This window comes from Gracilimonas sp. BCB1, from assembly GCF_040117685.2.
Taxonomy (GTDB): Bacteria; Bacteroidota; Rhodothermia; order Balneolales; family Balneolaceae; genus Gracilimonas.
In genome coordinates, this window is the sequence record NZ_JBEDYP020000010.1 from 115,343 (window position 1) to 173,013 (window position 57,671).

Genomic DNA, 57,671 nt, shown 5'->3' on the forward strand with positions numbered 1-57,671 from the left:
TTCCTCGTCATCCCTGACTCCCCAAAAATCCGGGTTATAATGGGTGTCGTGCATGGGATAGGTATGCATGGATATGTAATCCACAGCTTGAATCAATTTGTTCAGGTCTTCTTTGTGATAGCTGCTGCTTCCCCCTCCCCACGATGCAAAATTATCTGAACTGGTAATCCAAAGGTCTTCAGGAAGTTCACCCTCCTTTTTCAGTTCCTGAAGGTGATTCACCCACTGTAGAATAATGCCCGGCTCTACGTAGTAATCGGTTTGCCAGTGCACCATAGCCTCATTCCCTACCGCAATTATCTTAACGATATCAGGATATTCGGCAGCTAATTTTGCAGCCCGATCAATCTCTTCAGCATTGCGGGGACTATTTTCATCCCTAATTCTTTCCGGTTTGTCCGTCCATGCGTTTTTGGCATCAATCCAGGCTCCCATCATAACATACATTTCAAAGGATGGGTCCTCTTCTTTCATCTCACGAATAGCCTGCAACAGCCGGGGAACCGCTTCCAGGTAAACGTTATAGGTTCTAACGATTTTGATTCCCAGAGCAGAAAGCAACTTCATGTCTTCTTTCAGGTCGGCAATGCTTGGCACACTATCACGGGATATATCGCGATACCCGCTGTATGAAATGGCCGGATAGTTAACCGGGTCGGAAAGTAATTCTTCAGCTGTAATGTTCTCAGATTTCATAGTTTCTTCTGATTGATCGGTACAGCTCACCAGAAACAGGCTTAGTAAAAGCAGCAGGTATGTGAGTGATTTGCTCATGTCGATCAATTTGGAGTTATCGGAGTTGGTTTTTATTCAGATTCACGGATACCTGGCGTATCTCGCCATTGCGCCCGAAAATTTTACCTGAGGTTTCCTTATCCAGCTTCAAGGACTCGTAGTTTTTCCGGGAGCCGTCGTTGAACTCAATGTGTATGCTTTCAGAGTCTGAAATAGAATAGACAACCGGAACCTGACAGTAGGTAAAGGCAAGACTTTTCTCAGGCAGCTCGATCAGGTTTTTGGCATTTTCCGTTGTAATGGCTTCAAAGGTAGATTCACCGGATATAAACTCATCCTCTTTAAGAAGAAACGGATCAAAACCAAGCATACCGTCCCGTATGTTTATCCCCAGTTCACCTATTCGCACCAGAATATCTTCTTTAACCTGTCCGGTCATACCGGGCTGTTGTGCTCCCCGGTGCCAAGGTGTATGAGAATAAGGGTCGGTTGGAAAAGCACCGTATTGCTCCGGCGATTTATGGATTCCTATTCCTTTACCAATTTCGTCAAAGTGTTGGCCTAATTGTTGTCGGGTCCGTTCGCTTGCTTCTTCTGAATGGGCTTTCTCACACACTTCGTATACAGCCAGATGAAGCTTTGATACCATGTGCCAGTAAATGGAGCCCAGACCTTCGTAGGCAAAGAAAGTTCCTGACCTGCCGGTAAATGCTTTATGATTAAAAACCTCTTCAAATATACTTAAAACAAGCTGCTCGTCTTTCTCTGCTAAAGAACCATACTTTGAAGATTTTAAATTCTCAAATGCTGAATTCAAGTCACGGGCATTCTTAAAATTCCCGTTAAAATGGTACCCGCCTTTTACATCTTTATTGATAATCTGCCGGTCATCATCCTCAACTAATTTCATTAATAGCTTGGATTTTTTGAAAGATTCTTCAGGAATATTATTTCTCTCCAGAAAACCCGGTAAGTCTTTGTTCGGATACAGGAGATAGCTTTGCTGATCTTCTCGATATAACGCACTGTTCCTGAGTGCATCCAGTAGACGGGCTGCATCTTCTCCACTTAAGTATCCTGAACTTAAAGCCGCAACCTGACCTTCCAGCATTTCCTCGAGATAGGAAATTGAAATACCTTCCTCATCCATGCTCATAAGATTATAAGCATGGTATAATCCGTCTTCCCGCTCATTCGCCTCTATAGTGTGCTCCAGGTAAGCAAGAGAAGTCGATATAAAGTCAGATATGTCTTTCACAGCTAAAGCGGATTTGTCCCCCGAGAAACCCAATGTGTAAATTTTATTTCGATATCTGCTATGTGCCCTCCCGAGTTCTTCTGTAATCAGCTTGCGATCTGCATCACCGACATGATCGCCAAGTACTTCTTTCTTCGAGTCTAACACTTCATGAATTCCGACAAAGAGTTCTTTCAATTCATCGGAAACCAGTACATCAGTATGGTCTGATTTTTTGATCAGTGGCTCCATAAATTTCATAAAGCGCCGGAGGTAATAGAGAGTAACCATTGACACTCCGTTACCCACCAGGGCATTGTTTGCATCATTCCACTCCGGGCGCTGGGTGTTCATCCATATTCCGGCTTCAGGAATGAAGTTGGATACTTTGGTAAGTACCGTTGCCAGTATCTTTTCCATAAAGTTTACCCGGTGGATATCCTGCTTTTTACTGCTGAGCAACGCTCCGTCGGCACCAAGTTCAGCGACTTTTTCACGGATTGCCGCATCGGCTTTCTCGTCAAATTCGATGGTGTTTTTGGGGTCTTTCGCTATTTCCCGATAAGACTTGATCCTGTATGGTATATTCGCATACACAAAAACATCATCGTTAAACAAATCTCTAAGGGCAGCCGGATTATGACTATGGTAAAACTCCAGAAACTTCAGCAGATAAATAATTTGGTGGTCTCCCCAGTAACCGATGTATGACCATGGATCTTCAGGATCAGAAATTTCCCAATCAAAACCATCCTTGGTTACCCGGTATGGGTTATAGCCGTCAAAAGTGGAGGCGTTCAGGAACTTGAAAATCATTCCTTCAATAAAACCGGGATAAGAATGTGCCAGCGCTTCCCAGTTTTGAAATATATCTCTCCAGTTACCCTCGTAATCCAGAATTTTAGAGCCGTCAATTTCACTATGTGTATTAATAGAAAACTGGTTCCAGGGTCGGCTCGGATCCCCATGCCTTCTGCTGAACTTGAGGGGCAAATACTCCTTTCCGAGCCTTACAAGGTCGGGATCATTTGATGCTGAAAGCTTTTCAAAAAGGGTTTCCTTATCGAAATTTAGCTCCAGCTCATCTATAAACGTTTGATTTGCGTTGAACACTTTCTTGCTGGCATTCTGCAAATACTTCGAAAAGTCTTCTTTCTCAATTTCGTAGTTGTGATCAAAAGTACCTCCCCGCATGATATTGAAGAGTACATTGGAGTAATGCCGGGCATTTTTAAGTTTATCAGAAGATTTCTGAAAACCGTCGGCTCCGGCCACAAGTTCTTTTAGCTTATCCGTCCCTGCTTCCACATCCTGCATCACTTTTTCTTCCAGGTCGTCATCTTCCCGTATAGCCGTATCTAGTGCGATAACCTGAGGGTGATTTTGGTTCACATTAGCAACCATAAACCAATCTTTAGAAGAACCGGCCTCCAGCTTAAGGTCTGATACTACAAAGTATGCCCCTTTCTCTGCCTTAACGTCCTCTTCCTGCTGAATGGCTTCCTGATTTCGGAATTTCTCTAACTGCAGAGAGGACAATAAATAGGTTGGATCTTCCAGTCCTTTCGACCATGCCACATTGGCTTTCAACGCCTCGCTGGGTTCAGCTTTATCAACAATGATGGCGCTAAGTGCGTAAATACCCAGCCCTGTTTCAGGGTTGAGTTCACTACGTTTGTAAGCATCAACTAGGTTACTGGACTTGTTTTGAAGGTCGCTACTCACTCCGTGTGGCATTATATTCTGCATACCGTCCAATACCCGCACTTTTACCTTAGCGGAGGTATGATTTACAAGAGAAGCCTTCCTGACAAAACCAAACAGGTTACTTGAATTCCATTGATATCTGAATGTTAATCCAAGATCTTCATTCTCCTCTTCAAACAGGATTTTATTACCGTATAGGTTCTTATATACATTACGGGTAACTCTTAATCGATAGGCATTACGCTTAGAAAACGGTTCCCAGATCATCTTTCCGGATTCCCTTACAACCTGAAAAATTGTTTTACTGCCTGTTGTGTGAGCAAGCTCCGTAATTTTATCATCCGTGTTATACGGAAACAGAGCAAACTCAGCATTCTTGCGGCCGGCTGTTACCCCTCCGTTACTTGAAATAAACATCCAGTGGTTCGAGTTACTGACCACACTCATAAAAAACGGACGCATTGAGGCGGAATCAGAAATTTTGAACCATTCTTCGTTATATAATTCTTGTTGGGTAATCGGCACTGCTTAAAGCTCTGTTTGTTTTTTGTTAAAGTTATTTGAGTCAAAGAGGTGTTATTCGGAGTACACTCTCACATAGTCTACATACATGGTTTGCGGAAATGGGGTACTACTATTAGGAGGGCCAACAAAACTTCCTCCTACTGCTACATTCAGAATCATGTAGAAGGTGTTGTCATTAAATACCCACTCCCCACTCACGTCATCCGGGGTAATCTCATTGTACAGTTCATTATCTACATAGTACCTGATGAAGTCAGGACCCCATTCAATCGCAAAGACATAGAAGTCTGTATCAAACCTGCCATTGTCGAGACGGTAAGAATCCGTTACCGCTTGCCCGGCTGAATAACCGGGTCCGTGAACGCTTCCGTGAATGATGGTAGGCTGCTGGCCACGATACTCCATAATGTCAATCTCACCAATCTGTGGCCATACAACTGAACCTCCTGAATCATCCCCAAGCAACCAGAATGCCGGCCATATACCCTGACCAAACGGTAACATAATGCGTGCTTCAAAACGGCCATAGGTTGTTTCAAAAATATCGCGGGTCAATATTTTGGCAGAGGTGTAATTTGATCCTTCATATGATTCTCCTCTTGCTGTAATTTCCAGCATGCCATCACGTACCCTGATATTTTCGGGACGATCTGTATAATATTGCAGCTCGTTATTCCCCCAGCCGGGCACGCCAAAAATCTCTACGCCCGTCCCGATGTCGAAATTCCACTTTTCAGAATCCGGGCTGCCCTCCGTCTCAAATTCATCCTCCCAAACCACATTGGTGTAGGGCTTTTCGGATGCGTTGTTATCATCACACCCGAAACCCAGTGATCCAATTAGTGCAACGGTTATGATTAGCCGGAAGGTTGCCATATCTAAATGATTTGCGTTGAACAATGAATTCCTCTTCTGGTTTTACTGATACATGTAAATGTTATCCACGTAGATGGTAGCGCCCTGAAGTGCAGGTCCCTGATCTGAATCAAATACTATTTGCCCCAGGTTCGATTTATTGGTCATACCTGAGATATCAAGTTGGATGGTAATCCACTGTCCGGATACCAGTGCCGGATTACTTCCGGTATTTATTACCGTGGATGCAATGGTATCGTCGCCTCCTCCAAATGAATCATCAGCTCCAAAATCCCTCAGGTTAACTGCAAAGGCTGAACCTGATGGCACATCGTTAGGCAGATAGATATCTACACTAAGCGTATTCATATTGCTGGCATCTATAGTGGGCACATTCTGATTGAACTCGATGCCTACAAAATTGAAGTTCTCGTAATTCAGCACATTGTCGCCATTCACCGAGAAATCGTTGGAGGTTGTAGTCTGGAACGGTGCGTAGAAACCATTGTAGAAATCAACGGGAACGTTCTCATAAGCATCACTGAAAATAGATATCACGTTATCCGGATCCTCTGTAGGGGTTGGAGCTGGTGTAAAAGAACCGATTGATTCTACCGTCAGAGACCCATCGGCATCAATACCATTAAGGCTTGCGGTGATTTCTGCCGTACCCTGCCCTACAACCGAAACTGTTCCGTTACCGTCAACGGTAGCCACATCAGTGTTTGAAGAGCTAAAGCTATAGTAAGCAGGGGCTGCACCCACCGTTACGTCCACTCCGTTAGCTTGATTAATTGTGAAGGTAAGTCCTGGTATCTGAATAGTTGTACCTATAAATGTAGTTTGTGACTCATCATTCCCATTGTTAATGGCAGGGCGGGGTTGTGCAATAGTGCCAAGGTTTTCGTACTTCAACTCATCTACCCAAAAAGAATAACCGTCTCCACCTTCAGGGCCTTCTGCATACCAGAACATCCCCTGCTCTGCAGTCAACACAGAAGCATCAGGAATTGGAATGATGTACTTTTGCCAGTAAGTTGCCAGCCTGAGTCCACTACGAACGACCTGATACTCGTTACCCATAAAGTCTTGCCCAAACCCTATTTCATTGACTGTTCCAGCCGTTGTAGCTTTGGCGTAAAAGGTGAGCGCATTGTAGCCGGTTAGGTCACGCCCTCCGTTTTCATCCCGAAATATGGCACCTGAATAGGAACCGGAGGGATTTCCGACATTGGGGATGTCGAAACGCATGGAAGACTGACTGTTATCATAAGTAACATCCTTATCTACGCTGAAAGCATCCTGTTTAGAATCAGCAAAGGGGAAGTATTCCAGCCCCGAGCTAAAACCATCAATGTAAACTTCAGGATTAGTGGTAAAACCCGGCTCTTCAAGTCCATCTACGGAGCGTTCACAACCTGTTGCCAAAAACATGATCAGCAAGCTCGCGAGTATCGTACGTTGGGTGCTTTTAAAAACCATTGTATTCATGTTATCAGCCTCTGTTTAATTGGTTATATCAATTTGGATGTATGTTCTGAACTCCCATTCCGTACCGTTATCAAATCCTGGAGCCGTTGGATCAGGTACTCGTTCCCCGCTTACATTGGTTGTGTAGGTTGGGGCATATCGTGGCGAGAAATCGTTTAGCGATCTCCAGGTTGCCCGGATCCCCATCCTGGTGGATGGAAGATTGAACCAGTCAGGCCGACTGATGTAGGTTGAGATATCTGCCATCAGCTGCAGCGGGAAGGTCAGGTTAAAATCACGGTGGTAATCATAGGGTCCCCAGTCATTAACTTTCACAAATGTACTGGCCTTAAGATTCTTGTAGATCATGCGTACATCACCTCCAAAACGGGTAATGAGCCTCGGGTCACTACCTCTTGCCTGTGCATCACCGCCATACAGATTGGCGATAAACCCAAGATCCCTGCTTACTTTTGATACGATGCGTGTGTTTACTTCCCAAAGGTCTCTGGCAGGAGGTGCTCCGGGAAATGGGAAAAATGTTCGGCCATCAGGCAGAATACCGACGGCAGCGTCCTGCGTTGTAGGTAAGTGGCGGAACACAAAACCAAGGCTCATCGCAAAGCCGGCATCTTCTGCAGCATCGTTATTCCATTCGTACATGTAGGTTCCGGGAGTTGGATCGTATGTCAGCAGTAATTCCCCTGAAATCTGCTCCCTGTTGGCCCGCACGATAAACGGATCAGACAAAATATTTCGAGGCCTGGCCGGGGCGTCAACATCAGAAGGAATAGGGCCTTCAATAGGTTTTTGCCATAAGAAGTTGGGGGCAATCTGCAGGTTACCCAAGTTATAAGTGAAGCCTGAGAGCACATTATACTGATTCCCGCTGCCGCTGTCCTTTAATCGCCATCCTGTGAAGGTCATAGTTTGATCGGCCCCGCCATTGGCTACAAGTCCCATAATGGCAGACTGTGCATACCAATTGAACAATCCTTTGGAGTAAGTGACCTTAACCTTTCCTCCGAAATTGTCCATAGTACCGATTTCATCTACATAAACATTGTAGCTGCCATCAGGTTGTTCACGGACCAACTGAAACTCCCTGCCATTCAGCGGCTGGCCGGCCCAGATACCACCCAATTCTAACCCAAAATTCCCAAAATCGCGGCCCGCATACAGGGTAAACCTTCGGGTTTTTGGTTGAGGAATTGCAAAAGAGCTTCCGGTTAGCCCCTGTCTCTCAATATCTTCATGATAGACTCCGGTTAGGTCAGTTTGGCCTATGTTTGTAGAATATTTAAGTAATACTGACGGGTTGGCTCCCCACCACAACTGCGGACCAAATGCTAGTTTAAAGCCTTCAAACATTTTCTTCCCTTCCGCCTCAAATCCAAAAGGTGCAATACCATTATAGATATCAATCTGATCTCCATAGTTGGCTTCCGGGTATAGCCCAAAAAAGTCTCCTTCATATCCCCAGTGATAGTGCCCGGTTCTATAGAATCCGTCTATATTGAAATAATCCTGATTCCAGCTATAACTGGCGCTGTATATTTGAACGCGGTTTAATGATTCTACAGTAATAGCTTCATTCTGCCCTAACAGTTCTACTGCCCTTCCACGATTCTCATAAAAAATTTCATCTATTGGGTTTTCAGCTACGTTGCCAAGAATGTTCGTCACAACCTCTGCTCTCATATTCGGGCTGGGTTTAGCCTCAACGCCGATAAAGAAGGATTGCATGTGATCAAAACCAAGTTCATCCGGAAATGCAATTCGGTCCAGATCTTCATCTGAAGGCGTGGTTATGAGGCTTCCGCCTGTATTAAACGTTTCGAAGGTAGCAGAGAAACGGCTCAGCGAAATAAGGTCTGAGCTACCGGCAGCACTTCCTGATGATTTAGTTCTAAGAGTAGCATCAATGATTGAAACATCGGCAAAGTGTTCTTCTAAAGTCGTTACATTTACTTCATCCGCATAAGGGTCAAACTCATGAATATCTTTCAGCACATAATAAGCGGCTCTTGGATAAAGCTCATAAAAGCCCGCCAATGTAGTCGGACCTTTAGCCATGATACCAAACCATTCCTCATTCATGTTATTCTGCCCTTCTGCAAAATCAAACTGGTACCCGCCGTTAGCCCAGGAAGCATTGGTGTCGTGCACGTCAAGGTTTTCGGTTTGGCCATACTTCCACCAGCCGTCACTAAACTGAAAAGTAAAACCACCTATTGAGTTATCACTTCCTCCTAAACCTGCGGCGTTGTTGTAAATTTCTTTCCAATTGCTGTACAGGTACCTGGCCTGGGCTGCCTGAGCCTCTTGTAAGGTTCGGGCATTGAATGCATCAGAGCCGAATTCGGTAAGCAGAACCGGCTTATCATATTCATTGGCTACTCTTTCATAAAGATCCGTGAAGGTCATTCCACGGTAGGTATTTGTACCAAAAATATCGACATCCGGTGCCAGTTCAACGATTAAATCCAAGAATAGAAGATCTCCGTTACACATCGCCACGGGGCGGCTATCATCAATTTGCTTCATCGCCACTGCTGCTTCATTAAACAACTTGTACATTGCCCGTGCCCGAATGGTAGATTTTCTGTCTTCGATTGGAATGTCTTCCGTTTCGGCTCCTCCCCAGAAAAGCCCGTAGTTATTTTCATTGCCTAACAGGTAAAGCAGCAGGCCGGGAGTCCCTTTATATTCTTCTGCAAGTGTTGTAACCTCATCCAGTAATAACTCTCGTACTCTTTCATCTGAATACTCGGTGTTTGCCATCCATGAACCGTCGATAGTGAGTCCATATCGGCCAAATGAATGATTAAGCATCGTGTAGATGCCGTAATTTTCATAGATATAGGTGATCCACCGCTTAGGAATACCGGTGTAAACCCGTATTGCATTTACCCCCATATTCTTGAGCAAAGACATCTCGTAATCAAGCGCCTGCTGTATAAATTCAGGAGACTGGTTCCACAGACTGTAAGCGTAATTGGTTCCGCGGGGAAAATAATCCCAGTTCATTCCATTAATGATCTGAGGTTCACCGTCGATAAGAAGTGTCCACTCTTCGTTTGTTTTTTGGACTTTTACGTTTTCAGATTGTCCAAATGCCAGAGTCGAGGCAAATAAAAAGACAAGTATTAGAGAAGCTGTTTTCTTCATTTTATTCCTTTCTATTGATTTCTGGTAACAGACAAAAAGTGGTAGACAATCATTAATCGTCCGAATTAACTGCGCTAACTATAGTCCTGTAGAGTGCGAATGGCAATATTAACAATGTATATACAGGAGCATTGAAAGCGCTTTTCTAAAGCCTAAAGGTGGGTATTTCGTTCACAGACACGATTTTTATGTTGTCAAGCGCGCTCTCTTCATTCACGAATAAAATTTTACCTGTATATACTTTATAAAGGTCTGCTGTTTACCAAAAGAACCAACCGAATAACAAAGAACGGTCATCTAATCGGAAGTTTAGAATTATTGTAAGAGCATAATGCAATCCAAAATCACGCTTGAATCTTTATTGGAAATAATCCCGTAGAGCTTTACTCTTTTACTGAAATGCTCTTTTAACCTCTCCCATAATGAACAAATTCTTACTGATATTTTTTTTCACTTTTATATTGAGCTTACCCTGCCTTGCTCAATATAGTTTCGAACCTTCTCCTGCCAACCCCTATGGCACATTAAACCCTGAAGCCCCTGAACAGGTTGGAGATTTTGAAGAACTGATTGGCGAAAGTTCCTGCACTTCTCAAAACCGGGCTGCAGATGGTTCCTGGAATGATGCGGTATCTATGACCTGGACTTTCAAGTATATCATGAACGGGATGGCGGTACAGGACGAAACCCTTAAGGAAGACGGCGCTCATTCGGGAAGTATCAGACAATTTAATGCAGACAGTGCCAAATGGTATGTGCATTATTATTCTTCAGGTTCGGCACCATCTGTTTTACCGGCATGGGAAGGCTCTAAAAGTGAAGATAGCAGCATCGTTCTTTATCGCGAACAGGCCGCTCCCAATGGCACCGAGGGATTCTACCGTCTTACATTTTCAGAAATAACCGATGAGAGTTTTGAATGGATTGGTGAGTGGGTTAATACCACAGAGACCTTCACTTATCCCACCTGGAAGATATCCTGTAATAAACTATAGAGGCAGGCTAATTATTCTGATACAGATTGATCACTTCTGAGGGGTTCATATTCTCAAGCATATCCCTTCGGCCAAGCTCACTAATGAAATCTTCAGTTACTCCATTAGCATGGAGGGCTATAATCCCTGAATAATCCAATTCTTCCAGGTAGTCGTACCTGCTAAGTGTACGTAGATACCCTAAAGGAACTTCATTCGCATATAATCCAACAACACCGGGATAGTCTAAATTTTCGAGTAAATCTACCCGACTTAACCCCCTTAGGTACTCTCCGGTTACCCCATTGGAGTACAACCCGATAACGCCCACGTAATCCAGCTCATCCAGATAGTCAATGCGTTGCAGTGTTCGGATATACTCGGCCGGCACACCGTTGGCATGTAAACCAATAAGTGCAGAGTAATTTAATTCCTCAAGAAAATCGGCGCGTTCCAGCTCACGCATATACTCCACAGGCACCTCGTTTTGATACAATGCCATAATTTGATTCTGGTCCGGGGTTTCATCAAAATCAAACGCGTCAACGTCATCAATATACTCCAGTATTCCCACAGATAGACCCGACGGATTTTGTACAACTTCAGTCACCTGTCCACTATTTCCTGCTATTCCCAGTGTTTCAAGCGGCTTCCAGTCGTTAAACCATAAAAAGAAAATCACCAAAAATACACCTAAAACAATGGTATCCCTTTTCAGGGTGCCCTTTTTAGTATCGTTGAATTCCGGGCGGACGTAATTCAAAAATCCATCCTCTTCCTGAGGACCTTCACCTCCGGAGCCGAAATCTATTTCCGGATTCTGTTGTGCATCGTTGTTATGCAGATGATTCTTGATACGATTGCTATGTTTGTCTTTTTGGGATGACATGTACCGAATGTATGAATTGCGGAGCTAAGATTGTACCAAGGAAAACCTATTTCTTTGAGAAGCTCTGAAAGACTTCGCTTGTTTACCTGAATAGAATTGAGCTTGTATATAAAACGGCACCTGAGTTAACCCTTTCGTCTATCGCAAATCGGTAATCAAACTGTCGCAAATCAATCAGAACCGTGATAATCCAATTTACGAATAACGTTTATTGAACTTTCGCCCACCCCTCGGTATGTGAATTATAAATCCAGGTCATTGTATCACCGTCAATTTCAACATCCCAGGAATCATTTCCGGAGTTTACGTTCAGCTCGGGTGCGTTATACTCATATTCCATTTCGTAAGAAGCTTCTCCGGTTGGATATCCGGTTATCACTTGTTGAAAGGTGTTTGAATTTTCAGCAAAAATTACTTTTTCTGTCAATTCATTTACTTCAGCACCTGTCTCTAACATGGTACTTTGCAGATAAGCTGTATAATTAGTCTCCCACGTTCCTTCCAATCCACTTCCTGATGAGCCTCGGTTAAATACCCGCGCCTGAGTAACATTTAAAGTTCTACCTTCTACCGCAATTCTCGAATCAAAATAAGGCTTGTAAACATTACCATCTATCGGGTTGCAGGCAAATACCAGATTAGCCGCCTCGACTCTCAGGATTCCATCCTTCACTTCATATGTACCTTGTACTACTTTTTCCAGATACATTTCATTGTCATACTCCTCATCACATACAGTGTAGGTTATAGTTTGTTCGCCTTCTGCTGTTTGTATGGTTCTGCTCCTGGCTTGAATCGTTGAATCGGAATAAGTGCCATCGGCATTAAAAGTCCGGATTGTATTTTCCAGCTCCCATTGCCCTTCAATTTCAGACTTCAGTGCAAGATCTTCTTCATTCTCCTTTTCATCATCAGAAAGACTATTGGAGCAGCTTGCAGTAAATACTAGGAATAGCGATAAAAAAATTAAATTTATGATCTTCATAACTCTATGATTTTGTTAACCCCTTACACATTACTCACACTATATATAATTGCGGTGGCAATATCAAATAGAGGGAATTACCCATCATAGAATTGAGAAGCTACCCTCAAGAAAAATTAAACACTGAGTGGACCATTCATCCTACTGTTTAATTCTCTTCACCATTCTTTTGACAGCTTCTTCAGAATCAGGAATATTTTCTTCTTCTTCGTTGAGGTAAAGGTCTATCGTTTCTTCATCCTCCCCGGCTTGAATAGCGTCCCAGGCTTCGCTCGTTACAATAGTCTCCAAATTTTCTAATCTGCTTAGAATTCGCTCTTGCTGTTTTTCACTTCCCTCCAGCGCGTTGATAATAGCTTTGAAGTCTCCCTTCATCACGGAAGTTGATTCTTTTAAATTGCTTTCCATACTCTGCATCTGACTTCGATTTTTGGCTCCTATGTAGATCATCCCGAAAAGAAAGATAGACGTAATACCGGCGAGCGCAAGAACTATGAGTGTAGCAAAGGACATAAAAATATGGATTATTGGCTATTGATTCAGTGGATATAGTATACAAAAGCTAAGGGAATCTCGCGTGCAAGGAAGCCATATTCGAATAACGATTAACGAACTACTTACGCGTCAGCTCTTCAACGATAGCATTAAATCGCTGATCGAAATCCTCGTAGTAAACACCTGTTGCCGGACCGGTAAAATAGCTGTGTACATACCGGGCATAGCCCTTTTTATCAATGAATATCAATGTTGGGAAAGCTACTATTTCATCCATAAATGAAAAGGCCTCAGCTGCTTTGGTTTTTGATAGAGAGCCACCGAGAATCATTTTATAGGGTACATCAAGGCGGTCTTTGTAAGTTTCAATGCGATTCAGCCCGTAGGCAGCCGAGTAATTCGCTTCGTAGTTCACCGCCAGTATTTCCACGTTTTTATCCGGATTTTCAGCAACCCATTGTGTCAGGTACCGGGTTTGATCCTGACTGTTTGAACACCAAGTTCCCATTAGCTGAACGATAAGCACTTTGCCCTCATATGTATCCGGGTTGATCTCCTGATGAGCCAGAACCGGTAGACTTTCCAGATCCGGTTTTATATTCTTGCCGGTTAAATCGACCATTTCAAATGGATCGGGAAGGCTTGCTGAATCATCCCTGCCTGCAATCCATGGACGTGAGTATCCATTATCCAATACCAGTTCGCCGCTCCACCTTTTATCACTTTCAGAATAGGTTCCTCGCAGCAGAAAGGAATGCACTCCGTCAAAAGTTGACAGCTCTATGCTGTTGCCTTCCACCTTTCCTTCGAAAAACCGGTAATCACTCACTTCCGTCATAATGGTGCCGGTCACCCGATTTCCACTCTGTTCAAACAAACCCACCGCGGGATATTCACTACTTCTGCCCTTATTAACAGTCATATCCCAGCGTTTTCCCACTTCTATGGGGTCTTTCTCTTCTTTGACATTATAGCGAGGTAATCCATATTCCGATCTGAACGGGTAGCTTTGATTCCGGTAATGCTTAAAAAGCCTCCCTTCCATCCTATCAGAACCTTGTTTCATTTTCAGGGTGATATCGAAACCAAACATGGGAATAATCAGGCTGTCGTTTCGGACGGTTGCTTCCAGTGTAGCCCGGTCTTCTCCATTAATAAAAGTGAATTCTGGTGATTCGGAATCCTTAGGGTAATGCACCTCAAACTGAAAAGGGATCTCCTCATTACTATATACAATGGTTCCTTTCCAGATTCCTTCTTTTGGAATTTGGGCGGCTGCGAATGATTGGAAGGCAATGAGGAATAGAAATAGTACGGCTATATTTTTCATGCGGTGAATATAGCTAATTCAGGTTGAATAGCCATTGATGATCGGATAGAAAGCAGGTCCCATTTAAACATTAGTGCTTATTACGCGAAGCCCTGAAGGACTTCGCTTGTTTACCGGAATAGATGAGTGGCAATAGGTAGAATAGTACCTGAGTTTGACATTTTGGGTAATACAATCGTCCATCGCTAATCGATCTCGCAAATCAAACAGCACTATAATGAACCAAATTTCGAATAACGATTAACAAAAATACGAATCTCCAAAATCCAACAATCCCACAAATCAGTGATCACATGTTACGCCGATACTGCCCACCCACTTCGTACAAGGCATGAGAAATTTGTCCAAGTGAGGCTACTTTCACCGTTTCCATTAGCTCTTCAAATAAGTTGCCGTTATTTCGGGCTACTTCTTTGAGTCGCTCGATGGCCTCATCGGCGTCTTTTTCGTTCCGCTTCCAGAACTGCTCAAGGTTTTCAATCTGCTGGCGTTTCTCTTCTTCAGTAGAACGTATCAGATCGATTTCTTTATCGCCTTCTTCCCCTTCGCCTTCTTTCTGGAAGGTATTCACACCAATAATCGGAAGCTCGCCGGAGTGTTTTTTGGATTCATAATAGAGCGATTCATCCTGAATCTTACCGCGCTGATACATATTCTCCATTGCGCCGAGTACACCGCCCCGCTCAGTGATACGATCGAACTCCGTAAGAATGGCTTCTTCCACCAGATCCGTCAGCTCATCTATGAAGTATGAACCTTGGTTTATGTTCTCATTTTTAGCCGTACCCAACTCTTTATTGATGATCATTTGAATGGCCAGAGCACGACGAACAGACTCCTCTGTTGGAGTGGTAATGGCTTCATCATAGGCGTTGGTGTGCAACGAGTTACAATTATCATATATCGCCAATAATGCCTGCAAGGTTGTACGGATATCGTTAAACTGAATCTCCTGGGCATGCAGCGAGCGGCCACTGGTTTGAATGTGGTACTTCAGCTTCTGTGATCGATCGTTGGCTTCGTACTTATTCTTCATAGCTACGGCCCAGATACGTCTCGCTACACGGCCGATCACCGCATATTCGGGGTCAAGTCCGTTACTGAAGAAGAACGACAGGTTATGGGCAAAATCATCTACATCCAGTCCGCGAGCCAGGTAATATTCCACAAAGGTAAACCCGTTGGCCAGCGTAAAGGCTGCCTGGGTAATGGGGTTGGCACCGGCCTCGGCAATATGGTAACCGGAAATAGAAACCGAATAGTAATTACGGACGTTATGCTCAGTGAAATAGGTCTGAATGTCGCCCATCATCTTAAGGGCAAATTCGGTGGAGAAGATACAGGTGTTCTGCGCCTGATCTTCCTTCAGAATATCGGCCTGAACGGTTCCGCGAACTACACTCAGAGTCTTTTCCTTAATCTCATTGTAAGTGCTTTCCGGCAGCAGGTTATCACCTGAAATACCCAGCGTAGCTAAACCGAACTCATCATTTCCTTCCGGAATTTCATTGCTGTATTGTGGTTGCTCTATGCCTCGCTCCTCGAAGTAGGCTTTGATTTTTTTCTTCGCTTCATTCCATTTGCCGTTTTCTTTCAGGTATCGCTCTACTTCCTGATCAATGGCCGTATTCATAAACATGGCGAGTATCATAGGCGCCGGACCGTTGATGGTCATCGATACCGATGTTTTGGGAGAAGTCAGCTCAAAGCCGGAATACAGCTTCTTCATATCATCCACGGTACAAATGCTAACACCGGAGTTCCCGATTTTACCGTAAATATCCGGCCGATATCCCGGGTCTTCACCGTACAGTGTTACCGAGTCAAAAGCCGTAGAAAGCCGGGCCGCAGGCATTCCTTCACTCACGTAGTGAAAGCGCTTGTTGGTTCGTTCGGGGGTTCCTTCACCGGCGAACATTCGGGTTGGGTCTTCTCCCTCCCGCTTAAATGGAAAAACACCGGCGGTATAAGGGAAGTAACCGGGCAGATTTTCCTTCAGGGCAAACTTCAGCTGCTCTCCTTTATTCTTTGTTTTCGGAAGAGCTACCCGGGGAATCTGGAGTCCACTCAGTGACTCTCGATATAATTTATTTTTAAAGGTCTTGTCTCGGATTTGAACCTCAAAATGCTCCTGCTGGTATTGTTCAAAAAGCTCGTCCCATCCTTCCAGGACATTCCTTGGAAGAGTATCCAGTTTAGAAAGCCAGTGCTCCCGCATTTTAGCCAGATTATCCTGCATCACCTGCTTCTCATCCGGATTCCAGCTTTCCAGCTGATCGATGGTTCCTGAAACCTGATCCAGCTTGGAAGCAGCATCCACTTGCTCCTCCACCCATTCGTGGTAATCGCGTACGGTTTCTGAAATCTCAGATAGGTATCGAACCCGCTTACCGGGGATAATAGCCTGAGCCTGAATATCTTCAGCCGGCTTGGGATTGGTGTAAATCTTTGTCTCCCAGCCTATATCATAATGACCGTTGATCTTATCTACTAGTGCCTTAAACAAACGGTTCACGCCTTCATCATTGAACTGAGCAGCGATGGTCGGGTAAACCGGCATGTCTTCCTGCTTGGCATGCCATGAGCCGGTATTTCGAATCATTTGCTTGCGCACATCCCTGAGTGCATCCAGCGAGCCTTTCTTTTCAAACTTGTTGAGAACCACCAATTCGGCCAGATCCAGCATGTTGATTTTCTCAAGCTGTGTGGCCGCTCCGTACTCACTCGTCATCACGTACATCGGAATTTCGGTGATATCCACAATCTCGGTACCACTTTGTCCGATTCCGGAGGTTTCCACAATTATAAGGTCAAATCCGGCTGCTTTATACAACTCAATAGCTCCGAGCAATCCTTTACTGGTAGAACGGTTAGAAGCACGGGTAGCCATACTCCGCATAAACACCCGGTCGGTATCGATGCTGTTCATTCGGATGCGGTCACCCAACAAGGCTCCGCCTGTTTTAACTTTAGAAGGGTCAACCGAGATGATTCCGATAGTCAGGTCTTCAAATTCCGTTAAAAACCGACGTACGAGCTCATCGGTAAGCGAGCTTTTCCCTGCCCCACCGGTTCCTGTAATTCCAACGAGGGGGATAGTTTTCTCGGACAACTCAATTTCTTTGCCCTGCCCATCGAGGAGCTTACCCTCTTTAAGCTCTAAAATATCTTCGTGTTCATTCTCGATAGCCGTCAGCGACCTGGAAAGTGTAATGGTATCGCGTTTCTTCAGCTTCTTTAACTCAGGTTTGGCTACTGATATAGGGTCGAAGTCACATTCTTCCAACATGAAATTGATCATGCCCTGCAGCCCCATCTTACTTCCGTCTTCCACGGAAAAGATTCGGGTAACACCTGCATTATGGAGCTCTTCAATTTCATCCCCTACAATAACACCGCCGCCACCGCCAAATACTTTGATATGGCCGGCACCGTGCTCTTCAAGCAGTTCAATCATGTATTTGAAGTACTCCACATGTCCGCCCTGGTACGAGCTGATGGCAATCCCCTGGGCATCTTCCTGAATGGCACAGTTCACAATTTCATGAACCGAGCGATTATGACCAAGGTGAATGACCTCTGCCCCGCTGCTTTGCAAAATTCGGCGCATAATGTTGATACTGGCATCATGCCCGTCAAACAAACTGGCAGCCGTCACAAAACGAATTTTATGCTCGGCCTGATACGGCTCCTGCACATGATTATTCTTATCTGATTTTGCTGCAGCTTTCTTAGCTGGTGATGTTTTCGTTTTTACCGACATAATCTTTTTTCTTGATAGTGGAAGCGGTTCCATAAGATATGGAAATGATCAGGAAGTATTAAGTGCCTTCTGTAATATTATAACTTAGTCAGGTTGAGGCGTTTTCTTTGCCTTCCACGCTTTTTGGTGCACTGTTTTTATAAACCAATGTTCGATATGGGAACGGTATTTCGATTCCTTCAGCGTCAAATCGTTTTTTTATGCTTTCCAACAGGTCACAACCCATAATAAACGCATCCGGTGGGTTTTCTGCCCAACTCCATGCTCTTAAGTTCACGGATGATTCTCCCATCATGACAACACGTACAGGCACAATATCATCCCCGGCCGCAATTTGTTCTTCCGTACGAACATCCACAAAGTTCGGATGCTTCAGCACCTCTTCCTTCATAATCTTCTTGGCCAGATCAATGTCAGAATCGTAACTGATGCCCATATCAATCCATTTACAGATCTTGTTATCCTCGTAGTTTGAATTGATGACCACCTCATTGCTGATCACAGAGTTGGGAATGATAATGCGCTTATTCTCGAAGTTTCTGATTACTGTATGGCGGAGGTTAATATCCTCAACAACACCGGTTAAATCGGTCCTGACCTCAATCCGGTCAGAAATCTTGTAGGGCTTGAACAGAACAATGAATAACCCACTTATCACATTAGAAAGAGCTGCCTGTGATGCAAAACCAACCGCTACGGCCAATAATCCTGCACCCGCCAGCAGAGAAGCTGCAATAACCCGAAGCTGGGGTATCATATAAATAGCGAAACTGATTCCGGCCAGGTAAATAAGAACAATGATAGAGCGCTTAAAAAACACCAGGCTGGTTACGTCATCATTGTCTTCCGCCTCTCGGTTCCGTTTGATAATGGCATTCAAAACCTTCGAGGTAACTGCGGCAATTACGATAGTAAAAAGTATAATCACCCCTATAAGAATAGGCAGGTGCCAGATTTCGTCTATATAAGTTGAAAGCAGTTCTTTCATGTTTTAATCGAATGTAATGTTTACTTCTGAAGTAAAGCCTTCCTGAACCTTTAAATTCCGCTGCACATAATAGTGCTCGGGAGCGTTAAATGGATTAACCGTGCCCCGATCCCATTTCTCGTTTCCATTATCATCCCTGAATAGAATAAGAGTATAAGAAAGCGGGGGCAAACCCGTAAGCACTGTTGACTGACCAAATGAGGTATATCCCCGTTCTTCTCCTCCCGGCGACAGCAATTGAACATAATAAATATCGGTTGAATCTACATTTTGGAGGTTGATTTCAATATCACCGTATTCGGTAGAATCCCACACTTCCGGCTCAAACAATTTCCTTCTGAGCGTTTTTGGATTCCAAACCAGGAATTGATAATCCACTCCTTCAATCCATTCTCTCTGTGGTGAAATCCATAATTCATTTCGGTTGGTTTGAACTTCGGGCCAGTTCTCAAAATCCACCTGACCTTCGATTACAACGAGGGAGTCTGTGACTTCCGGTTCTGTTATCGGAGCAGCATAGGTCACTTTGAAGACTTCATCCTGCAACAAGCCATTCGTCCCATTGGCAGATATTATGCGCTGACGGGTTGTATCTTCCTGAGAGGTTCCCGAAAATTCCATCTCTTCTGTTTTAAGCGGGTTTCCGGTTTTATCGGTAAAACCCGAGAGACGAAGCCTGTATTCTTCATCTTCCAGCAAAGGCTCTTGGCTTTGTGCAAAAGCCACGAAAGGCTCACTTTCGGGGATATATAGCGGGTAGGCAGTCGTATAATTTTGTCCGGCCGAGTCTTCAATCACTAATTCAAAATCATCTTCAATACTGATATTCTCACTAAACCTCAGGCGCATACGGTTGGTAGAAAATAACCCCACGCCCTGTAGTGTTGGGGCAACCGAGTCTACCTCAGTTACATAAATTACATCCAGGGTATCACTGTCTGCTTTTTCCAGATCAATAAACTCCTGAAAAAACGGATAGGCTGACTCATTTCCCCGATCCCAAATCTTATTTCGGTTGCGGTCATCAACTAAAAGGGCTTTGTATCTACCTTCTGCCAGGTATGAAAACCGGAATACGCCGCCTGTATCTGTTTGGGCTTCGTAACTGGCTTTACTGCTTAAATCAATAGGCTGACGATATAAAAGAACTCTTCGATCTCCCGCTCCTGTACCATCCTCAGCCATTCTAATCCGCCCCATGATTTTACCTTCGTCTATTTCATCTCCGGTTGAGATGGCAAGGGTAACCGGGCGTTCCATTTTATTTCCGCGGGTATCGGCCAGGTCGGTGCCAAGTTTTATGATAACCGTGGTGGAATCCGGAAAGCGTTCTTCAAACTCTATGGTCATCGTTTTTCTGCTCCAGGATACATCATAATCTATCCCTAAATCAGGTTCTACAGTTATGGCACCCTGCACGGATGATCGTCCGATAAATTCATTGAATTGAAATACGAAGCTGCGTCCGTCAAAATTTGTAGTTCCTGTTTCCGGAGAAGTGAACTCAACTTTGGGGCCGGTTTTATCTGCCGGTCCGCCTGTAGGAGCTATAGGCGTAGCACAAGCCACCATGCCGGCAATGATCAATCCCAATAAGAAATAAAAGAGCTTTGGTCGGATCTTCAACAGGACGTATATCTTTTTGTTAAAGTCTAAATATAGGCATTTTGTACTCCCTGTCGAATGAGAACTTTAATGATTTTATGTGAAACTCGTTAACTATTATTCCACTGCAATTTGACGGAACTTAAACGTAAGCCCCGGCTTCAGAATTGATTGGGAAAGAGCTTAAAAAATCCATATCTATTCTTTATAATAGATTGGTAAACAGCTTGGTTAACAAGCAAAGTAAATAGGATAAGTTTTTAGCTTATGAAACGGATAACGGGGTTCGTTGCTTTAATTTTTGTAGTGGGTGGATGTGCTGCCTACCAGCTGGATTCGGCACAGAATGAGTTACGCACTTCTTTTGCCTCCGGGGACTATACTACCACGGTTGAGCTTATAGAAAAGCTCGAAAAGAATGAGGTTTACCAGAATAAAGAAAAGGTACTTCTTCACCTCGAACATGGCCTGGTAAATCACTTTGCCAGTAACTATGAGCAAAGCAGCTATCACTTTACCCAGGCTGAAAACGAGATGGATGTCCTTTTCACTAAAAGTGTCAGCCGGGCAATAAAATCATTTGTGGTTAACGACAACACCCTCGCTTACGACGGAGAAGATTACGAGGACATCTACCTTAATATTTTCAAATGCCTCAACTATATCCATCAAGATGAACTGGAAAGTGCACTGGTCGAGGTACGCCGCGTTACCTACAAGCTGGAGCGACTTGATCAAAAGTATAACGGACTGGTGGAGTCATTGTCTAAAGCAGATACCACCAACACCGGCCAGCATGAATGGAAAACCGGTGATACAAACATCCAGAACAGTGCCATGGGACGTTACCTTTCAACTATACTGTATGCAAAAACAAACAAACCCGATGATGCCCGTATCGAGTACGAAAATTTACTAAAGGCCTATAGAGAACAACCTTCTGTATATAGCACCGGTCCAAATGCAAGTCAGTTACGAGAAATCACCGAGCCTGACAGGTATAATGTACTTGTACAGGCATTTGCAGGAAGAGCTCCTGTAAAAGAACAAAACGACATCAGGCTCTATCTGGACGAATCGGATACTTACCTCAAATTTTCGCTCCCAAGTCTTAAGACATTTAGCTCTCAGGTAAGCCATGTGAAAGTAAATTTCGAAGACGGGGAAACGGCCCAACTCGACTTGATCGAAGAAATGGATCAGGTAGCCAAAGAAGTGTATAAAGTGAAAGAGCCCATCATTTATGCACGAACGGTTGTGCGAACCTTCCTGAAAGCCGCAGCGGCAGCCAAAATGAAAAAGGAAGCCAAAAAAGAAGACGAAACGCTCGGCAGCATTGTAAACATTTTGGGTAAAATTGCCCAGGAAACGACTGAAAAAGCCGATTTAAGAAGCTGGCAAACCATGCCCGGAAAAGCCTACGCAACGGTTTTAAATCTCTCTCCCGGAGAACACAATGTTGAAGTTCAGTATTACGGGCATTCGGGGCAACTTATACATACTCAACCACGGACCATTACCGTACGGGAAAACGAAACGTTGAAACTGGTTGAATCTATTTACTGGAATTAATTCTGAATTTATAATTGAATCATATGAACAAGACCTTAATCCTGCTTTCAGTTCTGACGCCCCTTCTGTTATGGGGATGTGGATCAAGTAAAAGTGCTTCTTCGGGAAGCAACGGAATTCCCAACTGGGTAAATAATCCGGCGAGTGAATTCAATGAACAAAAATACCTGATGGCTGTGGGTAGCGGAAGTACCTTAAATGAAGCTCGCGGCGATGCCTTTGCCAGCCTTTCCCAAATTTTTCAGATGGATATAGATGCCACCGAGCAGGTTACCTCCGAGTTTATAGATCGTAATATCAATAATCAGCTTTATTCGGAGAGTACCTCCCAGCTTTTAAATAATATCAAAATCGGCACGAACCAGGAATTGATGAATACCACCATCCTGACTTCGGAAGTGGATAATTTCGGAACCTATCACGCGCTTGCCGGGATGGACCGCGCAGAATCATCCCGCATCTACAGTCAGGAAATTTCAAACAACAGCATCAAGATAAATGAGCTGGAGCAAAATGCCGGGAACGAGGGCAACCTCCTTCAGAAACTGGTTTTGTTGAAAAAGGCTCAGGCCGTGGCTGCTGCTAATGAAATTCTAACCCGTCAGCTGAATATAATCCGTGGCGGAGCAGGAACCGGTGGTGAAGCTACCGAAACGCTGGTGCGGCTGCAGGAGAAGTTCAGAACGGCTCAACAGAAGGCTATAGTAAGGTTGGTATCAGACAATGCTACTTCCAGTATAAAAGCCGGAGTAGCCAGCGTATTTCAAAATGCCGGGTTTACCATCACGGAAGAGACCAATGACGATGCTATTTTGGAAGTGGATGTAAACTACCAAACTCAGGAAGCCGATTTAAACCGCGATGATGCTGAATTTGTGAAATGGGAACTTGTGATTGAAGTCAACGACCTGCAAACAAACCGATCCTTTAAAACATATATGACAGAGGGCCGGGACGGAGCCCCCTCCTATTCCGATGCGCTCAAAAGAGCTGATTTTACCGCACGCTCTAAAATCGAGAAAGATTTTAATACCTTCCTGAACAACGAACTTTTGCAAATCAACTAACACCGACCATTATGAAATATCTCGCTCTATCCCTTTTTATATGTACACTTGTAATTAGTGGCTGCGGACCCTCGCAACAAGTAAGCCGTGTGGCCGCTGATACTCAAACCGACCTCTCCGGACGCTGGAATGATACCGATGCCAGACTGGTAGCTGAAGAAATGATCAGTGATGCCGTTTCTATGCCCTGGCTCTCTAATTTCAACCAGAATCACAGTGAACCTCCGGTAACCATCGTAGGTAATGTCCGCAATGAAACCATGGAGCACATCGACACCGACGTGATAACCAAAGAAATGGAACGGGCCTTTGTGAACAGCGGCAGAGTACAAGTGGTGGCCAGCCAGGAGGAGCGTGAACAAATTCGGCAGGAGCGACAGGAACAGCAAAGTTTTGCTTCCTATGAATCTACCAAAGCACTGGCTCAGGAATTGGGTGCTGATTTCATGCTGATTGGCAATATCAGTTCTATAGTTGACGAATCGCTGAGTGGTAAAGATGCCGCTATTTTTTATTCCGTTAACCTGGAACTGATTGATGTTGAAACCAACCGTAAAGTCTGGATTGGGAATAAAAAGATTAAGAAACTCATTGAGCGCCGTAAACTCCGCGGTTGAAATTGAACGTTTTCATATTTTAAGGCTTTCTGTTATGCAGAAGGCCTTTTTATTTTCATTAAACTATGCTCTTACAAAAGCCAACACTATACACCGACTTCTATGAACTTACGATGGCACAAGGGTATTTCCTGTCTGGACGGCATGAGCAACCCGCCAACTTCGACTATTTTTTCCGAAGTCTTCCTTTTGATGGTGGCTATGTTGTATTTGCAGGATTGTCTGACCTTCTCGAGACCATCGAAAATTTCACCTTTCATGATGATGAATTAGACTACCTGAAAGAACAGGGATTTAAGAGCGGTTTTTTGAGCTACCTGAAGGACTTTGCGTTTCAGGGAGATATTTATTCGGTGAAGGAAGGTGAGGTCATTTTTGCCAATGAGCCGGTTCTTCGGGTGGAGGGAAACATCCTCGAAACCCAGATACTGGAAACCCTGATATTAAACACGCTCAATTTTGAATCATTGATTGCCACAAAATCTTCCCGGATTAAATTAGCTGCCGGTGATAAGTCGGTTCTGGATTTCGGGCTCAGGAGATCACAGGGTTTAGGCGGATTGCAGGCTTCAAAAGCATCGGTGATTGGCGGTATCGGTGGTTCATCTAATGTGCTTTCAGGAAAATTGTATGACATCGACGTGAGCGGTACCATGGCCCATTCCTGGGTGCAGTCGTTTGAGGATGAACTCATTGCATTCAGAACCTATGCCCGGCATTATCCCGATGCTTCCATCCTGCTGGTTGATACCTACGACACCCTGAGAAGAGGAGTTCCCAATGCTATTAAAGTTGCCAAGGAACTGGAGGAGAAGGGCCACAAACTCATCGCCATCCGTCTGGATAGCGGCGATCTGGCTTACCTGGCCCGACAAAGCCGAAACATGCTGGACAATGCCGGATTAGACTATGTGAAAATAGCCGCTTCCAACCAGCTGGATGAGTATGTAATAAAAAGCCTGCTCGATCAGGATGCCCCTATCGATCTCTTCGGTGTGGGAACCAAACTTGTAACGGCTTATGATGATTCTGCTCTTGACGGCGTATACAAGCTGAGCTCCATCAATGGAAACCCAACGCTTAAGATCTCTGAAAACATCGAGAAAATTACCCTGCCTGATACCAAGAAGCTTGTTCGATATCTAAATGAAGATGGCAGCTTTTACTGCGACGGGGTTCTGCTGGAAGGTGAAGGTGATCAGGATGAAGTTTTTCATCCTCGTATCACGCATAAATCATCCCGGGTTTCTAACTTGAAATCAGAAGAATTATTGAGCAAAGTTGTAGATCTGGGCCGGGTTACCATCACCCCGCCAAAACCAAAACAAAGTGCAGCATATGCCCGTGAGCGATTGGCGAAACTAAACCAGGAGCATAAACGCTTTGATAACCCGCATGTATATAAAGTGGGAGTAAGTAAAAAACTTCGAGACTTAAAAAATCAATTGGTTCAAAAAGGTTAGTACAATGAGAGCTTTAGTTATTGTCGATATTCAGAATGATTTTTGTCCGGGCGGAGCCCTTGCCGTTCCCGGCGGGGATGAAGTGATCGAGCCCACCAACACCTTGGCTACAGCCTTTGATTGCATTGTTCAAACCCAGGATTGGCACCCTCAGGACCATCTCTCCTTCGCTTCCAACCATGCGGGTAAAGATCCTTATGAAACCATAGAAATGGATTACGGGGAACAGGTACTATGGCCGGATCATTGTGTACAGGAAACCAAAGGTGCTGAATTTCATCCTGATTTAAAGACCCGGCCCTCTCAACTCATCGTCCGAAAAGGATTCAGAAAACACATCGATTCCTACTCCGCTTTCTTCGAAAACGATAATGAAACCGTCACCGGCTTGCATGGGTACCTGAAGGAACGTGGTATAGAAGATGTATATGTGGTCGGTTTAGCCACCGATTTCTGTGTTAAATGGACGGTACTGGATGGATTGAAACTCGGCTATAACGTTCACCTTGTTGAAGATGCCATACGAGGTATCGATATTGACGGCTCGGTGGAGGCCGCCATGCAGGAGATGAAAGAAGCCGGAGTAGTTTTAACGCATACGAATAAAATTATTTAGTACCGTGAGTAAGTCATTTGATTTTTGTGTACTCGGAGCCGGTTTAGCCGGGTTGTCTATTTCTAAACATCTAATCGATAATGGAGCCTCTGTTTGCTTAATTGATACCGGTGAAGTTGCCTCAGGAGCTTCGGGTACCCCTCTTGGATTGGTAAACCCGGCCACAGGCAGATGGGGTACCAAAAGCTGGAGAGCTGAAGAGTGCCATCAGGCTGTGTATGAAGATCTCAAGGAGATACAGGATCATACCCCGGTTCGTCTGTTTGACAAAACCGGCATCCTGCGTCCGGCTCAGGATGAAGAAATGGCGGAACGGATGTACGATAACTACCAGAAGAACGAATGGCCGGAAGATTGGTGCCACTGGCTAGATAAAAAAGAAGTGCATGACATCAACCCGGAACTGCATTGCGTGGAAGGCGGAATGTGGCTGCCCCACGGATTAACGGTAAACGTACCTACCTACCTTAAATCAAAAGCTGAATACCTTACTAACCAAGGACTTCATATCAGGACAAATGCAGATTACTCTCTGAAGCAGGTTGCGGGCCATTATGAGCTTATCCTAAAAGATGGCGGGCCAGTAAATGCAAATGCAGTAATAACGACAGCCGGACATCAAACCAAAGAATCCAAATACTGGGATTTCCTCCCCCTTCACGCCATAAAAGGACAGGTAGCTGTATTTGAATCTCCCCAGACCCGAAAGTTCGATTATTCAATTTCTGCACTCGGTTACATTGCTTCCATTTCTGATACCCGCTTTGTAGCCGGAAGTACCTACGAACATCACTTTGAAGATGTAGAACCTGATATTGAAGGACTGGACTATCTAACCGAAAGGCTTGGAGGGGTTTATCCTTCCCTATTCAAAGAAGCCAAACTGGTCGATCAGTGGGCGGGTGTCCGGGCATCCACACCAAATAAGAAGCCCGTTGTAGGTGCTCATCCGGAAATAGACAATATGTATGTTTTTGCCGGACTTGGATCAAAGGGATTGTTGTACAGTGCCTATCTCGGTAATGCTCTTTCTGAATATATACTGCATGGATCAGCTATCCCTAAAGAGGTTTCGGTGAACAGGGTTTGAATCTTTTTGTTTCCTGATTCGGCCTTTTTCATCAACCGTAATTGAACCGTACATATTTTGCTTGTTAAGCTGATCAATTTTCTTACGGATATACTTCATTTTCTTCGGCGCGTTCTTGTCCATAAAAATCTGCTTTACCTGAAGCCAGGCCGTCAGCTCATCTTCTTCTCTCCCATTCCACATTGCTGAAAACAATCGTTCCAGTTCATCTTTATAGGTGTCTTTTGAATATTTTCTGGCAAACCAAGCCATAGCATAGCTTAGCGGCAGGGCCAGTATAAAACCTATAATCTCATAAATAGCAAAGCTCGTCATAGTGCCTGTTTAGTTTGGCATCCATAACGAGCTTTGTAAATATTTAATTCAGCAATAAAATTTTAGAACCGAAGCAGCAGTCCGCTCCAGGCTACACCGGCGGAAGACCCTGAGTTCTCAGAATTCGCCACGTTTGATACTCCCACAGTAAACTCAAGGAAGTTGAAATCAAGTCCAATTCCTGCCGAGTAGGCTGCTGATGAGTACCCACCCACCCGGGAGCCAACCCGAATCGGAATAAAACCTAATAATCGGTATTGGGCACCCAGACTGAGTACGCTTCGGTCTGAGTTTAGTCCATTGTTATTAAACCCAATTCCATAATCGAGTGCAAGCATCAGCTTACCCATCTCCAGCGAAGCTCCGAAGTTATACATAGAAGGCAGGTTATAAGTAATGCCGTCCGTTTGTTCTGAGTTAAACTGTCCATACACGTCATTCTGCAAACTATCGGAAAGATTGTCAAAAAAGTTAGAAAACTCATCGTCATCGCCCGCTCCCTGGTAGCTGAAGTCGCCGTCTGCGTAAATGCTGGAAGGGTCCTGATCGTAGGTAAGTTTACCCATATCCGTGATGGACATAGATACACGAAGAGTTTTCTTCTTACGGACGAAAAGAGGAATCGGAACAGATGAAATATCCATTTCAACCGTAGCCCCAAGGTCAAGACCAAAACCGGTTGCCTGAGGTGAGCTCAGGTCGTTGGTTACATCCCCAAATTCAACGTAGTCGTCAAAGTTGGCATTGTTATCCTGGTTATAAGCTGTTTCGTAAGCCTGTAGTTGTCGGGAAAGCTCACCAATGGTTTGGAGGCTGTAATTAAATTCGTGGTTAATGGTGAAGTTTGAACCATTGGTACCATTATCAATTTGCAGGGTTGAGTTGAAATCGAGATCGGCTGTATAAACACCATACAGGTATTTTGGCGCCGCTCCCACATACAACTTAATATCCTTGGCAAAGAACAGGTCCGGAATATTGATGAAGTTCAGCTCCCGGGCATAGCCTACCGAAATTTCAGCAAAAGCTACCGTGTTAGAACTGAAATTAACCGGGGTCGGACTGGAAAATTTATCCGAATCCAAACCGTAGGTCATCAGCTCGGCCATCCCCTTGTTAATGGCGAAATCTTCCGTGATACGCACTCTGGATGCCACACTGAATGCCTGATTTACACCGCGGTAGGAAACACCTAATGGAGCCATACTGAAAGTAGCAGACAGCTCACGTTCGTTTGATGAACTTTCACCAAACCACTCATTAAGCATGTTGGTTCGGGTTTCACCGGCAATAAGCTGTCCGGTTGTCAGGTATTTGTTATAAACAGCGAGGTTAGCAAGACTTCCGCCGGCTTTCACTCCGAAGTTCATCAACCCAATTTGAGTTTTTGGACGGTGGATATCCAGCATGAGATTAGCCGGATTTATGAAGTTGGCATGAAAGCCATCCACATAAGCGGTTCCCCCGCTTCCCATAGCCAGCGACTGTGAGTTATAATGTCTTGACTGTGCAAATAACGAAGTAGATGCTACCCCGATGATTAGTGCTAAGAATAAACTTTTCTTCATGATGTTGTTATATAGCCTGATATTCATCTTAGTTCACCTCCGATTCGATGGTTAATTCTGCACGAACCGATAAAGTGATAAAGTCGGTAGTTCGTATTTTTACGTCCTGATTATTCGTTGTTTGTAATGATGCCGATACTTCCAAAAACCTGGTCTTATACAGCTGATCAAGCTGATCGCCCGACAGGGCAATCTCAATGGTTCCGCTGGTCGGGTTGTCATGATCTGCAAAGCGGTCAGCACCAATTTGTGCAGCCTGTAATGTGATTTCATCCAGCTGTACCGATACCGGAGACAGTTCGTTCTGCAGAGAATCCAGGAAGGTTACCACAAGGTCAACACCCATCGGGAAACCGTTCTCATAATCGATGGCTATGATTCCCTCGGTAATGGACTGGTCGTCTCCGTTCTCGGGAGAAGGCACACCACTCATATCCTGCTCAACCGTATCGGTATAAGTTATTGGCTGAGTGGTTGAAAGCCTCAGAGGAATATCAACACTGATTTTGGGATCAAAGTTAAGCGGGTCGATTATAGTGGCCGTGTTCTCATCTTCATTTACAACTGCTTTTCCGATAAATCGAATTTCAGAAGGCAGGTTATTCAGGAAATCGTCCACATTGGTGTTGGTTCGATCGAATTGAATAGAGGCATTGATGTTATCTCCGTTCAAGTTATCAGCCAGGGAGAACTTGATCATTTCATCTGCACTCAGGGGATCGCCTGCATCTTTTAATAAGCCTGAAATCGGGTCGGTTTGATCTACCGAATAATCCGTTCCGGTTCCCCTCAGGTACACCTGCTCTCCGTCACCGTTAATGCCTACAAAAGCACCGTAAATCGTGGTTGGCACACTGATGTTGGTTTCATAGTTAATGGACAAAATCGGGTTTGTGAAATTGATATCGCTTAGCTGAGATGACAGGTCATTCAATCCGTCAATCTCGGTGATTTCAGCCTCATTGTCGTTGAATAACGCGAGATCATCATCAAAGTCAGCAGGGTCGTCATCATTTAAAAGAACCGTTTGCTGCTTGATTATTCCGGTAGCCCGCTCAATCTCCAATCCTGAGATATTCACAGAAGCAGCCACAGATTGTGTTTCATTAATCACACGGATCTGATCTCCCTGTGGAGCATTTTTAGTATTCTCGGTAGCGGCGTCAATTGTGAAGGTAACCTCGTTGTTAGTTGCATATACTTCACATTCAGCCAATGGCACAATAACCTGATTAGAGCTGCCTGATCTGGATATCTCGGTACCGTTAGCCTGTGTATATGAAATCACCAATGGATCCACGCTTGTGATTTCAGGAATGTTCGTGGCTACCGAAGCCGGGCAGTTTTGAATATCCGCAAAGTTGATGGTTACATCTATGGAAAAGTCCAGATCATTCTGGATTGGGGCAATATCTATCTCCCCTGCTTTCATACGGATGAAGTGGCTGGGCTGAGTAAATTCAAATTCATCTGCACTGAAACTTGCTGTGCTGGAAGTTGAAAAGTCCTGTTCATCAAGAGCTGCCTGTACTTGGGAAGCAACCAGATTGTTGCCATTCACAGAGTTAACAACCAGTTCCTGTGGGTTATTCGGGAAATTGAAATTATCCCATGATACTACAATCTCAACTCCAAGATTACGCAGCTGGTCACCATCAGAAAAAGTAATGGAGGCGGTTTGGGTGGTGCCATCCGTCAGCTGATTTCCGTTGCCAGCACTGAAAGTAGCCGCATTGCCAATAGGTGCATTATTTGTTGTGTCAATTACCTGAATGGTGGCAGTCTGGAAATCGAACCCCAGGTTATTCGTCAGCTGAACATCTAAAGCACCACTTTTAATCGTAGCACTGCTGAAGAAATCAGTATTGGCACCAATACCGATGCGAACCGGTGAAGCTGCATTACTACCGGCTGGAATAGGCGTTCCGGCTGGCACAAAATTTGGATTCTGTCCGGTTACTTCTTCAATATTTGCCGACCCAAGATCGCCTGATCCTGATGAGAAATCGGTAATCTCAATTTCACCCACAGCCGCATCAAAGGATGTTGGGTCCACGTCAATTACAGGGATGGCATCATTCAATTCGCCAAAATTGAAATCCTGCTCTTTGGAAATAGTGATGAAGTCGTCGCCGTCTATAGTAAACAACGAATCGAAGTCTGAGCCTGTCGTGTCAATCATCACAGACATCGTAGAGTCTCCCATGAATTGAAACGTCTTATTGTACATCACAGGAGCTTCAACTTTGTGGGAAGTTCTGAAATCAGGTGATTTCGGAAGTTCACACCCTGTAAAAGCCACACCAAGTGCTATACACGCTAAAATGTGTTTTTTAATCTGCATTACCGAGTAATTTGGTTTTGAATTTTATTTGGACCCGAAGAAAATACCTGAAGGTAGGTTCTACAGTATTCTAGTATTCTATTTTACCTAAAGCTATCAAAGCCTTGTAAGTATAGAAAGTTAAAATTGATTTAACTAAGAAAAACACCTGAATATGTAGTGATATACTCCCACACCCTTGCATATCTAAGTTCCGGTGAAGTTATCGGTATTATTAAATTTTTGTTAACCACATAATTTCGCTGCCGAACTAATTTCTTTTGCCCCTCACAATTCTCACTACAATTCGGTATTTTTGATGCTTCGTTTGAACGCAATTAATTAATTCAATTTTTATAGATGTCTGACCAGGAATTATCCCTCTCCGAACAAGAAGAAATTCGCAGGGAAAAACTTCAGCAACTCCAGGATTTGGGAGTTAACCCCTACCCTCACTCTTTTGACGTTACCCACAATTCGAAACAGATTTTAGACAACGAAGACCACTATCTGCGGGATGAAGAAAGCAACCCCGACTCCGAACAAGTGACGGTGGCCGGCCGGGTTATGACCCGCCGTATTATGGGGAAAGCTTCTTTCTTTAACCTGCAGGATGCCGAAGGTACCATCCAGGTTTACATCCGCCGGGACGATGTAGCCACGGAAGAGCTGGGCAACGACAACTATAATAAGGTGTTCAAGAAGCTGGTTGATATCGGGGATATTGTCGGTATCAAAGGATTCGTTTTTAAGACCGGAACCGGCGAGACGACTATCCACGCTGAAGAATTTCACTTTCTAACCAAAACCATTCGTCCAATTCCCACTCCCAAAGAAGAGGAGACAGAAGACGGAGAAACCATCGTCCACGATGCCTTCACGGATAAAGAGCAGCGCTACCGCATGCGTTATGTGGATTTGATTGTAAACCCTGAAGTTCGTAAAACCTTCCAGCAGCGGACCCGAATGGTACAGATCATGCGGAACGTGATGAACGAGAAAGGATACCTGGAAGTGGAAACACCTATCCTTCAGCCTGTCTATGGGGGTGCTGCGGCCAAACCTTTCGTGACTCACCATAACGCCCTGGATATGGACTTGTATCTCCGTATTGCCAACGAGCTTTACCTAAAGCGACTAATTGTAGGGGGATATGACGGCGTATATGAGTTTTCCAAAGATTTCCGAAATGAAGGCCTCTCCCGCTTCCACAATCCGGAATTTACCCAGGTTGAGCTCTATGTAGCCTATAAAGACTACAACTGGATGATGGAATTCACTGAGAAGATGCTGGAAAAAGTAGCCATCGAGCTGCACGGATCTACCAAAGTTCAGGTCGGCGAAAACGAAATTGATTTCAAAGCACCCTGGCCACGGGTTCCGTTATTTGAAGCCATTGAAAAAGAAACCGGGCATGACCTGTACGGCAAAGACCTGGATGAGCTGAAGGCAGTTGCCAAAGAACTGCATATCGAAATGGACGAATCGTTCGGTGCCGGTAAAATCATTGATGAGATTTTCGGTGAATATGTGGAAGGAAAACTGATTCAGCCAACATTTATCACCGACTATCCGTTGGAGATGAGTCCGCTTACTAAAAAGCACAGGTCCAAAGATGGATTGGTGGAGCGGTTTGAAGCCATCTGTAACGGAAAAGAAATTGCCAATGCCTACACCGAGCTTAACGACCCTATCGACCAGCGGGAACGACTGGAAGAGCAGGCTAAGCTGCGTGCCGGCGGAGATGATGAAGCCATGACCATCGACGACGACTTCATTCGTGCCCTCGAATACGGCATGCCTCCTACTGCAGGAATAGGAATTGGTATCGACCGTTTGGCGATGATAATGACCAACTCAGAATCCATCCGCGACGTACTGTTTTTCCCTCAGATGAAACCGGAATAGTTGTTCGTTAATGGTATATTCGTTATTCGAAAATCGGTTAACAACCCCCATATTAGCGAAGGTAACTTTAGCAGATTCACTTACTAACCATTAACGAATAACTAATAACGAACACATGAAATTTGAGTGGTACCTGGCGCTTCGGTATTTCAAAGGCTCGCGAAAAAGTTCGGGGTTTCTGTCGTTCATTAAGTATATGTCTATTACCGGTATTGCTGTAGGCTCGGCCGGATTGCTTATCGCTCTTTCCATTGTTCATGGGTTTAAATCTACGATTAACGGAAAGATTATGGATTTTGCCCCGCATATTACGGTGACTACCTTCACCGATCGACCCATTGAGCGGGTGGATACCGTTTTTGCTCATCTCGACCGTTACCCGGAAATCAAGAGCAAACAGGTTATCATTCAGGGGCAGGTGATGATCCAAACCCGTGATGCCGTTACCGGAACCACCCTCAAAGGTGTGGATCTGGACAAACCCTCGTTTGGTGTCGGCAAATACATTTCAGAAGGAACGTACAGTCTGGGGCGCGATTCCACCGGTATGCCCGGTATCGTATTGGGCGCTCAGATGGCTCAGGAATTACAAGCCGAACTGGGATCGGTTATCACTGTATATACCATCGAAGGCATTCCTTCTTTAATCAACTCACCGGAGATCAAACAATTCAGGTTGACCGGAATTTATGAAACCGGCATCGACCGTTTTGACAATGTTTTTGCAATGGTGAACCGCCCCCATGCCCAACAACTGTTCAAGTATCCACCGAATGTGGCAGACGGCATCGAACTTCGTCTGCAAGATGATGTGGATATCTTTCCCTTCAAAGAAAAGCTGAGCGAAAGCCTCACCTTCCCCTATTATAATGAAACCATTTATACCGTCTTCGGGAATATTTTTGCCTGGGTTGAACTGCAGGAAAATATGATTCCCCTCGTTATCAGTGGGATGATTATCGTAGCCGCATTTAACCTGATTGGTGCCATCCTGATGATGGTACTTGAGCGAACCCGCGATATCGGCGTGCTGAAAACCATTGGTAGTAAATCGAAGATCATCCGTCGGGTGTTTCTGATGGAGGGACTGATGGTGGCCGGTGTGGGATTGGTTATTGGGATTGGTGTATCTCTACTTTTCTGGTTCCTGCAGGCCAATTATCAAATCATCCCCCTTTCGCAGGAAAACTACTACATGAGCTATGCCCCCGTGGAACCGCACCTGATGGATTTCCTGATCACGGCCGTGGTTACCCTGCTACTATCTGCCATCGCTTCCTGGTTCCCTGCCCGCGTGGCAGCCAATACCGATCCGGTTAAAGTGATTTCCTTCGGGAGGTAGTGGTGATGTTGTTTTGGGCTAAAGTTTGGAATTTGTGCTATTTATAAATCCCAAGCTCCAAATTCCAATGACCAATTATCTCCAAAGTTAGTATAAAGCCTATGCAGTCATTGCGTGGAGCCGATTAGGTAATCTCTCGTTTCAAAGCATTTCGACGAAGCAATCTCCCTGACTATGGCAACCAAATTACTACACAATGTCATCACTGCGAAGGCAGGATTCCATTAACTCAATATCTGTTACCTAAAACACTACAAGATTTCGGGCATTCGCCGCGAAATGACAATAGATAGTATGTGCTTTAACTAAGGCAGAGTTGAAATACTATTAGCCTTACTCAACCATTCCAACCTCTTTTGTTTTCTCCTTGGCAAGGAGAAAGACGCTTTGGAGGCATAGTTGTTTAGTTCACTATCTCCCCTCTGTTAAGCCCCGAAAAGTCTCCTCCTTGCGAACCTGTCCCGACTAGACTGTCGGTGAGGAGGAGATTTAGAGGAGGTCGAGGGTTGGGGCTATGAGTTGATTAGCGTGTAGGATCTTCAGGGAGAAAGCTATGTGTCCTTGACATTATCCTTTTAAAGATGTTAGGTGACGCTTTCTATTTATAGAGTTCATTCAAAAACTTTTCTTTGTCAAAATCAATAAAGAGGAACTGTTCCATAAACTCTACTTCGCTATTATTTGGATATTCCTGTTTTAAATTTTTATAAGCTTTCCTTGCTGCTTCTTCATCCTGAGTAAAAAGGAGCAGGAAGACCTTGTTGATTTTTGAATTGATTACAAACCGTTTTTCTTCAATTCGTTTATCATATCCTTCTAAAGCTTTTTGATACCATTCTTGCGCAACTTCACTTTTTTCGATTTTTTCGTTTATAAATCCAATCAGTGTCATTACTTCAACAAAGTCTGGTTTAATTGACAATGCTTTATTTAAAACTTGAATAGCCTGCTCATCACGATCAAGTGCAAGAAGTATGTTTGCTTTATGAGTGTATAGTTCGGTCAGATTAGGTTCAATTTCTATTGCTTTATCAAGTTCGCTTAAAGAAACTTCTAAGGAATCGGGACTGTCAATTCTGCCAAATATATATTCCCCAAAACGCTCCGTAGCTGAGTTGGAAAGTTGAATGGCAAGGGAATCTACATCGACTTTATTTTCTATCTGTGTTTTTTCAGAATTACAAGCAGAAATGATGAATAGGAGTAAAAAAAGAGTCAGAATAATTCTCATACCTAAATTTAAAGACATATAATGAACCAGCGTTTAAACGGTGCGGGGATTATGATTTAGTAGAAGTAGCGGAATTAAACCCTTAGAACCAAGTTTCCATCCAACCTTGCCCACGTCCGCTTTATAACACCTTGTTATATGTTTATTTTTCGTGCTCTTCTATTTCGAAACTCGTTACTACAGAGTCTTGATCAATTGTAAAAACAAGATATTTCATATACACAGGATCGATATCCCATCCATAGTCTTCAACAACTGTGTAATACAATTCTGTTGAATCTGCATGTCCGAAATTTTGAGGATTTCCCAAAAGTTCTGTGAGTTGATCATATGATAGGCCAATTAACTTGTAATTGGTTGTCAAATCATGAAGCATCGCATCGCGATTGGTATATGTAATATCGACTTTGTCATTCCACTTTTCTTTATCGAATTCGGCTCTTTGAGTACAAGAAAGAAAGAGAAATAAGAAGACGAAAAGGAATTTGCTCATTTGAGTTGTTCAAAACGTATAACATAAGATTGAGCAGATTAACTAATCCGCACCGATACGCCAAATAATATTTCAAATCGTCTTAAAATCCAAGTAAACCCCTGTTTTTCCAATGTTATACGGATTTTGAATATGCCCGTTCCGTATAACCTTCCACATCTGTTTCCATTTCTTTTCTTCGAAACTCCTACTTTTGATCCTTTAGTAAATCATACAATAATTTTCCATGGACCCCGTCACTCACGGACTTATCGGTGCCACTGCTTCGCAGTCGTTTGCAGATAAACGAAGTTTCAGAGTAGCAGCTTTTACCGGGTTGGCTTCGGCCATGCTGGCCGATCTGGATGTGTTTCTTGGCAGTGCTTCCGATCCGCTGCTCAACCTGGAGCTGCACAGGCAGTTTTCTCATTCCATCGTGTTTATTCCGGTAGGCGCACTTATTGCTACAATCTTGCTCTGGTGGTTTGTGAAGAAGTACCTGACCCTTAAAGAAACGTACCTGTTCAGCCTGGCGGGCTATGCCACGGCCGGACTCACCGATTACTTCACCAGCTATGGCGTGCTACTGCTCTGGCCCTTTACCGATACCCGCTACTCTCTGGATATCATTTCCGTCTTCGATCCTATTTTCACACTCGGGGTTATCCTCTTCACAGGAATGGCCTTCTACAAACGAAAACAGCTGTTTGCGTGGCTTGCCTTAGGCTGGGCGGCACTCTACCTCCTCTTTGGATTCACCCAACAACGAAAAGCAGTGGAGGTAGCCCGGCAACTTGCCAACCAAAACCAACACGAGATTAATCAGCTGATTGTAAAACCCACCATCGCCAACAACTGGCTTTGGAGTATTCGTTATGTTGCGGGAGATAGTTTGTATTCCTCCGGTGTAAAACTATTGCCCTTCTCCGAACCGGAAATTTTCCCCGGCGAACAAACAGCACTGCTAAACTGGCAAAAAGAGTACGAATCCTTCCGGGGAACAACCCTGTACAACGATATCGCCCGATTTTCCGAGCTATCCGGGGACGTGTTAATTCGCCATCCCAACCATGAACAGGTTATCGGGGATGGTCGCTATTCCATGCTTCCCATTACTCTTTCCCCGCTCTGGGGCATTGAAGTGGATACAACCCAGCCCAATCAACACGTGGAGTTTGGTACTTACCGGGATGCCAATGAGGAGGTTCGGGAGAGGTTTTTGGAGATGTTGTTTTAGGTGGTATGGATAAGGCTTAGTTGCCCAATCCACCTACCAACCCACCCCGGCCCTCCCTATTGCGCTGCGCTTATATGGAGGGAGCGCTTCATCTAAGATCCTCGCCATAAATAAACTCTCTTTTCTACTTAACACCTCACCAACGAGTCCTTTTTCCCTGCGGCCCTAACGAAGGACTATAATTCTTAAAAGACCCGCCGGAGGGAGAGACAGAGAGGGTCCTGTATGGAATGGAAACATTACTTTCTTCCAACCTCTAAAATCTTCTCCAGCACCCGATCTATATCCGCCAACTCTTCATTCTTTATACGAAGTACTTTCAGCCCCAATTCATTGAGTACAACACCCCGCTGGTAATCATACTCTTTCTGGAAATCATGAATTTTACCATCCATTTCTACCACCAGCTTTAGCTCTGCACAATAGAAATCGGCCACGTAGAAATATCGGCGATTATTGTGTTGTTCGTAGACAAACGGTTTCTGCCGAAGAAATTTATATCCACCCAGCTGGCGGTTTCTTATATATTTCCACAATCTTTTCTCCGAAGGTGTAGGATTTTTCCGAAGCTCTCTCGCTATTTCAGTGATAGATTTTTTGGTAAGGTTCATCTTTGAATTAGCTTCTTTTCTTGTAAAATATCAAGCCCTCTCCACCTACCAACCCACCCCGGCCCTCCCTATTGCGCTGCGCTTATATGGAGGGAGCGCTTTATCTGACTTGTAACCTTAGATCAAAACTTTTTCCCTATATCAATTTTTACCAAGGCGTCCTCTTTCCCTGCGGCCCCAGCTAAGGATTGAAATATAATACCGACACGCCGGAGGGAGAGAGACAGAGAGAGGGTCCGGGTTAAGCTGGCAATATCTTTAATTCAACAGCTCCGACCTCTTCTGTCTTCTCCTTAGCAAGGAGAAGGACGCCTTTAATACATTTCTGTTAAGTTACAGTATGAACTAAAGCAAAACACCGTAAAGTCTCTCCTTGTGAAGGAGAGATTTAGAGAGGTCGGGGTTTAGGCTTAGGAGTTATATAATACCTTTTATATAATTTTAGCTTATCACTACTAACAAAAAAAGGACGGACAAACTGTCCGCCCTTTGGGTATAAATAGATAGATTTGAAGCGAGTGCTTAGTTCAGCACGGTGTCCACTTCATCCCATTCCATGTCGAATGCTTCGGCTACATCCTGATACACAATGGTTCCGTTGGCGATGTTGAGGCCTTTGAGGAGCTCGGCATCGTCCTTAAGAGCTTGTTTCCAGCCTTTGTTAGCCAAAGATACGGCATATGGGAGTGTCACGTTGGTCAGCCCCATGGTAGATGTATAAGGCACCGCGCCCGGCATGTTCGCCACGCAGTAGTGAACCACATCGTCTACCATATACACCGGATCTTTGTGTGTGGTTGGCTTGGAGGTTTCAAAACATCCACCCTGGTCAATAGCTACATCCACCAACACGGTTCCGGGCTTCATTTCTTTCAGCATGTCGCGGGTGATCAGGTGTGGGGCTTTGGCTCCGGGCTTCAGTACCGCACCGATAATCAGATCCACATCAGGAAGCATTTTACGGATATTGGCTTCGGATGAAAACATGGTGTTCACATTCTTGTCCATTACATCATCAAGATAACGCAGGCGCGGCATGTTGATATCCATGATGGTGGTATCGGCTCCCATACCGGCAGCGATTTTAGCAGCGTTCACACCTACAACTCCACCACCCAATACCAATACTTTGGCCGGAGGCACACCGGGAATTCCACCCATCAATTTACCTAAACCGCCTTTGGGTTTTTCGAGGTAAACGGCTCCTTCCCTGAGCGGCCATACGTCCGGCTACTTCACTCATAGGAATGAGCAACGGCAGCGAGCGATCCGCTTTTTCTACCGTCTCATAAGCAATGGCAATACATTTTGAGTCAACCACAGCTTTGGTCAGCGCTTCTTCAGCTGCAAAGTGAAAATACGTGAAGATCACCTGCCCTTCCCGCATGCGTGGGTATTCAACGGCAATCGGCTCTTTCACTTTCATGATCATTTCGGCCTTCTTCCATACTTCCTCCACGTCGTCAATAATGGTAGCGCCGGCATCAATATAATCCTGGTTGCTGAACCCGCTGCCAACTCCGGCATTTTTCTCGATTAACACTTCATGTCCGTTGCGCTTCATTTGAACTACGCCGCCGGGCTGAATGGCTACCCTGTTCTCGTGGGTTTTAATCTCTTTAGGAACTCCAATAATCATGATTTAAAACGTTTGGTTATGCTGTCATTTAAAGGGATGCAAAGGTAGGTATTTTTATCCAAAACTGACGAATGAATATTTCACATTACCTTGTAAAACTATTTTTGTTATTTCATGTTAAATGTCTAAAAATTTGAATCATTTGTACTAATTTCACCCAAATTACTTTCGGAAATTAAATTAAAGTCCCTATGCACCCTTTTTCTCCTAAAATAATTCCTGCTTTTTTTCTCTCCCTTTTTCTGATTGCAGGATGCACCTCATCCAAAGAAACAACTTCCATCTCTGCCCAAAAACCCGCTCGATCTGCAAGTTCTTCCTCCAATGGAATGAAAGCTTATTCGGAGGTAATCACCGATAAAGCCAAAACCGATGAAGGCTTGTTTGATGTGCATTGGGTTGATGACAAACTCTACTACGAAATTCCGGATTCCCTGCTAAACCGGGAGATGTTATTGGTAAGCCGAATCGCACAGGTTCCTACCGACTATTTTGGGTTTTTCTCAGGTGGTTCAAAAACGGCCGAACAGGTACTTACTTTTGAACGCCAACGGGATCAGATTTTAATCCGAAAACAATCCTACAACGCCGTTGCCAGCGATACCCTGCCTATTTATAAATCTGTTCAGGCTAACAATTTTGCCCCCATTCTTGCAGCCTTTCCTATCGAAACCATTGGCAAAGATTCGGCTTCCGTTGTCATCGAAATGACCGACTTCTTCACCTCCGATATCGAAGCAATCAGTGGTGCCATCAACTTCTTAAGAAGGCAATATCAGGTGCGGCGCCTGGATGGAAACCGAACGTACATCGAGTCGGCCAAGAGCTTCCCAAAAAATATTGAAGTCCGCCACGTTCTTACTTACGATGCCGGCAACCCTCCTTCCGACCAGGGTACCAACACGTTGTCCATGCTGATGAATCAGTCGATGGTGCTGCTTCCGAAAGAGCCTATGCGACCCCGTTACGAAGATTATCGCGTGGGCTGGTTTACGGTTGACCAAATTGACTACGGTCTGGAAGCACAGAAAGCAAAGGAAGTCAGCTACATCCGTCGCTGGAGGCTGGAGCCCAAAGACCCTGAAGCATATGCCCGTGGCGAACTGGTTGAGCCGGTTAAACCTATTGTGTATTACCTGGATCCCGCCACTCCCAAAAAATACGTACCATATGTAAAGCAAGGTGTGGAAGACTGGAATGAAGCTTTTGAAGCAGCAGGCTTTAAAAATGCCGTAATCGCCAAAGAAGCTCCTTCCCCGGAAGAAGATCCGGACTGGAGCCCTGAGGACATTCGTTATTCTACCGTTCGGTGGGTGGCAAGCACCATCCGGAATGCGGTTGGGCCAAGTGTTAGCGATCCCCGAACCGGTGAAATTATTGAGAGTGACATTGTTTGGTATCACAACCACATGCGCTCGTACCGGAACCGGCTAATGATTGAAACCGGAGCAGCAAATCCGGATGCACGTAAACTACAGCTGGATGATGATCTGATCGGGGAAACCATGCGCCGGGTAATCGCTCACGAGGTTGGACATGCAATCGGGCTGCCTCACAACATGCAGTCCAGCTCAGCTTATCCGGTGGACTCTCTGCGATCCGGCACCTTCACCCAGAAATACGGAATTGCTACCACCATTATGGAGTATGCCCGCCAAAACTATATTGCGCAGCCCGGTGATGAAAACATCCGTTTCATCCGAAAAATAGGCCCTTATGATAAATACGCTGTGAATTGGGGCTATCGCATGATTCCTGAAGCTTCAACTCCGGAAGATGAAAAACCTGTCCTGGATAGCTGGATTGAAGAAAAAGCCGGCGACCCCGTGTATCGTTTTGCTTCTTCCACGGGCTGGGACCCTTCTTCTCAAACCGAAGATTTATCCAACGATCCCGTTCAAGCCAGTACGTATGGGCTTATGAATCTGAAACGGGTGGTTCCGAATTTAATTGAATGGACCTCCACTCCGGGTGAAGGCTATGATGACCTGGAAGAGATTTACAGTGAACTGGTTTTTCAGTGGGCCCGCTATGCCGGCCATGTTTCTACCAATGTTGGCGGGGTGTATCAGGAAAGAAAAGCCTCTGATCAGGATGGAGTATTGTACACTCCGGTGCCTGCAGATTACCAAAAAGAAGCCATGAATTTCCTGAATGAACATGTATTCAGTACACCCGATTGGCTGCTCGATAAGGATATTCTCCGCCGCATCGAACATGCGGGAGCCCTTGAAAGAGTGAAAAACCTGCAAGCCCGTTTACTTAATGATGTGATGGACGCCGGTGTAATGCTCCGACTCAATGAAGCTCATACTTTTGACGGTGACGCTTATGCCCCACTCGATATGCTGGAAGATTTACGCCGTGGTGTGTGGAGTGAAGTGTACTCCCCGAAAGCCATCGACCCTTATCGCCGTAACTTGCAGCGGATGTACATTCAGAACATCGAAGAGATGTTTGAAAATGATGAAGCCGGCAGTTCCTGGAATCCGGTAGATGTGGCTACTTCTGACATCCGCCCACTTCTGCGGGTTGAACTGAATACTCTTCAGGCTGATCTTCGACGGGCTCAGAACCGTATCCCCGGTGCAATTTCCCAAGCGCATATCGCAGATGCGTTGGAACGGATCGATGATATTCTGAATCCTGCTGACTAAGTAAGGAGTTAATTTCTTTCACAAAAAAAGCTTCTGTGTAAAAGCAGAAGCTTTTTTTTATTTAAGCTTCAAAACTTTCAGAATCCCCTTTTCGGTGATTTTTGCATGGCCGTAAAGGAACGGCCCGCCAATACTCGCTATGCTAATCAGTTCCTTATTTTCCAGGTATTCAAGCAGGTTTTTGAGTTCCGTTCTGTCCACTTCAAGTTCTTGAACAAGCTCCTCAACCGATATTCTTTTATCGGTATCTCTTTCACTCAGCTCCGCAAGCTGGAAGAGTAGTTGTTTAGCCCTGCTATTAAAATCTCCGCCAATTAACATATAAATGCTTGGTTCGTTGGTTGGCTAAGAATCACTAATTCAGCTAAAGAGAAGGTTACCTTAATGTTATGGTATCATTAACATGACCAAAAAGTTCAGAAAACAGTGCTGATTATAAGACTATTCTAATCGATTATTTCCTCAGTTAGGCGGAACTTAAGCCTTAATAAAAATAGGTGTTTTATGTTAGATGGGTTGACGCTGAGGAATAGAATTTTCCTATTCTCTTCTCTTTTGTTACTGATGGCATTCCTGCTGATGTGGATATTCGTACGCCCGCAGTACAGGGAAGCTATTATCAATGAGCGTACCACCATCGTTTCCCAGCTTCAGGAATATTCGTTAAAACGCTCCGATCAGGTTATCAGAAACTGGCTGAACTCCACCAACTATACCGCCGAAGAAATAGCCAAAGCCCCCGAGCAAACCCAGAACATTGTAACCCGGGCCATTAACCTGACGCCGGGCCTTATGAGAATCACCATTTCAGAACAATCATCAACCGAGTCAGTCGATATCAGACGTTCGCTGTATGATGGGGTGGATTTCAGCGGTATCAAATATAACTGGTACACCTCCCGGCTTGATCCTATGATCAACGTAAGCTGGAGTCCTGATACCCTGCAAAACACTCACTTCTTTATAGCCAAAAGGGTAATTCAAATCGGGGGAAGCATCTTCCAGCTCGACATGTTTTTTGATGCCTCACAGATTACCATAGAGCTTATCAACATTCCACTTGGTGGTAATTATGTAGCCAACATCGTGAGTGGTACCGGTGACAATATTGTACCCGAACAGCCCTTTGAATTCCCGGCTTACCTCGTCGGTGATGCCAGCTATTCCAATCAATCAACCATAGAAATGAATGGGAATAATTGGTTTGTAATGACCTCCCGGTTCCAGACCACCCCCTTCTGGCACGTTATTGCGGTAGAAGATTCCTTTATCCTTCAGCCCGTACATGATCTTATCCGTTATTCAGTGATAACGGGAGGAGTTATTCTCTTTATCCTGTTTTGCTTTAGCTGGTATGTCAGTATTCATGTTAACAAGCCGGTTGAACAGATTATTACCGATGTTGAATACCTGAGCTCTTTAAATTTTGATCACCAGATTAATCCTGTTTCACTTCCGGAATTTGATTTAATGCAGGAAACGCTGGAAAACATCCGCCTTACCCTTCAGCGATATCAAAAAATTAATGTGGAGCGAATCATACTGGAGGAATCCAAGAATAAGTATATGATGACTTACTCGGAGGATCTGATTGGTATTCTGGATGAGAATCAAAACTTCAGTTTCCTGAATAACAACTTCCAAAGCTTCCTGGAAAGCCTTTCCCTCGATCCAAAAGTTATAACACTGGATGAAATTTTGGAACATGCGGATATACAAACCACCAAGCTTGAGCAGAATATTCACTACCCGGATCCATATACAATAAAGATAAAACGGGCAGAATTATCGCACTCTTTAAAAGAGGGAAAAAATTATTTTTATGACTTCCAGTATGTCACCATTATTGACCAGGAGGATAATGAACAGGCTGCACTCATCATTCTTCATGACAAGACAGAAGACCGCCTGAATGATATTAAGCGGAATGACATGATTAACATCATCGTGCATGAACTTAAAAACCCAATTAGTGGTGTACTCGGGCTTTCACAAATATTACTTGAGAATGAAAACATTGAAGATGAAGAACAGCAGGTTCTGGTAAATCAGATAAACTTGTCCGGCGACCGGATGAACAAGCTGGTAAACCGCTTCCTTGAAATTCAGCGACTGGAATCCGGTAAGAATTCGGCTGATTTCGAAAATGTAGATCTGGAGAAATTGGTTGAGCATGTTCAGCAAATTACCAACCCCCTCCTCAGCGAGAAAAAACTTAAAATAGATTCCAAGAAAATCGGCCGCGACTTTAAAGTCAGAGGAAACAGTGATCTGCTGTTTGATGCCATACAGAACCTGATCAGTAACGGAATCAAATACGGGGATGAAAACCGAACCATTGAGATTCAGCTCACTGAAACGCACGAGAACATCCGCTTTAGCGTAACCGATTATGGTTTCGGGATTAGTGCGGAAGACCAAAAGAAAATTTTCGACAAGTTTTATCGCGTCAGGTCTAAGGCAACTGCCAAAGAAAAAGGAACAGGACTGGGACTCGCTTACGTGAGAGAGATTATGCATCAGCACAATGGGGAAATCGAGCTGGAATCCAATGAAGCTATCGGAAGCCGTTTTACGCTGATCATTCCCAAGTTGAACGGAGAAAACCAGAGCTGATATGAAATACCCCGCTTTACTCATATCGCTCATCCTGTTCTCGGTCAAACCCGGTGAAAGCTACGCCCAACAAAACCCGCTTACCTTCCAATCGCAGGACCTGCAGCTGATTGCTCAGCGATATACAGGAAGTACGGTAAACTGGCCGCTCGTTATTGAAATGGCTTCCCATGATGTAGATAATAATGCCTTTACACTACAGCCGGCTGCCATCCTGCAATTACAAAATTTTGCCGGGTTTTCATCTCAGGTAAATGAGCAACAAAAACGGGTGACACAACTAATCAACTCCGGGGCAACCGTATTTGCTGCTGACGAATACGAGACGGTTAAAGGCATCGTCAGCAATTACTCAGAATCGGTAAGTAACGGAGAGTTGGAGCAGGCCATTGGTTTTGCCGGAGAATTAGAGCAGGCTGTTGACGAACTGGAAACTTCCCTATTGAACAACCGGATTGTGGATGTACAAGCCCAGCTTAGCAAAAAGAAAGGCGAAGTGGATAAAAGAGTCGGGCTTTTAGGAAGCTGGACAGATTCTTACCTCGGTGATTTATTTAAACAGTCGGACGGTATCCGAACGCTGATTGAAAGCTACGCTACCCTCTCTTTTACCGATGGCAGCGACATACAAGTAAGTCCAAATACAGTAGCCGTTATCCGAAAATCCCGGATTGATAAGCTCGATAATGCAAGCGATACAGAAATCACCTTAGAAGATGGCGGACTGTTAGCCAAACTTTCAGCGGCCGGTAAAGATCGCAGTACATACGTACTGAATGCAGGTCCTTCCCGAACCGAATTGAAAACACAAAATTTCTATGCTGAAACGGAAGGTGAAGACCGGGCTAAGCTATCCAACTATGACGGTGAAGCGATCATTAATTCCAACGATGTGACCATCACCATTCAAAAGAATCAGGGAACTATTGTGGAAGAAGGCAAAGATCCCTTACAGCCGGTAGAACTGCTTCCTGCTCCTGAACTCACATGGTCGGCCGCCGATACGCTCATAAATGAAGAAGAACTGCTTTTTTCATTTCGGGACATTGAAGATGCAGCCAACTACCGGGTTCAATACAGCGACTCGCCAAATTTTGATGGTGATATTACCGAAGTAACCACTACCGAGACCGCCGTCAATATTAACAACCTTCCCCTCGGCATGACTTACGTACGCGTTCAGGCAACCGATCAGCTTGGGCTCAGAGGGCCTTTCTCCAAAACGGCACGCATTATCCGCAATGTGGATAACAAGCCCCCTCCCGTTTTTATCGACAACATCAGAGGTAATCTGCTGCTCACTGCAGGTGATACTTATGCAATTGAAGGGGTTACCGAACCGGATGCCGTACTCACCATCAACGGAACGAAAGTTTCAGTGGCAGCTTCAGGGCGTTTCTCTCATTCTCTTACAGATTTATCAGGAGAAACCGATGTACATATCACCTCCAAAGACCCCACCGGAAACCAAACGGAAATGACGGTGACTGTAGCCCGGCTTACTGAGGAGCGATTATTTGACTTCCGGATTGGGAAAACTTCGGCATTGCAATCAAACCGGGTAAAAGCAGGAAGTACTATTATTTCATCAAAAGCTTACAACGGATTGAAAGTGACTATTTCGAACCAGCAACAATCCCGAACTATCGCGACCGACAGTCAGGGCCGATGGGGTACAAAGCTGACACTTATCCCGGGTGAACTGACTCTTTCTTTCAAAGATATGAACACTAATCAAACCTATATATCAAAGACATTTATCGTTGAGGAAGACGAATGAAGAAAACAGCCTTAGGCACATATCTTCTGTTGATGCTCTTTCTATGCATTCCAGGTGCTTTGCAGGCTCAGGAAATGTTTCTGTCTATATCCGGTCAAAACACTGAGTTTAAAAGCGGGGATAACCGGCATCAGTATGATATATGGATCAAGCCTGATGCAGATGCTCCCAAAGCCATGCTTCAGCTTTTTGATGCCGGCATCGGGGGAACCATCGATCAGATTACAACCACTAATGCCAATACTACGACCTCCTATCGCATCTACCCTTTTGACGAGCTGTATACTTATAGTAACAATCAGATTACAGAAAAATCCGGCAGTGCTGCCGATCTGGAAAACCTGTCGGTTAAAAATGAAGAGCGGTTTAAGGGGCGGTGGATCAACCTTTTTGTACTCAACGAAGATATTGAAAACGGATATATCGTCCGTGTTACCGCTGATGGCGGGAATGACGTGAATAATTTTGACCTGAGAATCCGGAATACGGTTGGCGATCCGTTTGATGATAACCCCTGGAAAATTATAACCATTGATCTGGGCATCGGAATTTTTGATATGTCACCGGAGCAAAGTCTTCAGGTAAAACCATACAATCCCGGTTCAACGATTCCGGCTTTTCTTGTTGATGGAGAAGAGGACAGCAAAATTGGAATCAGTGATGCCATAGGCAATTATTATCCTATCACCGAAGAAAGCACACGAATCCCTGAAAGCAGTTTTGAGAATGAAAATGAGTGGGCAGTTAACATCAGCGGTTCCAAACAAATACTTAATAACATAGCAATCTATGGAAAGGAACAGCCGGTATTATGGCTTTATAACGGGGATTTCCTGCCTACCCAAACACCTGAGTTTAGTATTCAAACTACTACCGCCAATAACTGCACCGATAAAACATTCAGGCTCAGCAGTACTACCCTTTCTCAAAGACAACTTCAGAATGCGGAGTGGAGTATTAATGAGAGAATACTGGCTACCGGTTTTTCACCAAACATTTCGTTTACCGTTCGTGGAAAGCAAACCATCAATGTCAGAATTCCCAACCCCATACCTGATGTGCTCCCTGAGTTTTGGATAGCTTCAGCTGAAATTGATATTACCAGCCCCCCCATTGCCCGATTACAAAGCCCCAAAGAAATAATTGCTCCCGGTGAACTCATCACGCTTTCAGCGGAAGACTCGTACGACCTCGGCCGGCAGGATTTGAGCTATACCTGGTTCGTAAACGGGCGACCGGCCGGCAATGGCCCCACTTTTGATTTTTCTTCTGAAGAATCCGGAACTCATATCATATCGGTGAGGGTAAGCAATGGCGGAAATGTTGCCCGGTGCAACAACAGTCAGCGACAGCTGCGTGTACGTGTAAATAGCCAACCTTTTGCTGAGATTCGTTTCGATTCCACCTTTGAAACCGGTCAATACCTTACATTTTCTGCGGCTAATGTAAGCGATTCCGATGATGATTCACTTAGTTATGAATGGGAAGGTTTGGGAGTTACCGGCAGTGATGTAACCAAACCGGAAGTAATCATTAGTCACTTAGCCACAGGTACTTTTGATGTTTCTTTAACCGTAAATGACAATACCAACACGGCCAACTCCGGTTATACCGTAACTGAGTCTTATACTGTGACACCCCCACAAGCAAGGAATATTCAAGCCTCCGCAACCGACACCCTTCAAGCGAATTCAGAAACGGACAGCCTGATCACAAATACTATTCAGCCTGAACAACCGGCTCCAATTCCTGATCCTGATGCAGTAATTGAAGCTCCAAGGGTTTCTTCGGTTTCCAAGGTAGGCTTTACCCTGAACGATTCACTGACAACAACCACAGAAACTGACTCAGTAGAGATTGAATGGGATTTTGGAGATGGAACAATCGCCACCGGGGTTCAACCCTCCCATTTATATGAACAGCCGGGCACCTATGTGGTAAATGTGAGTATCAGAAAAGGAAACGAGGTGGAGAAAAAACGTCACGTAATTGTGATCAATGAATATCCCCTTGCTGATTTTACCGTGCCGGATACTTTAGCCGGCGGACATGGGTTTCGGGTAGATGGCACCCGAAGCACCGACAATGATGGATTCATTACCGAATATCAGTGGTATATTGACGGCGTTCCTGCGGCTACAGGCCCAACCCCCACCCTCACCATAGACGACCCCGGTGTACATACTCTTTCACTCAGGGTTCAGGATAATTCCGGTCACGAAAATGCTCAGGACCTTATCAGTAAAGATGTATGGGTAAATCATGCCCCGGTCATAAAATGGACTATCAGCCCGGATAAAATCGCACCGGGAGATGAAGTCACTTTTGATGCCTCAGAGACTTACGATCCGGATGGAGAGATTCGTGAGCTGAAGTGGTCATTCCCGGATGGAACTGAAATGAACGGGCTTGTCGTAACCAAAAGGTTTGGTGAAAGCGGACCCCATTACTTTACGCTCACCGCTACCGACAACGACGGACTTGCCAATTCCTCTATTTCCAGAGAGGGAACGGTTAACATCAATCATGAGCCCTACATAATTACCGAAAAAGTGGTTCGATCCAATTCCCTGGATATAAAACTGGATGCTTCTGAAACATATGACGTGGATAACGATCAGGTGTTTTTTGAATGGACGCTACCGGATGGTTCCAAGCGCAATGAAGCCAGTTTCAGCTGGAGAGCGCCGGAGTTCGGGGTACACATCGTGGGCTTATCCGTTCACGACGGACTTGGATTATCCAACAGCCGAAATCAGGAGACCATACGTATTCTTATAAACCGCCCGGTGGAAGCCATTGTTGATTCATTGATCGCTACCTGTAGCGGAAAAACGGTGCTTTTTAACAGTTCAAGCAGTATCGACCCCGATGGTAATGATTTTGATGTGACCTGGTTTTTCGGGAACGGCGACACCTCTAAAGAAGCCAATCCCTCGTACGTATATGATGCCCCGGGCGTTTACGAAGCACGTCTTGAACTCACCGACGGCATTACCGAAGAAAAAACGGTGGCCAAGATACCGGTAATAGTAGAAGGTTCGCCGGTGGCCAAGATGAATATTAGCGATACCACTATTTGTGTGAATACTGCACTTAACCTTGACGGCTCAAATAGTGTAGATCCCTCCGGAGCGTTACCTTCTCTGGTATGGAGCCTTGGAGACGGAACCACAGAAAGCGGCCCGAAAGTACAACATGTATACACGGAACCCGGCATCTATCCCCTTACCCTGACAGTACAGGGATCGGGTTCAGCCCAATGCGGGAATACCAATCAGATCAGGGCTACTGTACGCGTGATTCAGGGACCTAATGCCGTATTCAACCTGCAAGAGTGGGCCAGTCCCGGTGATGTAATTACGCTGGACGGAAGTGCTTCTACTTCCGAAGACGAGATCACAAATTCGGAATGGAGAATAGAGTATGTGCCGGATGGTTCCGTTGAAACCGTACAGGGACTAATTGCGGATTATCAGTTCACAGAGCCCGGTGAATACCTTATTACTTTATTCCTTCAAACGGATTCGTCCAGTGGTTGTAATACCGTAACGCTCACCAAATCCCTGAAGGTGAATGCCGCTCCGGTTATTGTATGGAACCTGCCTGAAAACGTTTCTGCAGGTTCAGATTTAAATCTGAATGCCATCCAATCCAACGATCCGGACGGGTTCATCAAAGAATACCGATGGTACCTTGACGGAGAATTGATCAGCAGAAATGCTTCAGAGATTATTAAAACCGTTGAACCCGGATTTCACACTGTTGCCCTGGAAGTGAAGGACAACTCTCCTTCCAATAACAACCGGGTGCGCATGGAGAAACGCTTTTTTGCCAACAGCTCACCCCAGCCCGAGATAACCGCTCCCGGAAAAGTATATCTGAATCGCGAAGTCCGGCTTTCCGGCGGACCTGATACCGATCGCGACGGTGACCAACTGTCTCAGCAATGGAAGGTTAATAACCGGTTGATTAATGACTCCACCTTCACCCCTGACAAACTCGGAGAATATCGAATTACTTTGATTCAGGACGATGGACGTGGTATCTCTAACTCGGTTGATTCGGCCGTTGTATATATCATTCCAATCGGTCATCCTGATATTGATCCCGATTATCCTCAGCAAATCAGTTTTGGAGGCAGCTTGTCTATCCGTGACCTGAAAATTCCCCGCCCGGATGACTGGAAGTTTATAGCAGACGGAGCGTATCAAAACGACTGGACGGCCGATACTCCCGGCCCGGATAGCCTGCATCTCATGTGGTTTTATGAGCAGCGGCCCACATCGTCCGTTAAATTTCCTATAGTAGTTTCTGAGCCTCTCCGGTTTATATCTGAAGCCGACACCGTCCGGAATGCGGAGTGGAATCCGGCTAATCCCTTCACCGTAATCAGAGCACCGGAAGTGAACCGCGAGGTTTCGCAGGTTAAGTTTACCTGGCTGCTGGACGGGGAAGAAATCGGGGTTGGTTATCGCATCAGCCTGCCGGTTCAGCGGGGGGAGAATCGCTTCAGGGTGCGGGTGCGGGATCTACAGGTAAAACAATCATCACCCGTTGAAACCGAAATGGTTATTATCACTGAATAGATCAGTATCTATAAGATTATATTGAATTTAAAATATTTTATACGGTTTTATTTTCAGTAAAAAAGATGGTAACATTGAACGTTTTATAATTAATCATCAGGCTTCATTTGAAGATTGTTATTATTGGAGCTGGGGAGATTGGATACGACCTTGCCAGCGTACTTTCATCAGAAAAACACGACGTTACCGTACTTGACCGGGAGAAAGACTGCCTTAACAAGGTATCGGATTCTCTCGATGTGCTCACCATAGAAGGAAACGCCACCTCGGTAAAAGACCTCGTTAAAACCGATGTAGCAGAAGCTGACATCCTGATTTCAGTTACCAGCATCGATGAGGTGAATATGATTTCCGGTATGATCGGGAAACGACTGGGGGCAAAAATGGTAATCGCCCGGATTCGTAGTGATGAATTCTCTGAAGACAATGCTCCCCTTAACCCTTCCGATCTTGGTATCGACGTAATGATTCATCCTGAGCTGAGTGCCGCTCAGGAAATTGCCCAGTTATTGAAGCGGTCATCAGCCAGTGATGTGATAAATCTTGCCGAAGATCGTATGCAGCTGATCGGCATACGCCTGGAGCCCAACTCTCCCCTCATTGGCAAATCACTAAATGAATATTCCGCCCTTCACTCTGATGTTACTTTTCGGGTAGTCGCTATTGGCCGGCGTGGGCGCACTATTATTCCCAATGGTTCGGTAAAACTTCAGAAATATGACCAGATGTTTGTTCTGGCTAAAACCGAAAACATTCCCTCCATTATCGAAACGACCGGAAAAAAAGAGATGGAATTGAATTCGGTTATGATTGCCGGCGGTTCCGCTATGGGGGCCATGATTGCCCGCATTCTCTGCGCCGATCCTTCCAAGAACTGGTCTGTTAAACTGATTGAACCGGATTATGATACGGCTGAAGAGCTTGCCATCGAGCTTAAGGAAGTGATGGTGTTAAATGGCAATCCTACCGACCCGGATTTACTGGCTACCGAGGGTATCAGCGATATGGATGCTTTCATAGCGGTGACGGATGATGAGGAGTCCAATATCATCTCCTGCCTGATGGCCAAGCACCTGGAGGTGAAAAAGACGGTAGCTCTTGTTTCCAAACCCGATTTCATCCCGCTGGCTCAAACCATCGGGCTGGATGCCGTTATAAATAAGAAAGTAGCTGCTTCCAACGAAATACACCGATATGTGCGCCGGGGACGCGTAATCTCAGTTACCGAACTGAGGGGCATCAAAGCCGAGGTTATTGAACTGCAGGCCAATGAAGGCTCAAAAATCACCAATAAACCGATCAAAAAGTTGCGTCTTCCGGACGGGTGCGTGATCGGTGGTGTTCTTTGCGATGGATCGGTTGAAATTGCCACCGGTGCAACGGAAGTGAAGGCAAACGATCGGGTCATGATATTTTGTGTACCTTCTGCCATCGATAAAGTAACCAGGCTTTTTCAATAATGGCTCTTTCACCGACTTCAAACCTGAACCGGGCAAAAATTGACTTCCTTGTTGTACTGGGAGTATTGGGTGCTTTCATCTTTTTTATGGGATTTGCCCTGATGCTTCCTGCTTTTGTCGATTTTTACTATGGAGAAGATACCTGGCACTCCTTCTTTTTTTCAGCTGCTATCGCTTTTGTAGTGGGTGGGTCTCTTTGGTATTCATTTCGTCCACAGGAAGAACTCAGAGTCCGTGAAGGCTTCCTGATCGTAAGCCTTACCTGGCTTTCACTTTCACTGGTGGGAGCTCTTCCCTTTGTAATCTCCGGAGTTCTCCCCTCTTTTACCGATGCCGTATTCGAAACCATGAGCGGTTTATCGACCACCGGTTCTACCATACTGGGCGGCACCACCAGTGACGGTTTCCGCAACCCTCAGATTGAAGAAATCCCTAAAAGCTTTTTATTCTGGCGCTCTCTCGCTCACTGGCTGGGTGGAATGGGTATTATCGTTCTATCATTGGCGATCCTTCCCTTATTGGGAATCGGAGGTATGCAGCTATTCCAGGCAGAGTCGCCCGGCCCCACAGCCGATAAACTCACTCCCCGCGTACAGGAAACCGCCAAATTACTGTGGGGCATTTATGTAGCCTTTACAGCTGCCGAATTTATTTTGCTGTGGCTCCATCCCTCTATGGACTGGTTCGAAGCCATTAACCATGCTTTTGCAACGATGGCAACCGGAGGTTTTTCAACCAAAAACGCCAGTATACAGGCCTTCAACTCTGCTTATGTGGATTGGGTAATTATTATCTTCATGTACCTGGCTGGAATTAACTTTGCCATGCACTTCCGCCTTATCCAGGGAGAGAGAAAATCCTTTTTTGCTAATCGGGAGATACGCTTTTACACGCTGGTGATTTTGATTGGCATTGTAATTATTTCCGGCTCGCTTTGGGTGATTGATAACTACAATATTCTTGAGGCCCTTCGGTACGGGGCTTTTCAGGTGTTGGCCATAGTAACAACCACAGGGTTTGGAACCGACGATTATGAAGTCTGGAATTCTATCGGTGCCTTCTTCCTGTTTCTGCTATTTTTCACCGGAGGTTGTGCCGGCTCTACGGGTGGTGGTATTAAAATGATCCGCTGGATGATCCTGATCCGAAATACCGGACGTGAGATCAAACAAATCATTCACCCCAAAGCTATTCTTCCTGTCAGAATCGGAGACCAGGCCATCAACCGGAATATTCAGCAAACAGTGTTGAGCTTCTTCATTCTCTATGTGTTCATTTTTGCAGCAGGAGCTTTTGCCATCAGTTTATTTGGCTATGATATCATGTCGTCCATTGGGGCCAGTATCGCTGCTATTGGTAACATCGGGCCGGGCTGGGGAGACTTTGGTCCCACCGATAATTTTGCAGGACTTCCCTATGCCGGGAAATGGATTTTAATTATGCTGATGATGGTGGGACGCCTTGAAATTTTCACCGTGCTTATTATTTTCTCTCCTGCTTTCTGGAAGCAGTAATCAATCAGCTTCCTTAGCTCTTTTCGACCATTTCCATACTCCATAAGTGACTTCCTGAGGTAGTTTACATCCTAACTGACGACATACCATGATCAGTTGTCCCCGGTGATGAGCCTCGTGACTCATCAGGTAGGTAAGGAAATGAACTACATCCAGGCCAAAACCCGATACATTCTTTTCAATAGGAATGTAATACTCCACCGTTTTTATGATTTCTGCAGAACTTACTTTCAGAGCGTTAAGAACTTCTTTTTTAGATACAGAATATCGGTCTACATGTTCAGGAATCGTTACCCCTGCCTTATCACCACTATTCTTGAGCCACATACAGCGGGCATTATGCATATGACCGGCTATCATCTGCACGGTTTTCTGCTGATAGCCCGGCACCGATTCAGCCCAAACATCATCCGGTATATTCTCAATCAAATAAGAAGTAATTCGGTTGCCTGTTTTCCAGGTTTTTATAATGGAGTCGGATAAGTAGGTGGAATCAGCCATAAGTCTGTACTCATTCTTTAAGGAAAAACGTAATTCTGTCAGCCAGCCACCTTCTGAATTCTTCCGTAGTTGGCGGGCTGTGTCGGGTATCCCGCAGCAGCTCCGTTTCAACATTCAGAATGTGGTCTTTTGCCCTTTCAATCAGTGGTTCACCCGGAAAAGACATATCCTTGTCTGCAGCAATAGTCAGAACCGGCATTTTTAAGTTTTGCAGCTCTTCATCAGAGGCAACCGACGGAATTTTCTTTGGGGTGATGAAATCATTTATGGAATCACCAAGAAAATGAGCCCAGTCATCATCCCGGGTTGTTAAGAAATAATCCGCCAGATTTTTCAGGTTTTCTTCGGACGGGTTGAATTTATACTTAATCATCGGAATCGTCAGGCTCATTAAGCCTTTTATCACCGGAGCTTGAAAAATGCCCGCCGGAACCAAGAGAACAAGCTTTTCTACCCGTTCAGGAAAGGCTGTAGAAAATTCACGTACTATATATCCGCCAATACTTATCCCGAATAAGTGAACCGTTTCCAATTCAAAAGAGTCAATAACTTCGGCAAGCCATTGAGAATGACTATTGTCTTTGAATGAAAGCCGTTCAGGAATACCCTTTACCGAGAAGCCGGGGATATCCGGAAGGATGAGTTGGTAATGCCCGGCCAGGTACCTGATTTCAGAAAGCAAATGAGCCGAACTGGTAAGCATCGCGTGCAGACAGATCAAAGGCGGTTTATCCGGATTGCCGGCCACTAAAACATGGCTTTCCCCGAATGAGGTAGTAACCATCTTAAACTCCACATTCAGTTCAACCTTTGCTAAAAAAAGTTGATACCACTCTTCCTGCCTGGATCGTGCTTCCTGACTCTTGAAAATATCCTTTCCCAATTCAATAGCTCCGTTTGGATTTATGATTGAAGCCCTTGCTCTTTCATGCAAGCCTGCGACCAAACTCCATAGTAATACGAATCCCCTGATTTCCAAAATAGAACCGGATTCGGTTCTCTAAGGTATCCTTAGTTTCCCTTCTTCATCTTAATCTGCTTGGCACACCTCATCCCGTCCATAGCAGCAGAAACAATTCCCCCCGCATAGCCAGCTCCTTCCCCGCAGGGATAAAGCCCGGCAATTTGAACATGCTCGAGGGTTTCCCGGTCTCTCGGAATTTTTACCGGACTTGAAGTTCGGCTCTCAGGGGCATGAACCACCGCTTCATTGGTCAGATACCCTTTCATGCTACGGTCGAATTGAAGAAAGCCTTCTTTCAGGTTTTTATGAATGAAATCCGGCAAAACGGCCCCCAATTCTACCGGGGTAATGCCCGGAGCGTATGAGGTATTGGGCAAATCTTCCGATACATCCCCTTTAATGAAATCCCGCAGCCGCTGAGCTGGTGCCGTTTGGGTTTTGCCTCCCTCCCTCCACGCTTTCTGTTCAATAGAGCGTTGAAATTCCATCGCTGCAAGCGGACCGTATTCTTCAAAAGGCTTGAAGTCTTCGGGTTGTAATTCCACCACAATCCCTGAATTTGCCGTTGAACGGGCGCGACGGGAGGAAGACCACCCATTGGTCACAACCTCCCCGGGCGAGGTGGCACAGGGTGCTATAACGCCACCCGGACACATGCAAAATGAATACACCCCACGATCATCCACTTGTTTTACGATACTGTAGGCTGCCGGTGGAAGATATTCTCCCCGGGTTTCGCAATTGTACTGTATGGAATCTATTAACGACTGCGGATGCTCAACCCGAACTCCGATGGCCAGCGGTTTTAACTCAGTTTCAATTCCTTTTCGATATAACAATTCAAAAATATCCCGCGCCGAATGACCGGTAGCCAGAATGACCCGGGACGCCTTAAAAGTACTTCCATCCTGTGCTTTCACTCCTTTTATGGACGAGGAATCGGTAATCAGATCTGTAACGCGGGTACTAAAGTGAATTTCTCCTCCGTGCTGTAAAATGCACTCCCGCATGTTGGCGATGATTTTGGGCAGTTTATTAGTCCCTATATGCGGATGGGATTCAACCAGAATATTCTTTACCGCCCCGAAACCGACCAGCAGCTCCAGCACTTTTCGGACATCACCCCGCTTCTTGGAACGGGTGTAAAGCTTACCATCCGAGTAGGTTCCGGCTCCGCCTTCCCCGAAGCAGTAGTTGGAGTCTTCATTCACCTCATGCCGGACGTTGATGCCCTTCAGATCCTGAATCCGGTCTTTGGCATTCTTGCCGCGCTCGATGATGACCGGCTTCAGTCCATTTTCCAGTAATTCCAGAGCAGCAAACAACCCGGCCGGTCCGGCTCCTATGATGATGACTTCTTCCGCATTGCTCACATCCGGATAATCGGGCAGGGAAACCTCCTCCTCTTCAAACTCCTCGTTGATGTATAACCGCACCTTCAGGTTGTAATAAGCCTGTCGCGAACGGGCATCAATAGAGCGGCGCAAAATCTGCACATGGCGCAGATCTTCCCGGGCCAACCCCTCTTTATCAATAAGGTATTCTTCCAGTAAATGAGCTTCTCCAGCCACTTCGGGCAGCACACGAATCTGTAGTTCTTTCTGCATAGCCCGAAAATACGGAATTGCAGGGTTTTAACGAACCGGATACCGCATCCTCAATAATTATTCGGTGGGTTTGCCACCAGCTCCACAGATATCAGAATTTCGGCATCCACGAAGTTATTATCGATCAGGCTGGTGATGCGTTTCCAGTAACTGCCCTGGTATGATATGTTATATTCAAAGCGA

Annotated in this window: 39 protein-coding genes and 1 pseudogene (2 of these 40 running past the window's edge); 16 read left to right on the forward strand and 24 right to left on the reverse strand. The window is 45.0% G+C overall.

Annotation, left to right across the window (positions count from 1 at the left end; genetic code table 11):
• The 5 genes in view from ABFW99_RS05515 to ABFW99_RS05535 are tightly spaced (at most 51 nt apart) and all read right to left on the reverse strand, a layout consistent with a single transcriptional unit that may run on beyond the window.
• On the reverse strand, positions 1-774 hold the 5' portion of the coding sequence (locus ABFW99_RS05515; protein WP_349355163.1) for a glycosyl hydrolase family 17. The gene continues 516 nt to the left of window position 1, outside the view; the window shows 774 of its 1,290 coding nt (coding positions 1-774); the start codon lies at positions 772-774; the stop codon falls past the left edge of the window.
• Between the two features lie 16 nt (positions 775-790).
• Positions 791-4,204, reverse strand: a complete 3,414-nt coding sequence (locus tag ABFW99_RS05520; RefSeq protein ID WP_349355164.1) for a hypothetical protein — start codon at positions 4,202-4,204, stop codon at positions 791-793.
• A gap of 51 nt (positions 4,205-4,255) precedes the next feature.
• On the reverse strand, positions 4,256-5,080 hold the full coding sequence (locus ABFW99_RS05525; protein WP_349355165.1) for a glycoside hydrolase family 16 protein: 825 nt from the start codon (positions 5,078-5,080) through the stop codon (positions 4,256-4,258).
• 42 nt (positions 5,081-5,122) lie between these two features.
• Positions 5,123-6,550, reverse strand: coding sequence for an Ig-like domain-containing protein (locus ABFW99_RS05530; protein ID WP_349355166.1), 1,428 nt, complete (start codon positions 6,548-6,550; stop codon positions 5,123-5,125).
• Between the two features lie 15 nt (positions 6,551-6,565).
• Positions 6,566-9,700, reverse strand: coding sequence for a glycoside hydrolase family 2 TIM barrel-domain containing protein (locus tag ABFW99_RS05535; protein WP_349355167.1), 3,135 nt, complete (start codon positions 9,698-9,700; stop codon positions 6,566-6,568).
• A 422-nt stretch (positions 9,701-10,122) separates the two neighbouring features.
• Here ABFW99_RS05535 and ABFW99_RS05540 point away from each other — a divergent pair, with 422 nt between their 5' ends.
• Positions 10,123-10,695: a hypothetical protein gene (locus tag ABFW99_RS05540; protein ID WP_349355168.1), complete on the forward strand. Its 573-nt coding sequence runs from the start codon at positions 10,123-10,125 to the stop codon at positions 10,693-10,695.
• Between the two features lie 7 nt (positions 10,696-10,702).
• On the opposite strand, the gene ABFW99_RS05545 is transcribed toward ABFW99_RS05540, so the two are convergent.
• From ABFW99_RS05545 to ABFW99_RS05575, 7 genes are all read right to left on the reverse strand, one after another.
• Positions 10,703-11,563, reverse strand: coding sequence for a hypothetical protein (locus tag ABFW99_RS05545; protein ID WP_349355169.1), 861 nt, complete (start codon positions 11,561-11,563; stop codon positions 10,703-10,705).
• A gap of 208 nt (positions 11,564-11,771) precedes the next feature.
• A complete protein-coding gene (locus tag ABFW99_RS05550; RefSeq protein WP_349355170.1) occupies positions 11,772-12,548 on the reverse strand; it encodes a hypothetical protein in 777 nt (258 codons plus the stop codon).
• Between the two features lie 141 nt (positions 12,549-12,689).
• Positions 12,690-13,061, reverse strand: a complete 372-nt coding sequence (locus ABFW99_RS05555) for a hypothetical protein (RefSeq protein WP_349355171.1) — start codon at positions 13,059-13,061, stop codon at positions 12,690-12,692.
• 100 nt (positions 13,062-13,161) lie between these two features.
• On the reverse strand, positions 13,162-14,373 hold the full coding sequence (locus tag ABFW99_RS05560; RefSeq protein ID WP_349355172.1) for a TlpA family protein disulfide reductase: 1,212 nt from the start codon (positions 14,371-14,373) through the stop codon (positions 13,162-13,164).
• A gap of 289 nt (positions 14,374-14,662) precedes the next feature.
• Complete coding sequence (locus ABFW99_RS05565; protein WP_349355173.1) at positions 14,663-18,136, reverse strand: methylmalonyl-CoA mutase family protein; 3,474 nt, start codon at positions 18,134-18,136, stop codon at positions 14,663-14,665.
• A gap of 88 nt (positions 18,137-18,224) precedes the next feature.
• Positions 18,225-19,124 carry a mechanosensitive ion channel family protein gene (locus ABFW99_RS05570; RefSeq protein ID WP_349355174.1) on the reverse strand — a complete coding sequence of 300 codons (900 nt, stop codon included), beginning with the start codon at positions 19,122-19,124 and terminating at the stop codon, positions 18,225-18,227.
• Positions 19,125-19,127: 3 nt separating this feature from the next.
• Positions 19,128-20,750, reverse strand: coding sequence for an Ig-like domain-containing protein (locus ABFW99_RS05575; protein WP_349355175.1), 1,623 nt, complete (start codon positions 20,748-20,750; stop codon positions 19,128-19,130).
• Positions 20,751-20,996: 246 nt separating this feature from the next.
• Between ABFW99_RS05575 and ABFW99_RS05580 the strand changes: the two genes are divergently transcribed.
• From ABFW99_RS05580 to ABFW99_RS05605, 6 genes are all read left to right on the forward strand, one after another.
• Complete coding sequence (locus tag ABFW99_RS05580) at positions 20,997-22,301, forward strand: hypothetical protein (RefSeq protein ID WP_349355176.1); 1,305 nt, start codon at positions 20,997-20,999, stop codon at positions 22,299-22,301.
• A gap of 23 nt (positions 22,302-22,324) precedes the next feature.
• A complete protein-coding gene (locus ABFW99_RS05585) occupies positions 22,325-23,368 on the forward strand; it encodes an LPP20 family lipoprotein (RefSeq protein ID WP_349355177.1) in 1,044 nt (347 codons plus the stop codon).
• A gap of 11 nt (positions 23,369-23,379) precedes the next feature.
• A complete protein-coding gene (gene lpoB, locus ABFW99_RS05590) occupies positions 23,380-23,985 on the forward strand; it encodes a penicillin-binding protein activator LpoB (protein WP_349355178.1) in 606 nt (201 codons plus the stop codon).
• A 65-nt stretch (positions 23,986-24,050) separates the two neighbouring features.
• A complete protein-coding gene (locus tag ABFW99_RS05595) occupies positions 24,051-25,448 on the forward strand; it encodes a nicotinate phosphoribosyltransferase (protein WP_349355179.1) in 1,398 nt (465 codons plus the stop codon).
• A 4-nt stretch (positions 25,449-25,452) separates the two neighbouring features.
• Positions 25,453-26,064, forward strand: coding sequence for a bifunctional nicotinamidase/pyrazinamidase (pncA, locus tag ABFW99_RS05600; protein ID WP_349355180.1), 612 nt, complete (start codon positions 25,453-25,455; stop codon positions 26,062-26,064).
• A gap of 4 nt (positions 26,065-26,068) precedes the next feature.
• Positions 26,069-27,154 carry an NAD(P)/FAD-dependent oxidoreductase gene (locus tag ABFW99_RS05605; RefSeq protein ID WP_349355181.1) on the forward strand — a complete coding sequence of 362 codons (1,086 nt, stop codon included), beginning with the start codon at positions 26,069-26,071 and terminating at the stop codon, positions 27,152-27,154.
• On the opposite strand, the gene ABFW99_RS05610 is transcribed toward ABFW99_RS05605, so the two are convergent.
• From ABFW99_RS05610 to ABFW99_RS05620, 3 genes are all read right to left on the reverse strand, one after another.
• Entirely contained in the window at positions 27,116-27,469 is a 354-nt protein-coding gene (locus tag ABFW99_RS05610) for a hypothetical protein (protein ID WP_349355182.1), read from the reverse strand. The genes ABFW99_RS05605 and ABFW99_RS05610 overlap by 39 nt on opposite strands.
• Before the next feature lie 62 nt (positions 27,470-27,531).
• Positions 27,532-29,064: a DUF5723 family protein gene (locus tag ABFW99_RS05615; RefSeq protein ID WP_349355183.1), complete on the reverse strand. Its 1,533-nt coding sequence runs from the start codon at positions 29,062-29,064 to the stop codon at positions 27,532-27,534.
• 1 nt (position 29,065) lies between these two features.
• A complete protein-coding gene (locus tag ABFW99_RS05620; RefSeq protein WP_349355184.1) occupies positions 29,066-31,381 on the reverse strand; it encodes a hypothetical protein in 2,316 nt (771 codons plus the stop codon).
• A 339-nt stretch (positions 31,382-31,720) separates the two neighbouring features.
• Between ABFW99_RS05620 and lysS the strand changes: the two genes are divergently transcribed.
• Both lysS and ABFW99_RS05630 read left to right on the forward strand, forming a co-directional pair.
• Positions 31,721-33,268, forward strand: coding sequence for a lysine--tRNA ligase (gene lysS / locus ABFW99_RS05625; RefSeq protein WP_349355185.1), 1,548 nt, complete (start codon positions 31,721-31,723; stop codon positions 33,266-33,268).
• Between the two features lie 115 nt (positions 33,269-33,383).
• On the forward strand, positions 33,384-34,610 hold the full coding sequence (locus ABFW99_RS05630; RefSeq protein ID WP_349355186.1) for an ABC transporter permease: 1,227 nt from the start codon (positions 33,384-33,386) through the stop codon (positions 34,608-34,610).
• Between the two features lie 598 nt (positions 34,611-35,208).
• On the opposite strand, the gene ABFW99_RS05635 is transcribed toward ABFW99_RS05630, so the two are convergent.
• Together ABFW99_RS05635 and ABFW99_RS05640 are read right to left on the reverse strand one after the other, a co-directional pair.
• On the reverse strand, positions 35,209-35,859 hold the full coding sequence (locus ABFW99_RS05635) for a tetratricopeptide repeat protein (protein ID WP_349355187.1): 651 nt from the start codon (positions 35,857-35,859) through the stop codon (positions 35,209-35,211).
• Between the two features lie 124 nt (positions 35,860-35,983).
• Positions 35,984-36,334: a hypothetical protein gene (locus ABFW99_RS05640; RefSeq protein WP_349355188.1), complete on the reverse strand. Its 351-nt coding sequence runs from the start codon at positions 36,332-36,334 to the stop codon at positions 35,984-35,986.
• A gap of 226 nt (positions 36,335-36,560) precedes the next feature.
• On the opposite strand from ABFW99_RS05640, the gene ABFW99_RS05645 reads away from it, so the two are divergent.
• Positions 36,561-37,550: a metal-dependent hydrolase gene (locus ABFW99_RS05645; protein ID WP_349355189.1), complete on the forward strand. Its 990-nt coding sequence runs from the start codon at positions 36,561-36,563 to the stop codon at positions 37,548-37,550.
• 239 nt (positions 37,551-37,789) lie between these two features.
• Here the strand turns inward: ABFW99_RS05645 and ABFW99_RS05650 are convergent, their stop codons facing one another.
• Positions 37,790-38,161 carry an endonuclease domain-containing protein gene (locus ABFW99_RS05650; protein ID WP_349355190.1) on the reverse strand — a complete coding sequence of 124 codons (372 nt, stop codon included), beginning with the start codon at positions 38,159-38,161 and terminating at the stop codon, positions 37,790-37,792.
• Positions 38,162-38,683: 522 nt separating this feature from the next.
• A pseudogene (ald, locus tag ABFW99_RS05655) lies at positions 38,684-39,800 on the reverse strand (alanine dehydrogenase).
• 191 nt (positions 39,801-39,991) lie between these two features.
• Between ald and ABFW99_RS05660 the strand changes: the two are divergent.
• Positions 39,992-42,457 (forward strand): zinc-dependent metalloprotease, encoded by a 2,466-nt coding sequence (locus ABFW99_RS05660; RefSeq protein WP_349355191.1) that lies wholly within the window; start codon positions 39,992-39,994, stop codon positions 42,455-42,457.
• Positions 42,458-42,514: 57 nt separating this feature from the next.
• Here the strand turns inward: ABFW99_RS05660 and ABFW99_RS05665 are convergent, their stop codons facing one another.
• Positions 42,515-42,778 (reverse strand): hypothetical protein, encoded by a 264-nt coding sequence (locus ABFW99_RS05665; RefSeq protein ID WP_349355192.1) that lies wholly within the window; start codon positions 42,776-42,778, stop codon positions 42,515-42,517.
• A gap of 183 nt (positions 42,779-42,961) precedes the next feature.
• Between ABFW99_RS05665 and ABFW99_RS05670 the strand changes: the two genes are divergently transcribed.
• From ABFW99_RS05670 to ABFW99_RS05690, 5 genes are all read left to right on the forward strand, one after another.
• Complete coding sequence (locus ABFW99_RS05670; protein ID WP_349355193.1) at positions 42,962-45,073, forward strand: sensor histidine kinase; 2,112 nt, start codon at positions 42,962-42,964, stop codon at positions 45,071-45,073.
• A gap of 1 nt (position 45,074) precedes the next feature.
• Positions 45,075-46,853 (forward strand): hypothetical protein, encoded by a 1,779-nt coding sequence (locus ABFW99_RS05675; protein WP_349355194.1) that lies wholly within the window; start codon positions 45,075-45,077, stop codon positions 46,851-46,853.
• Entirely contained in the window at positions 46,850-51,442 is a 4,593-nt protein-coding gene (locus ABFW99_RS05680; RefSeq protein ID WP_349355195.1) for a PKD domain-containing protein, read from the forward strand. Before ABFW99_RS05675 ends, ABFW99_RS05680 begins: the two co-directional genes overlap by 4 nt.
• Positions 51,443-51,549: 107 nt before the next feature.
• The gene (trkA, locus tag ABFW99_RS05685; protein WP_349355196.1) at positions 51,550-52,902 is read left to right on the forward strand and encodes a Trk system potassium transporter TrkA; all 1,353 of its coding nucleotides are present in this window, start codon (positions 51,550-51,552) and stop codon (positions 52,900-52,902) included.
• On the forward strand, positions 52,902-54,416 hold the full coding sequence (locus tag ABFW99_RS05690; protein ID WP_349355197.1) for a TrkH family potassium uptake protein: 1,515 nt from the start codon (positions 52,902-52,904) through the stop codon (positions 54,414-54,416). Before trkA ends, ABFW99_RS05690 begins: the two co-directional genes overlap by 1 nt.
• On the opposite strand, the gene ABFW99_RS05695 is transcribed toward ABFW99_RS05690, so the two are convergent.
• The 4 genes in view from ABFW99_RS05695 to ABFW99_RS05710 are tightly spaced (at most 50 nt apart) and all read right to left on the reverse strand, a layout consistent with a single transcriptional unit that may run on beyond the window.
• Positions 54,417-54,917, reverse strand: coding sequence for a DinB family protein (locus tag ABFW99_RS05695; protein ID WP_349355198.1), 501 nt, complete (start codon positions 54,915-54,917; stop codon positions 54,417-54,419). It lies immediately after the preceding gene.
• Between the two features lie 10 nt (positions 54,918-54,927).
• Positions 54,928-55,896: an alpha/beta fold hydrolase gene (locus ABFW99_RS05700; protein WP_349355199.1), complete on the reverse strand. Its 969-nt coding sequence runs from the start codon at positions 55,894-55,896 to the stop codon at positions 54,928-54,930.
• 32 nt (positions 55,897-55,928) lie between these two features.
• On the reverse strand, positions 55,929-57,488 hold the full coding sequence (locus ABFW99_RS05705) for an NAD(P)/FAD-dependent oxidoreductase (RefSeq protein WP_349355200.1): 1,560 nt from the start codon (positions 57,486-57,488) through the stop codon (positions 55,929-55,931).
• Positions 57,489-57,538: 50 nt separating this feature from the next.
• Positions 57,539-57,671 carry the 3' portion of a YceI family protein gene (locus ABFW99_RS05710; RefSeq protein WP_349355201.1) on the reverse strand. 533 nt of this gene lie beyond the right edge of the window, so the window shows 133 of its 666 coding nt (coding positions 534-666); its start codon lies beyond the right edge, outside the window — the gene reads right to left on this strand; its stop codon occupies positions 57,539-57,541.

Bases quoted from the DNA above. Each gene is read 5' to 3' on its own strand.
- ABFW99_RS05525 (WP_349355165.1), bottom strand. From the start codon at position 5,080: ATGGCAACCTTCCGGCTAATCATAACCGTTGCACTAATTGGATCACTG.
- ABFW99_RS05530 (WP_349355166.1), bottom strand. From the start codon at position 6,550: ATGAATACAATGGTTTTTAAAAGCACCCAACGTACGATACTCGCGAGC.
- ABFW99_RS05535 (WP_349355167.1), bottom strand. From the start codon at position 9,700: ATGAAGAAAACAGCTTCTCTAATACTTGTCTTTTTATTTGCCTCGACT.
- ABFW99_RS05540 (WP_349355168.1), top strand. From the start codon at position 10,123: ATGAACAAATTCTTACTGATATTTTTTTTCACTTTTATATTGAGCTTA.
- ABFW99_RS05545 (WP_349355169.1), bottom strand. From the start codon at position 11,563: ATGTCATCCCAAAAAGACAAACATAGCAATCGTATCAAGAATCATCTG.
- ABFW99_RS05550 (WP_349355170.1), bottom strand. From the start codon at position 12,548: ATGAAGATCATAAATTTAATTTTTTTATCGCTATTCCTAGTATTTACT.
- ABFW99_RS05555 (WP_349355171.1), bottom strand. From the start codon at position 13,061: ATGTCCTTTGCTACACTCATAGTTCTTGCGCTCGCCGGTATTACGTCT.
- ABFW99_RS05560 (WP_349355172.1), bottom strand. From the start codon at position 14,373: ATGAAAAATATAGCCGTACTATTTCTATTCCTCATTGCCTTCCAATCA.
- ABFW99_RS05565 (WP_349355173.1), bottom strand. From the start codon at position 18,136: ATGTCGGTAAAAACGAAAACATCACCAGCTAAGAAAGCTGCAGCAAAA.
- ABFW99_RS05570 (WP_349355174.1), bottom strand. From the start codon at position 19,124: ATGAAAGAACTGCTTTCAACTTATATAGACGAAATCTGGCACCTGCCT.
- ABFW99_RS05580 (WP_349355176.1), top strand. From the start codon at position 20,997: ATGAAACGGATAACGGGGTTCGTTGCTTTAATTTTTGTAGTGGGTGGA.
- ABFW99_RS05585 (WP_349355177.1), top strand. From the start codon at position 22,325: ATGAACAAGACCTTAATCCTGCTTTCAGTTCTGACGCCCCTTCTGTTA.
- lpoB (WP_349355178.1), top strand. From the start codon at position 23,380: ATGAAATATCTCGCTCTATCCCTTTTTATATGTACACTTGTAATTAGT.
- ABFW99_RS05595 (WP_349355179.1), top strand. From the start codon at position 24,051: ATGCTCTTACAAAAGCCAACACTATACACCGACTTCTATGAACTTACG.
- pncA (WP_349355180.1), top strand. From the start codon at position 25,453: ATGAGAGCTTTAGTTATTGTCGATATTCAGAATGATTTTTGTCCGGGC.
- ABFW99_RS05610 (WP_349355182.1), bottom strand. From the start codon at position 27,469: ATGACGAGCTTTGCTATTTATGAGATTATAGGTTTTATACTGGCCCTG.
- ABFW99_RS05615 (WP_349355183.1), bottom strand. From the start codon at position 29,064: ATGAATATCAGGCTATATAACAACATCATGAAGAAAAGTTTATTCTTA.
- ABFW99_RS05620 (WP_349355184.1), bottom strand. From the start codon at position 31,381: ATGCAGATTAAAAAACACATTTTAGCGTGTATAGCACTTGGTGTGGCT.
- lysS (WP_349355185.1), top strand. From the start codon at position 31,721: ATGTCTGACCAGGAATTATCCCTCTCCGAACAAGAAGAAATTCGCAGG.
- ABFW99_RS05630 (WP_349355186.1), top strand. From the start codon at position 33,384: ATGAAATTTGAGTGGTACCTGGCGCTTCGGTATTTCAAAGGCTCGCGA.
- ABFW99_RS05635 (WP_349355187.1), bottom strand. From the start codon at position 35,859: ATGTCTTTAAATTTAGGTATGAGAATTATTCTGACTCTTTTTTTACTC.
- ABFW99_RS05640 (WP_349355188.1), bottom strand. From the start codon at position 36,334: ATGAGCAAATTCCTTTTCGTCTTCTTATTTCTCTTTCTTTCTTGTACT.
- ABFW99_RS05645 (WP_349355189.1), top strand. From the start codon at position 36,561: ATGGACCCCGTCACTCACGGACTTATCGGTGCCACTGCTTCGCAGTCG.
- ABFW99_RS05650 (WP_349355190.1), bottom strand. From the start codon at position 38,161: ATGAACCTTACCAAAAAATCTATCACTGAAATAGCGAGAGAGCTTCGG.
- ABFW99_RS05660 (WP_349355191.1), top strand. From the start codon at position 39,992: ATGCACCCTTTTTCTCCTAAAATAATTCCTGCTTTTTTTCTCTCCCTT.
- ABFW99_RS05665 (WP_349355192.1), bottom strand. From the start codon at position 42,778: ATGTTAATTGGCGGAGATTTTAATAGCAGGGCTAAACAACTACTCTTC.
- ABFW99_RS05670 (WP_349355193.1), top strand. From the start codon at position 42,962: ATGTTAGATGGGTTGACGCTGAGGAATAGAATTTTCCTATTCTCTTCT.
- ABFW99_RS05675 (WP_349355194.1), top strand. From the start codon at position 45,075: ATGAAATACCCCGCTTTACTCATATCGCTCATCCTGTTCTCGGTCAAA.
- ABFW99_RS05680 (WP_349355195.1), top strand. From the start codon at position 46,850: ATGAAGAAAACAGCCTTAGGCACATATCTTCTGTTGATGCTCTTTCTA.
- ABFW99_RS05690 (WP_349355197.1), top strand. From the start codon at position 52,902: ATGGCTCTTTCACCGACTTCAAACCTGAACCGGGCAAAAATTGACTTC.
- ABFW99_RS05695 (WP_349355198.1), bottom strand. From the start codon at position 54,917: ATGGCTGATTCCACCTACTTATCCGACTCCATTATAAAAACCTGGAAA.
- ABFW99_RS05705 (WP_349355200.1), bottom strand. From the start codon at position 57,488: ATGCAGAAAGAACTACAGATTCGTGTGCTGCCCGAAGTGGCTGGAGAA.